The organism is Variovorax sp. 770b2, assembly GCF_900115685.1.
Lineage (GTDB): Bacteria > Pseudomonadota > Gammaproteobacteria > Burkholderiales > Burkholderiaceae_C > Variovorax.
This window is the reverse complement of record NZ_FOXJ01000001.1, coordinates 3,045,831-3,102,979: the sequence shown is the minus strand read 5'-3', so window position 1 is coordinate 3,102,979 and position 57,149 is coordinate 3,045,831. Positions and strand designations below refer to the sequence as shown.

51 protein-coding genes (2 of these 51 cut by a window edge) are annotated in these 57,149 nt (G+C 67.7%); 27 read left to right on the top strand and 24 right to left on the bottom strand.

Features of this window, described 5'->3' with window-relative positions; genetic code table 11:
* The 9 genes from BM133_RS14395 to BM133_RS14355 all read right to left on the bottom strand — a co-directional run.
* Positions 1-1,141 carry the 5' portion of a pectin acetylesterase-family hydrolase gene (locus BM133_RS14395; protein ID WP_093434591.1) on the bottom strand. Its footprint begins 569 nt before the window's first position, so 1,141 of the gene's 1,710 nt are visible here — the first part of the coding sequence; it begins with the start codon at positions 1,139-1,141; its stop codon lies beyond the left edge, outside the window.
* A gap of 34 nt (positions 1,142-1,175) precedes the next feature.
* Positions 1,176-1,928 carry a hypothetical protein gene (locus tag BM133_RS14390; protein ID WP_093434590.1) on the bottom strand — a complete coding sequence of 251 codons (753 nt, stop codon included), beginning with the start codon at positions 1,926-1,928 and terminating at the stop codon, positions 1,176-1,178.
* Positions 1,929-2,077: 149 nt separating this feature from the next.
* A complete protein-coding gene (locus BM133_RS14385) occupies positions 2,078-2,869 on the bottom strand; it encodes a helix-turn-helix domain-containing protein (protein ID WP_093434588.1) in 792 nt (263 codons plus the stop codon).
* Between the two features lie 51 nt (positions 2,870-2,920).
* On the bottom strand, positions 2,921-5,380 hold the full coding sequence (locus BM133_RS14380) for a GcvT family protein (protein ID WP_093434587.1): 2,460 nt from the start codon (positions 5,378-5,380) through the stop codon (positions 2,921-2,923).
* 31 nt (positions 5,381-5,411) lie between these two features.
* Positions 5,412-6,278 (bottom strand): formyltetrahydrofolate deformylase, encoded by an 867-nt coding sequence (gene purU / locus BM133_RS14375; protein WP_093435345.1) that lies wholly within the window; start codon positions 6,276-6,278, stop codon positions 5,412-5,414.
* Between the two features lie 61 nt (positions 6,279-6,339).
* Positions 6,340-7,470: a 2-aminoethylphosphonate--pyruvate transaminase gene (locus tag BM133_RS14370; protein WP_093434585.1), complete on the bottom strand. Its 1,131-nt coding sequence runs from the start codon at positions 7,468-7,470 to the stop codon at positions 6,340-6,342.
* Positions 7,471-7,533: 63 nt separating this feature from the next.
* Positions 7,534-9,267, bottom strand: a complete 1,734-nt coding sequence (locus BM133_RS14365) for a putative 2-aminoethylphosphonate ABC transporter permease subunit (RefSeq protein WP_093434583.1) — start codon at positions 9,265-9,267, stop codon at positions 7,534-7,536.
* Positions 9,264-10,403 (bottom strand): putative 2-aminoethylphosphonate ABC transporter ATP-binding protein, encoded by a 1,140-nt coding sequence (locus BM133_RS14360; protein WP_093434582.1) that lies wholly within the window; start codon positions 10,401-10,403, stop codon positions 9,264-9,266. The genes BM133_RS14365 and BM133_RS14360 overlap by 4 nt, the downstream gene beginning before the upstream one ends.
* 180 nt (positions 10,404-10,583) lie before the next feature.
* Positions 10,584-11,621, bottom strand: coding sequence for a putative 2-aminoethylphosphonate ABC transporter substrate-binding protein (locus BM133_RS14355; RefSeq protein WP_093434580.1), 1,038 nt, complete (start codon positions 11,619-11,621; stop codon positions 10,584-10,586).
* A 157-nt stretch (positions 11,622-11,778) separates the two neighbouring features.
* On the opposite strand from BM133_RS14355, the gene BM133_RS14350 reads away from it, so the two are divergent.
* The 8 genes from BM133_RS14350 to BM133_RS14315 all read left to right on the top strand — a co-directional run bounded on the left by BM133_RS14350 (position 11,779) and on the right by BM133_RS14315 (position 22,183).
* Positions 11,779-12,507, top strand: a complete 729-nt coding sequence (locus BM133_RS14350; protein ID WP_093434579.1) for a phosphonate utilization associated transcriptional regulator — start codon at positions 11,779-11,781, stop codon at positions 12,505-12,507.
* Between the two features lies 1 nt (position 12,508).
* Entirely contained in the window at positions 12,509-13,735 is a 1,227-nt protein-coding gene (gene phnA / locus BM133_RS14345; RefSeq protein WP_093434577.1) for a phosphonoacetate hydrolase, read from the top strand.
* A 26-nt stretch (positions 13,736-13,761) separates the two neighbouring features.
* A complete protein-coding gene (gene phnY, locus BM133_RS14340) occupies positions 13,762-15,228 on the top strand; it encodes a phosphonoacetaldehyde dehydrogenase (RefSeq protein WP_093434575.1) in 1,467 nt (488 codons plus the stop codon).
* A gap of 11 nt (positions 15,229-15,239) precedes the next feature.
* Positions 15,240-15,800, top strand: a complete 561-nt coding sequence (locus BM133_RS14335; RefSeq protein WP_093434573.1) for a phosphonate degradation HD-domain oxygenase — start codon at positions 15,240-15,242, stop codon at positions 15,798-15,800.
* A 26-nt stretch (positions 15,801-15,826) separates the two neighbouring features.
* Positions 15,827-16,252 carry a GNAT family N-acetyltransferase gene (locus BM133_RS14330; protein ID WP_093434572.1) on the top strand — a complete coding sequence of 142 codons (426 nt, stop codon included), beginning with the start codon at positions 15,827-15,829 and terminating at the stop codon, positions 16,250-16,252.
* Positions 16,253-16,269: 17 nt separating this feature from the next.
* On the top strand, positions 16,270-17,658 hold the full coding sequence (locus BM133_RS14325; RefSeq protein WP_093434570.1) for an FAD-dependent oxidoreductase: 1,389 nt from the start codon (positions 16,270-16,272) through the stop codon (positions 17,656-17,658).
* 86 nt (positions 17,659-17,744) lie between these two features.
* The gene (locus BM133_RS14320; RefSeq protein ID WP_371286323.1) at positions 17,745-20,135 is read left to right on the top strand and encodes a phosphocholine-specific phospholipase C; all 2,391 of its coding nucleotides are present in this window, start codon (positions 17,745-17,747) and stop codon (positions 20,133-20,135) included.
* Between the two features lie 140 nt (positions 20,136-20,275).
* Positions 20,276-22,183: a LamG-like jellyroll fold domain-containing protein gene (locus BM133_RS14315; protein WP_177224801.1), complete on the top strand. Its 1,908-nt coding sequence runs from the start codon at positions 20,276-20,278 to the stop codon at positions 22,181-22,183.
* A gap of 230 nt (positions 22,184-22,413) precedes the next feature.
* On the opposite strand, the gene BM133_RS14310 is transcribed toward BM133_RS14315, so the two are convergent.
* On the bottom strand, positions 22,414-23,769 hold the full coding sequence (locus BM133_RS14310) for an omega-aminotransferase AptA (protein ID WP_093434566.1): 1,356 nt from the start codon (positions 23,767-23,769) through the stop codon (positions 22,414-22,416).
* 108 nt (positions 23,770-23,877) lie between these two features.
* On the opposite strand from BM133_RS14310, the gene BM133_RS14305 reads away from it, so the two are divergent.
* Complete coding sequence (locus BM133_RS14305; protein ID WP_093434564.1) at positions 23,878-24,849, top strand: LysR family transcriptional regulator; 972 nt, start codon at positions 23,878-23,880, stop codon at positions 24,847-24,849.
* Here the strand turns inward: BM133_RS14305 and BM133_RS14300 are convergent.
* On the bottom strand, positions 24,846-25,610 hold the full coding sequence (locus tag BM133_RS14300; protein WP_093434563.1) for a FadR/GntR family transcriptional regulator: 765 nt from the start codon (positions 25,608-25,610) through the stop codon (positions 24,846-24,848). The two genes, BM133_RS14305 and BM133_RS14300, sit on opposite strands and share 4 nt — an antisense overlap.
* A gap of 351 nt (positions 25,611-25,961) precedes the next feature.
* On the opposite strand from BM133_RS14300, the gene BM133_RS14290 reads away from it, so the two are divergent.
* The 10 genes from BM133_RS14290 (at position 25,962) to BM133_RS14245 (ending at position 35,316) form a co-directional block, all read left to right on the top strand.
* On the top strand, positions 25,962-27,167 hold the full coding sequence (locus tag BM133_RS14290; protein WP_093434560.1) for an ABC transporter substrate-binding protein: 1,206 nt from the start codon (positions 25,962-25,964) through the stop codon (positions 27,165-27,167).
* Positions 27,168-27,189: 22 nt separating this feature from the next.
* Complete coding sequence (locus BM133_RS14285) at positions 27,190-28,050, top strand: branched-chain amino acid ABC transporter permease (RefSeq protein ID WP_093434558.1); 861 nt, start codon at positions 27,190-27,192, stop codon at positions 28,048-28,050.
* Positions 28,051-28,058: 8 nt separating this feature from the next.
* Complete coding sequence (locus tag BM133_RS14280; RefSeq protein ID WP_093435343.1) at positions 28,059-29,018, top strand: branched-chain amino acid ABC transporter permease; 960 nt, start codon at positions 28,059-28,061, stop codon at positions 29,016-29,018.
* Entirely contained in the window at positions 29,015-29,785 is a 771-nt protein-coding gene (locus BM133_RS14275) for an ABC transporter ATP-binding protein (RefSeq protein WP_093434557.1), read from the top strand. The genes BM133_RS14280 and BM133_RS14275 overlap by 4 nt, the downstream gene beginning before the upstream one ends.
* Complete coding sequence (locus BM133_RS14270; protein WP_093434555.1) at positions 29,782-30,495, top strand: ABC transporter ATP-binding protein; 714 nt, start codon at positions 29,782-29,784, stop codon at positions 30,493-30,495. The genes BM133_RS14275 and BM133_RS14270 overlap by 4 nt, the downstream gene beginning before the upstream one ends.
* Before the next feature lie 34 nt (positions 30,496-30,529).
* A complete protein-coding gene (locus BM133_RS14265; protein WP_093434554.1) occupies positions 30,530-31,828 on the top strand; it encodes a Zn-dependent hydrolase in 1,299 nt (432 codons plus the stop codon).
* Positions 31,825-32,961 (top strand): ABC transporter substrate-binding protein, encoded by a 1,137-nt coding sequence (locus BM133_RS14260; protein WP_093434552.1) that lies wholly within the window; start codon positions 31,825-31,827, stop codon positions 32,959-32,961. The genes BM133_RS14265 and BM133_RS14260 overlap by 4 nt, the downstream gene beginning before the upstream one ends.
* Entirely contained in the window at positions 32,958-34,430 is a 1,473-nt protein-coding gene (locus BM133_RS14255) for a M81 family metallopeptidase (RefSeq protein ID WP_093434551.1), read from the top strand. Before BM133_RS14260 ends, BM133_RS14255 begins: the two co-directional genes overlap by 4 nt.
* Positions 34,431-34,474: 44 nt before the next feature.
* Entirely contained in the window at positions 34,475-34,846 is a 372-nt protein-coding gene (locus BM133_RS14250) for a DUF2845 domain-containing protein (protein ID WP_177224800.1), read from the top strand.
* Positions 34,847-34,938: 92 nt separating this feature from the next.
* Entirely contained in the window at positions 34,939-35,316 is a 378-nt protein-coding gene (locus BM133_RS14245) for a nuclear transport factor 2 family protein (RefSeq protein ID WP_093435341.1), read from the top strand.
* Positions 35,317-35,337: 21 nt separating this feature from the next.
* Here the strand turns inward: BM133_RS14245 and BM133_RS14240 are convergent, their stop codons facing one another.
* On the bottom strand, positions 35,338-36,474 hold the full coding sequence (locus tag BM133_RS14240) for a helix-turn-helix domain-containing protein (RefSeq protein WP_093434548.1): 1,137 nt from the start codon (positions 36,472-36,474) through the stop codon (positions 35,338-35,340).
* 179 nt (positions 36,475-36,653) lie between these two features.
* Here BM133_RS14240 and BM133_RS14235 point away from each other — a divergent pair, with 179 nt between their 5' ends.
* From BM133_RS14235 to BM133_RS14205, 7 genes are all read left to right on the top strand, one after another.
* Positions 36,654-37,151: a (2Fe-2S)-binding protein gene (locus tag BM133_RS14235; protein WP_093434546.1), complete on the top strand. Its 498-nt coding sequence runs from the start codon at positions 36,654-36,656 to the stop codon at positions 37,149-37,151.
* A 13-nt stretch (positions 37,152-37,164) separates the two neighbouring features.
* A complete protein-coding gene (locus BM133_RS14230; RefSeq protein WP_093434545.1) occupies positions 37,165-39,603 on the top strand; it encodes a xanthine dehydrogenase family protein molybdopterin-binding subunit in 2,439 nt (812 codons plus the stop codon).
* A 23-nt stretch (positions 39,604-39,626) separates the two neighbouring features.
* Positions 39,627-40,418, top strand: coding sequence for an FAD binding domain-containing protein (locus tag BM133_RS14225; protein ID WP_093434543.1), 792 nt, complete (start codon positions 39,627-39,629; stop codon positions 40,416-40,418).
* A 67-nt stretch (positions 40,419-40,485) separates the two neighbouring features.
* A complete protein-coding gene (locus BM133_RS14220; protein WP_093434542.1) occupies positions 40,486-41,388 on the top strand; it encodes an AAA family ATPase in 903 nt (300 codons plus the stop codon).
* Positions 41,389-41,416: 28 nt separating this feature from the next.
* A complete protein-coding gene (locus tag BM133_RS14215; protein WP_093434540.1) occupies positions 41,417-42,631 on the top strand; it encodes a vWA domain-containing protein in 1,215 nt (404 codons plus the stop codon).
* 30 nt (positions 42,632-42,661) lie between these two features.
* A complete protein-coding gene (locus BM133_RS14210; protein WP_093434539.1) occupies positions 42,662-43,366 on the top strand; it encodes an SRPBCC family protein in 705 nt (234 codons plus the stop codon).
* 14 nt (positions 43,367-43,380) lie between these two features.
* Positions 43,381-44,403 (top strand): XdhC family protein, encoded by a 1,023-nt coding sequence (locus BM133_RS14205; protein WP_093434537.1) that lies wholly within the window; start codon positions 43,381-43,383, stop codon positions 44,401-44,403.
* Positions 44,404-44,431: 28 nt separating this feature from the next.
* Here the strand turns inward: BM133_RS14205 and BM133_RS14200 are convergent, their stop codons facing one another.
* The 6 genes from BM133_RS14200 to BM133_RS14175 form a co-directional block, all read right to left on the bottom strand.
* The gene (locus tag BM133_RS14200; RefSeq protein WP_093434536.1) at positions 44,432-45,223 is read right to left on the bottom strand and encodes an ABC transporter ATP-binding protein; all 792 of its coding nucleotides are present in this window, start codon (positions 45,221-45,223) and stop codon (positions 44,432-44,434) included.
* Positions 45,220-46,287, bottom strand: a complete 1,068-nt coding sequence (locus BM133_RS14195; protein ID WP_093434534.1) for a dihydrodipicolinate synthase family protein — start codon at positions 46,285-46,287, stop codon at positions 45,220-45,222. The genes BM133_RS14200 and BM133_RS14195 overlap by 4 nt, the downstream gene beginning before the upstream one ends.
* A gap of 11 nt (positions 46,288-46,298) precedes the next feature.
* Complete coding sequence (locus BM133_RS14190; protein WP_093434533.1) at positions 46,299-47,138, bottom strand: GNAT family N-acetyltransferase; 840 nt, start codon at positions 47,136-47,138, stop codon at positions 46,299-46,301.
* A 4-nt stretch (positions 47,139-47,142) separates the two neighbouring features.
* Entirely contained in the window at positions 47,143-48,192 is a 1,050-nt protein-coding gene (locus BM133_RS14185; protein WP_093434531.1) for an NAD-dependent epimerase/dehydratase family protein, read from the bottom strand.
* Positions 48,189-49,019, bottom strand: coding sequence for an ABC transporter permease (locus tag BM133_RS14180; protein ID WP_093434530.1), 831 nt, complete (start codon positions 49,017-49,019; stop codon positions 48,189-48,191). The genes BM133_RS14185 and BM133_RS14180 overlap by 4 nt, the downstream gene beginning before the upstream one ends.
* A 103-nt stretch (positions 49,020-49,122) precedes the next feature.
* Positions 49,123-49,791 carry a TetR family transcriptional regulator gene (locus tag BM133_RS14175; protein WP_093434528.1) on the bottom strand — a complete coding sequence of 223 codons (669 nt, stop codon included), beginning with the start codon at positions 49,789-49,791 and terminating at the stop codon, positions 49,123-49,125.
* Between the two features lie 109 nt (positions 49,792-49,900).
* Here BM133_RS14175 and BM133_RS14170 point away from each other — a divergent pair, with 109 nt between their 5' ends.
* Positions 49,901-50,896, top strand: a complete 996-nt coding sequence (locus BM133_RS14170) for an ABC transporter substrate-binding protein (RefSeq protein ID WP_093434527.1) — start codon at positions 49,901-49,903, stop codon at positions 50,894-50,896.
* Positions 50,897-50,923: 27 nt separating this feature from the next.
* Here the strand turns inward: BM133_RS14170 and mnhG are convergent, their stop codons facing one another.
* From mnhG to BM133_RS14140, 6 genes are all read right to left on the bottom strand, one after another.
* Positions 50,924-51,280: a monovalent cation/H(+) antiporter subunit G gene (gene mnhG, locus BM133_RS14165; RefSeq protein WP_093434525.1), complete on the bottom strand. Its 357-nt coding sequence runs from the start codon at positions 51,278-51,280 to the stop codon at positions 50,924-50,926.
* A gap of 82 nt (positions 51,281-51,362) precedes the next feature.
* Positions 51,363-51,641, bottom strand: a complete 279-nt coding sequence (locus BM133_RS14160; RefSeq protein WP_093434524.1) for a K+/H+ antiporter subunit F — start codon at positions 51,639-51,641, stop codon at positions 51,363-51,365.
* Positions 51,638-52,129: a Na+/H+ antiporter subunit E gene (locus BM133_RS14155; RefSeq protein ID WP_093434522.1), complete on the bottom strand. Its 492-nt coding sequence runs from the start codon at positions 52,127-52,129 to the stop codon at positions 51,638-51,640. Before BM133_RS14155 ends, BM133_RS14160 begins: the two co-directional genes overlap by 4 nt.
* On the bottom strand, positions 52,126-53,844 hold the full coding sequence (locus tag BM133_RS14150) for a monovalent cation/H+ antiporter subunit D (RefSeq protein WP_093434521.1): 1,719 nt from the start codon (positions 53,842-53,844) through the stop codon (positions 52,126-52,128). The genes BM133_RS14155 and BM133_RS14150 overlap by 4 nt, the downstream gene beginning before the upstream one ends.
* Positions 53,845-53,926: 82 nt before the next feature.
* The gene (locus BM133_RS14145; protein ID WP_093434519.1) at positions 53,927-54,277 is read right to left on the bottom strand and encodes a Na+/H+ antiporter subunit C; all 351 of its coding nucleotides are present in this window, start codon (positions 54,275-54,277) and stop codon (positions 53,927-53,929) included.
* Positions 54,277-57,149 carry the 3' portion of a monovalent cation/H+ antiporter subunit A gene (locus BM133_RS14140; protein ID WP_093434518.1) on the bottom strand. The gene runs 73 nt beyond the window's last position, so only the last 2,873 of its 2,946 coding nucleotides appear in the window; the start codon falls outside the window, past its right edge — the gene reads right to left on this strand; the stop codon is at positions 54,277-54,279. Before BM133_RS14140 ends, BM133_RS14145 begins: the two co-directional genes overlap by 1 nt.

The following is a 57,149-nucleotide window of genomic DNA, read 5'->3' as shown; positions in this document are numbered from 1 at the left end:
CGATCACGCCGCTGGCCTGCTCGGCGTATTCGGGGTGGCCGGGGACGCGGATGTCGGCCGCCAGCGGCTGCTGGAAGAAGCCCCATGTGTGGGCCGCCAGTTGCCAGAACTTGGCGGCGGGCGTCTTCTCCAGGTCGGCCGGCGAGATGGTTTCGCCCGCGTTGTAGACCGGTGCCGTCAGCAGCGGGCCCGAGTCGTTGAGCAGCGCGACGCGCGTCTTCTCGCCGGCGAGCGCCTGCCGGATCATCGGGTAGTTGAACTGCGCCGAATAGCCGCCCGCGCTGCCGCCGTAGACCAGCAGTTGCTGCAGGTAGCCCTTGTCCGAGAGGCTCTGGGTGAACTTGTTGTCCTGCAGGAACCTCATGGCCGCGCGCACGTTGTTCAGGCCGTTGAAGTTGACGTACTTGGTCTTGGTCGCATCGTCGGGCGCGGCCGGATCGTTGAACGACCTGAAGCTCGCGCCGGCGGAGACGTCGCCCGTGCAGTACGGAAAGACCACCTTCGTCCACTTCTGCGTTTCAGGCGCCGTGGTCGTCTGCCAGAGGCGCCCCCACCAGCCGTCGTCCAGCTTGCCCGAGCCTCGCCCGAAGAGAAGGCGCGCGGCCGCCTCGACCAGGAAGGTGTTGCCCTCCAGCACCGGCGAGATCAACTGCGGCGCGGTGTTGGAGACGATGCCGTTGCCCTGGATGTAGCCCGAGGGCAGCCCGTCCGGATTGGCCGCGCCGAGGTCGGCGCCGGGGCGGCACGAGTCGAAGTTCCAGCAGGCGCCGCCGCCCTCGAAGTCGACCAGCACCTTGTCGCGCATGCCGGCATCGGAGGAGACCTTGTAGTACATGCGGTAGGGCGTTCCGTTCATGCACGATGCGCCCGAGCTCGCGGGGAAGGTGTATTCGACCCAGGTGTCCAGGTCGGCCGACCAGTTGGGTCCCGCGGCGGGAACGATGGCCTGCCCGGGCTTGGCGCTGTTCACCAGGCCCGCGTTGTACTTGCGCGTGGCTTCGTCGATGAAGGCCTGCGCATCGGCGCGGCTGCTTTGCGTGGCGCCTTCCTGCGCGGGCGGCGGCGCGCTGCTGGCCGCGCCCATCGAGAGCGACAAGGCCAGTGCGGCCGCGACGCTCCAGAAAACTCGTGTCGGATTCATGTTGTGTGGCTCCTGATTTTTTGCGATGAAGGATTCAGTAGTGGCGGCTTCTGATCTCGAACTCTCTTTGCGCCATCACCCGCTGCCGCTCCTCGGGGTCCTGCACGGCAGCCTGCACTTCGCTGGCCATCTGGTTCCTGGCCTGCGTGTAGCTCTGGTAGCGGGGCTCGGAGGTGGGCTCCGGCCCCAGCATCTGCCGGGCGTGCGATTGCAGCGACCCGGTCAGCCTTTTCGTGAGCTCGTCCCGGATCGCGGGGTCCGACTCTCCGATCTGGATCAGCGCCCGGGTGGAGGCGATGGCCTCCACGGGCAGGATCTCGCCGTTGGCAACGTGTCGGGGCATCTGGTCCACGATCGCGTAGGACTCCGCGCGCCGCTCCTCGTCGCTCAGTGTCGGCAGCACCCTGGCGAGGGTGTCCATGCGGTCCCTGAACCGCGCGAGCGCGACGATGCGCTCCACCTCCTGCGCCACGTCCTTGCCGGTGCCGGCCAGGTCGCGCCGAAGCTGCACGATGTCCAGGCCTCGTTCCCGCGCACCGGCCGAGGTGAGGTAGGGCGATGCACCGGGCGCGAAAGCGGTATAGCCGGCAGCGCGCCTGGCGAGCACGACGCCTTCCCGGGTCGTCGCCGGTGCTTGCGAAGCGGCCGGTGCCGCCGCGTTGGCCGATGGGCCGGCCGCGGCGGCATGGCTGTCGGTGTCGGCGAGAAAAAGCCAGGCGCCGAGCGCCGTCAGCAGGGCTGCGGCGCCCAGTCCGAGCCTGGCGGGTGTCGATAAGCGGGAGCGCACGGGGAACCTCTCTTGTCTCTTGTCTTCTTCGTTTCCGTCACCCGGGAAGCGTAGACAGGGACAGCGGCGCCCACTTTCATGCAGCCGCTAAGGTTCTAGGTGAAAACGAGACGGTGCGACCGGGCCGGTGCACGTCGGCCGCACCGCGTTCACAGGCCCCAGGCGCGTTCCGCCTGGTCGTCCGCCGTCAGCCGCACCTGGCGCGAGAGGAACGACGGCGGCAGGCCGAAGGAGCACTGGAAGGTGCGGCTCATGTGGGCCGCGCTGGCGAAGCCGCCGTCCAGCGCGATGTCGGCCAGCGGCCGGCCGCTGGCGAACTGCTGCACGGAACGGCGGACCTTGGACCACAGCAGGTAGTTCTTGATCGACACGCCCGTCTGCTCGCGAAACAGATGGGTCAGGCGGTCGGGCGACAGGCAGGCCACCTCGGACAGGTCCTGCAGCGGCAGCGGGCCCGCATGCGACCTGGCGACGCGCATCACGCTGTCGATGCGCGGATCGAGTCCGCGCGCGGGCTCGGGGCGTTCGGTGATCGCTTCCACCATCCGCGCGCTGAGCGATTGCAGGTGATGCTCGGCCAGCGCGCCGCACTGCGCCGCCTCGAAGTTGTCGCGCAGCCGGCCGAAGCATTGCGCATCGACCGGCACGATGCCCCGCTCGCCCATCCATTGCGACAGCGTGCGGTAGGCGCCGGACCCCGGATCGAGGTTGAGCGAAAGCAGCCCGCAACCTTCGACATACAGGCGCCGCTGCGCGCCGGCCGCGACCACTGCGGCCGTGCAGAGCGCGCGCGTGCCGTCGGCGGCTTCCAGCCGGAACGGATGTCCGCTGACCGAGGCCAGCAGCGTGACCGAGGAGCGGGCCGTCAGGTCCGACTCGATGGCCGGCGTGACGTAGAGAAAGCTGCTGTCCCAGAGATGCAGAAAGTTCTGTGCAGTCATGTGTACCCCGAAGAGATACCTCGTCTCCCAGCCGTCCGCGTTCTGGTTCCGTTATTGGCGGCGCTGTTCGAGCGCGGCTTTCACGAGCGACGGGTAAGGCGGCCGAGATTGTGCCGTGGCGGCGAAGCGATGACCAGCGATGTCGATTTCGTAGGAACCCTGCATCGCCTCGTCGCGCGTCAGCGGTTCGGCGCTGCGCGCATAGCCCATCACCACCATCCGCCCGAGCACCGCGCTCCAGGCGGTGGAGGTCAGCTCGCCCACGGCCTTGCCGTTGCGAAGGATCGGCTCGCCGCCCCAGGCGAAGGCCTGTTCGTCGTCGAGCGTGAACATCAGGAGCCGCTTGGAAAGCCGCTCCGGCGCGATCTTCGAGAGGGCGGCCTGTCCGATGAACGCGACCGGCTTGTCCAGTTGCACCGCGAACTCCAGGCCCGCCTCGAAGGGGTTCTCGTCCGGCCCCAGTTCCAGGCCGAAGGCGCGGCGCCCGGCTTCGATGCGCAGGGCGTCGATCGTGTAGTAGCCGCCATCGCGCAGGCCCAGGTCGGCGCCCGCTTCGAACAGCGTGTCGTACACATGCACCGCCATCTCGGTGGGGATGTACAGCTCCCATCCGGGGCCGCCGACGTACGAGACCTTGGCCGCGAGCGCACGCGCATGGCCCACGTCGATCTCGATCACGGCCGATTGCGGGAACGCTTCCTTGCCCAGGTCCTGCGGCGTGACGCGCGACAACAGCTGCTGCGCCTTCGGTCCGGTCACCGTGAGCGTGCAGTAGCCCGAGGTCACGTCCGTCACCGTCACATGCTCGTTCGGCTGCAGGTGGCGCTGGATGTGCCCGATGTCGCGGTACGGCTGCGCCGAGCCGGTGATGATGAGAAAGCAGTCGGCCGCAAGCCGCATGACGGTGAGGTCGCTCTCGAAGCCGCCGCGCTCGTTGAGCAAGGCGGTGTAGACCATGCTGCCGGGCCTCACGGCCACGTCGTTGGCGCACAGGCGCTGCAGCAGCAGCTCGGCGTCGCGCCCCTGCACCATCAGCTTGCCGAACGAGGTCTGGTCGAAGACCACCACGTCCTGCCGCACGGCCCTCTGTTCGGCGATGCAGGCATCGAGCCAGTCGGGGCGGCCGAAGCCGTAGCGCGCCTCCGCCTTCTGGCCCGGCAACGCGAACCAGCTCGCGCGCTCCCACCCGAGCTTGCTGCCGAAGGCGGCGCCCTTGGCCTTGAGCTTGTCGTACAGCGGCGAGCGGCGCAGCGGCCGGCCGGATTCCAGCTCGTGGCGCGGCCAGCGCATGGCGTAGTGCAGCCCGAGCGCTTCGACCGTGCGCTCCTTGAGCCAGCGCTTGTTGCTGTTGAAGGGCGCGAAGCGGCGGATGTCCACATCGAGCAAATCGGCCGGCGCGGCGCCGCCGACGATCCATTCGGCGATCAGCTTGCCGGCACCGCCCGCATTGGCGATGCCGGCCGAGTTGAAGCCGGCGGCCACGAAATAGCCGCGCACCTCGGGCGCTTCGCCCAGGATGAAGTTGCCGTCCGGCGTGAAGCTCTCGGGGCCGTTCAGGAACAGCTTGATCTCGGTGGTCTCCAGCGCCGGCGTGCGGTGCACCGCCTCGTCCAGCAGGATCTGGAACTGGTCCATGTCGTCCGGCAGCAGCTGGAACTCGAACCTGGGCGGAATGCCGTCCATGCCCCAGGGCTTGGCCACGGGCTCGAAGCCGCCCATCACGAGGCCGCCGACTTCTTCCTTGTAGTAGATGTAGCCGTCGGGGTCGCGCAGCACCGGCAGGTCGCGGTGCACGCCTTCGATCTCCTTGGTGACCAGGTAGAAGTGCTCGGCCGAGTGCAGCGGGATGTTGACGCCCGACATCGTGCCCAGCTCGCGCGCCCACTGGCCCGCGCAGTTGAGAAAGCTCTCGCAGCGCACCGTGCCCTGGTTGGTCTCCACGCCCACGATGCGGCCGTGCTCGATGAGCGTGCCGGTGATCTGCACGCCCTCGAAGACCTTCGCGCCGCGGTTGCGCGCGCCCTTGGCCAGCGACTGCGTGAGGTCGGTGGGGTTGGCCTTGCCGTCGCCGGGCAGCCAGACGGCGCCCACGAGGTCGTCGATGCGCATCAGCGGCCACAGTTCGAGCGCTTCGGCGGGGGTGATGAACTCCGCCTCGATGCCGAAGCTGCGCGCCGTGGCGATGGTGCGCTTGAGCAGCGTCATGCGCTCGGGCGTGCGCGCCACGGTGATGCTGCCGCACTGCTTCCAGCCGGTGGCAAGACCCGTCTCGGCTTCGAGCGAGGCGTACAGGTCGATGCCGTAGCGGCTCATCTTCGTCATGCTGCGGTTCGCGCGCAGCTGGCCGACCAGCCCGGCGGCGTGCCAGGTCGTGCCGCAGGTGAGCTGGCCCTGCTCGAGCACGATCACGTCGGTGCAGCCGAGCTGGGTGAGGTGGTAGGCCGCGCTGCAGCCGGCGATGCCGCCACCCGCGATGACGACCTGTGCGTGAGAGGGAAGTGGCGCCGTCATGGTGTGTTGGGGGTTTGTCCGATGGGGGGGGTTACTTGAAGACCACGGTCTTGTTGCGGTGGACCAGGATCCGGTCTTCCAGGTGGTGGCGTACGCTGCGCGAGAGCACGCTCTTCTCGATGTCCTTGCCCAGCCGCACCATCTCCTCGATCGAGTTGCCGTGGTCGATGTCGATCACGCCCTGTTCGATGATCGGCCCGGCATCGAGCTCGGCGGTCACGTAGTGGCTGGTGGCGCCGGTCATCTTCACGCCGCGCTCGAAGGCCTGGTGGTACGGCTTGCCGCCGACGAAGGCCGGCAGGAAGCTGTGATGGATATTGATGATGCGGTTGCGCAGGCGCTCGGTCATGCCGTCGGACAGCACCTGCATGTAGCGCGCGAGCACCATGAAGTCGCCGCTGAATTCGCGGAACAGGCGCTCCACTTCGGCGTAGGCCTGCTCCTTGGTCTCGGGCGTCACCGGCACGTGGAAGTAGGGGATGCCGTGCCACTCGACGAAGGAGCGCAGGTCGTTGTGGTTGGAGACGACGCACGGGATCTCGCAGTGCAGGTCCTTGTTGCGCCAGCGGTGCAGGAGGTCGTTCAGGCAGTGGTCCAGCTTGCTCACCAGCACCACCATGCGTTTCTTCACCGAGCTGTCGGAGATGCCCCATTCCATCTCGAACTGCCTGGCGAGCGGGGCGAAGCGCTCGCGGAATTCATCCAGGTAGAAGGGCAGCGTGTCGGCCTGGATCTCCACGCGCATGTAGAAGCGGTTGTGCAGCGCATCGCCGTGCTGCGCGGCCTGCGAGATCAGGCCGCCGTGGCTGGCGATGAAGCTGCCCACGGCCGCCACGATGCCGGTGCGGTCCGGACAGGTCAGCGTGAGGATGTAGCGGCGTGGCGTCGTTTCGCTCATCGGTGTCCCTTCGTGCTTCGCGCTGCGGTGCGAGCTTGCGTGCGGCGGCCCGGCGCGGCGCTCATGCAGCAACTGGCGCGCTGACCTGGCGAATGTTCATCGCCTTGAGCGTGTCGGCGATGGCCGCCACCGCACCCGGAATGCCGGCCTCGCCGAAGTGCCCCATGCAGCCGACGCGAAAGGTCTCCACCTGCGTGAGCTTGCCGGGGTAGAGGATGTAGCCGCGCTTCTTCACCTCTTGATAGAAGGTCTTGAAGTCGTAGTTGGCGTCGTCGGGCGCGTGGAAGGTGACGATGATCGGCGCCTGGATCGCCGGGTCGAGAAAGCTGCGAAAGCCCAGCGCGGCCAGCCCATCGATGAGCCCCTTGCAGTTGCGCGCATAGCGCCCGCCGCGCGCGGCGAGGCCGCCTTCCTCGATGTACTGCGCAATGGCCGTGTCCAGCGCGGCCACCACGTGCGTGGGCGGCGTGAAGCGCCATTGCGTGGTCTTCTCCATGTAGACCCACTGGTCGTACAGGTCCATGCTCAGCGAGTGGCAGTTGCCTTCGCATTTCTCCAGCGTGCTGCGCTTGACGACGACGAAGCCCATGCCCGGCACGCCTTCCAGGCACTTGCCCGAGGCGGCGACCACCGCGTCGAAGGGCGTCTTGCGCGCATCGATCTCCAGCGCGCCGAAGGAGCTCATCGCGTCGATGATCAGGCCGCGCCCGTGCTTGGCAACCACCAGCGCGATCTCGTGCAGCGGGTTGAGCACGCCGGCGCCGGTTTCGCAATGCACCAGCGCCACGTGCGTGATGCTTGGGTCGGCGGCCAGCGCACGGTCGACGTCGGCGGGCGAGACCTGCTTTTCTTCCGTGTAGTCGATGGTGGTGAGCTTGCGGCCCAGCACCTTGCAGATCTTGGCCAGGCGCTGGCAGTACGCGCCATTGCTCGGCACCAGCACATGGCCGTTGCGCGGAACGATCGTGCCGATGGCCGCCTCCACCGAGAAGGTGCCGCTGCCCTGCAGCGGAACGCACTCGTGCGTGCCCGTGCCGTGCACGATGTTCAGCACTTCCTTCCTGATGCGCGCGGTGATCTGGTTGAAGTCGGCGTCCCACGATCCCCAGTCGCGCAGCATCGCCTGGCGGGTGCGGTCCGAGGTGGTGAGGGGGCCGGGGGTGAGCAGGATGGGGTGGGGGGCTTGACTCATGGTGTCTCCAGGCGGGAAAGGGGATGAGGAAAGAGGAATGAGGAAAGAGGAAGAAGGCCTGCGTCAGCCGCGGCTGAGGTTGCGCCAGGCCTGCGTGCGCGCGAGCAGCACGCGCGTGAGCAGCGAATAGGCGATGCACACCAGCGTCGAGGTGACCACGATCAGGCTCGCGAGCGCCGCAGCGGGGCCGATGTCGCCGGCGTCGTCCAGGTGCATGATCGCGACCGAGGCGAGGATGGTCTCGGGCGTGTAGAGAAAGATGGCGCACGACAGGCTCGCCATCGACACCACGAAGAAGTAGCGCCCGATGTCCAGGATGGCCGGCAGGCACACCGGCACCGTCACGCGCAGGAAGGTCTTGAAGAACGGCACCTTGAGCGAGGCCGACACGGCCTCGAACTCGTTGTCGATCTGCTTGAGCGCCGTCACCGCCGTGAGGTGGCTCGATGTGTAGTAGTGCACCACCATCGAGATGACCAGGATCGCCATCGTCTGGTACAAAAAGTTCAGCGGATTGGCCGGATGGTTGAAGAACATCACGTAGCCCAGGCCCAGCACCAGGCCCGGCACCGCCATCGAGAGCACCGCCATCAGGTGCATGCCCTTGCGCATGAGGCCCAGGTTGCGCGTCTTCTCGATCAGGTAGGCACCCACGAAGACGATCAGTGAACCGGCCACCGCGGTGACCATGGCCACGAGCAGGCTGTTGCCGTAGGCCGCGGCCATGTCGCTCTCGACCAGCACGAAGTGGTAGTGCTTGAGCGTGAGCGAGAGGTCGTAGGGCCAGAGCGAAATCAGCGAGGTGTAGATCGCCATGCCGATGGTCGCGAGCAGCAGGCCGCACACGGCGGTGCAGAACAGCGTGAGCAGCGTGTCGGCCACCTTGCGGCGCTTGGGGCTGTAGGGCACCGAGCGCGCGGTGAGCTGCGCCTTCAGCTTGCGCCGCACCACGTAGTCGATGACGAACGAGACGATCGAGGGCAGCAAGAGCAGCATGCCCACCACCGCGCCGATGGAGAAGTTGTGCTGCCCCACCACCTGCTTGAACACATCGACCGACAGCACGTTGAAGTTGCCGCCGATCACCTTGGGCGCGCCGAAGTCGCTCACCACGTAGGTGAAGACCACCGTGGCCGCGCTGATGAGGCCGTACTTGCACGAGGGCAGCGTGATGGTCATGAACTGGCGCAGCGGCCGCGTGCGCAGCGCGGTGGCCGCCTCGTACAGCCGGCCGTCGGCCAGCGACAGCGAGGTGACCAGGATCATCAGCGCATGCGGAAAGGTGTTGTAGACCTCGGCCATGATGATCCCCGGCGCGCCGTAGATCGACACGCCGCCCAGGAGGAACTTGAGCGCGCCCTGGTTGCCGAACCACTGCACGAACGAGATGGCCGACAGCAGCGAGGGCGCCAGCAGCGGGATCAGCGCGATCAGCCGGAACACCGCCTTCAGCGCCACCGGCATGCGGCTGCGCGTGAGCGCGTAGGCGAAGACGAAGGCCGTGGGCACCGAGATCGCCACCACCGCCGCCGAGACCCAGATGGAGTTCCAGGCCGCGCGCAGCAGGCTCGGCGTCTGGAAGTAGGTGATGAAGTGGGCCAGGCCCACGAAGCGGCCGTCCTTGTCCTGCACCGCGTGCGCGAGGATGGTGGCGAGCGGCGCGATGAGAAACACGAACAGCATCGCCATCACGACGAACAGGATGGCGCGCGCGATGGTTTCGTCGCGGCTCCAGCGCATCGTGGGCCGCGTGGCGAACGAGGCCTTCATGGCGGTGGGATGGGCCAGCGTGCTCATGGCTTGGGCGTGCGTGCGGCCGAGAAAGCGCGGATGCGGTTGGCGCGCAGCGCGATGTCGATGGTGTTGCCCTCGCGGATGTCCAGGTCGTGCAGCTGGTTGAGCGAGAAGTGCAGGCCCAGCACCTGCCCGTGCAGCGCATCGGCGGTCACCTCGGCGATGCAGAGGCCGCCGAGGAACTCGACCTTCGTCACCTTGGCCCGCAGGCGGTTGGGCGTGTCGTCGCCCAGGTGCTCGACCGCGCGGTCTTCGGGGCGGAGATAGAGATTGACGGCCTCGCCCGGTTCGAAGGCGCCGTCGCAGGCATCGCATTCGAGCTCCATGTCGCCGACCTGGAAGCGGTGGTTGCCCAGCGCCACCGAACGCAGCACGTTGACCTTGCCTACGAAGTCCGCCACGAAGGGCGTGGCCGGCTGTTCGTAGACCTCCATGGGCGTGCCGACCTGCTCGATCACGCCGTGGTTCATGACCACGATGCGATCGGCCATCGACAGCGCCTCTTCCTGGTCGTGCGTGACCATGATGGTGGTGATGCCGACCTGCTTTTGCAGCCGGCGGATCTCGCCGCGCAGGCGGATGCGCTCCAGCGCGTCGAGCGCCGACAGGGGCTCGTCGAGCAGCAGGAGGCCGGGGCGCGTGGCCAGCGCGCGGGCCAATGCCACGCGCTGCTGTTGGCCGCCGGAGAGCTGGCTCGGGTATTTGCTGCCCGAGGTCGGCAGGCCGACGAGTTTGAGGAGTTCTTCGACGCGCGCCTTGATCTCGCCACGCCTGGCGCGGCTGTTGACCAGGCCATAGCCGATGTTCTCGGCAATCGACAGGTTGGGAAAGAGCGCATACGACTGGAACACGATGCCGTAGTCGCGCTTGTCCGGCGAGAGCCACGAGACGTCCTTGCCGTTCTGCAGGATCTGTCCGGCGGTCTGCGTTTCCAGCCCCGCGATGATGCGCAGCAGCGTGGTCTTGCCGCAGCCCGAGGGGCCGAGGAAGCACAGCATCTCGCCCGGGTTCACGCGCAGGTGCACGTCGCGCAGCGCGCTGAAGGATTCGAAGTCCTTGCGCACGCCGATGATCTCCAGCGCTGCGGGGGCGTTCGTCGGTACCGGGCTGGCAATGAATCGGGTGTCGGTCATGTCCATTTTTCGCACTCGTCGTTTGCAGGCGCCGCAAGGGCTGGGCGTCGCAGGTTGAAGAAGGGCATCGGGCGGATCGGGCTTCTTCGCGAGACACCGCGGAACCGGCTTTGCCGGGCCGCAGGTGTCGCCCCCGTCAGGGGGTTGGCGAAGCGACACGAAGTGCGCGCAGCCTGGGGGCGAGCCCTACTTGGGTTCGGCCTTGCCTTCGTAGCGCTTGCTCCACTCGGCCAGGATGCGTTCGCGGTTCTTGGCCGCCCAGTTGATGTCGTTCTTGGCGAGCAGCTTTTCGTAGTTCTCGGGGATGCCTTCGAGCTTCGATGCCACGCCGGGGTAGGCGACCACGGCCCACCAGGTGGCGGTGATCTGGTTGGCCTCCTTGCTGGCCATCCAGTCGGCGAAGCGCTTGGCCTGCGGCAGCTTCGCGCTGGTCTTCATGAGGCTGGTGGCCTCGATGTCCCAGCCCAGGCCCTCCTTCGGAAAGATCAGGTCCACCGGCGCGCCCGACTTCTTGACCTGGTGCGCGCGGAACTCGAAGGAGATGCCGATCGGGAACTCGCCCGCGCCCGCCTGCTTGCAGGGCTTGGAGCCCGAGTGCACGTACTGCGCGATGTTCTGGTGCAGCGCGTCCATGTACTTCCAGCCTTCGGCATCGCCCATGTTCTGCAGCCAGGAGGACACGTCGAGATAGCCGGTGCCGCTGGAGGCCGGGTGCGGCATCGAGATGGTGCCCTTGTAGACCGGCTTGGCCAGGTCCTTCCAGGTCTCGGGCTTGGGCAGGCCGAGCTTCTGCGCCTCGACGCGGTTGAAGCAGATGGTCGCGGCCCAGACGTCCATGCCGACCCACGCCGGTGGGCGCGCGGCGTCGGAATAGGCGGGGTTCAGGTCCTTGAAGCCCTTGGGCTCATAGGGAAGGAGCATGCCTTCCTGCTGCAGCAGCGCGAGGCTGCTGGCGGCCAGGCCGGCCACCACGTCGGCCTGCGGGTTGGCTTTTTCGGCCAGCAGCTTGGCGGTGACGATGCCGGTGGAGTCGCGCACCCACTTCACCTCGATGTCGGGGTTGGCTTTCTCGAAGGCGTCCTTGTAGAGCTTCATGGCGTCGGTTTCGAGCGCCGTGTAGACCAGGAGCGGGGTCTTTTGCGCCCATGCACTGCCGGCCATGAAGCCGAGGGCTGCAACACACAGGGCCGCCGTGAGACGGCGCGTGCTTGGTTTCATCGTCATCTGTTTTCTCCTGAGAGGGCTTGCTGTCACTGAAGGGGTGAGTGGCGGGCGCCGGCAATGGGCGTGCCAAGGTCGGTGAACGCAATGTAGATTGACGATTGATGACTGTCAATAAAAGATTGTTGACAGTTTTCAATTCTTCGGGAAAATACGTCCCATGGTCACCAGCAATCACTCCGCCGCCCTCGCGTTTCTCCAATCCAGCTCGCTGCCGATGCTGATGCAGGAAGAAATCGAGCGTTTGATCATGACCGGCGAACTCCCCGTGGGCAGCCGCATCAACGAGAGCGAGCTCTCGCAGCGCTTCAACACCAGCCGCGGCCCGATCCGGGAAGCGCTGCGCGCACTCGAAGAAGCCGGCCTCGTGCGCAACGAAAAGAACCGCGGCGTCTTCGTGCGAGAAATCGCCTTCGAGGAAGCCGACGAGATCTACGAACTGCGGGAAGCACTCGAGGAAATCATCGGCCGCCGCGTGGCGTTGGCCATTGCGCCCGACGCGATCGTGCGGCTGCGCGCCATGGTCGACGCGATGCGCTCGGCGGGCCAGGCGCAGGACGTGGAGCAGTACGCGCAGCTCAACCTGCAGTTCCACGAGATCCTGCTCGACACGGCCGGCAGCAGGAAGCTCACCGAAACCTACAAGCGCCTCGTGAAGGAGCTGCACCTCTTCAGGATGCGCGCCCTGGACAGCGGCGGGGGCCTCAGGGTCTCGGCCGACGAGCACAGCCACATCGTCGAGGCCATCGCGAGCGGCAACCCCGAGACGGCCGGGCGCGCGCTGCGCGAGCATGTCGCCGGCAGCCGCGCACGCATGCACAAGGCCTTCGGCCGCGCCGATTCCGACGCGGCCGCGGCATCGAACAACCCACCCCAAAAGGAAGTCTGAAATGACACCGGAGACACTCGAAGTCAATGCCAGGAGCTATCGCTGGATGGCGCGCCCCGTCGTGGTCGTGTGCGTGGACGGCAGCGAGCCGGCCTACCTCGACGCGGCCATCGCGGCCGGCGTCGCCCCGTACTTCGATCGCATGATCAAGTCGGGCGCCAACCTGCTGGGCGATTGCGTGGTGCCCTCGTTCACCAACCCGAACAACCTGTCGATCGTGACCGGCGTGCCGCCCGCGGTGCACGGCATCTGCGGCAACTACTTCTTCGACCGCGAGCTGGGCCAGGAAGTGATGATGAACGACCCCAAGTACCTGCGCGCCGGCACCGTGCTGGCCGCGTTCGCCGATGCGGGCGCCAAGGTGGCGGTGGTCACGGCCAAGGACAAGCTGCGCAAGCTCCTGGGCCACCGCATGAAGGGCATCTGCTTCTCGTCGGAGAAGTCGGACCAGGTGACGATGGAAGAAAACGGCATCGACGACGTGCTCGGCATGGTCGGCATGCCGGTGCCTTCGGTCTACAGCGCGGAGCTCTCGGAGTTCGTGTTCGCCTCGGGCGTGAAGCTGATGGAGCGGCAGCGGCCCGACCTCATGTACCTCTCGACCACCGACTACGTGCAGCACAAGGCCGCGCCGGGCAGCCCGGCGGCCAACGCCTTCTACGCGATGATGGACGGCTACCTCGCGCAGCTCGATGCGCTGGGCGCCACCATCGTGGTCACCGCCGACCACGGCATGAACGACAAGCACGGCGCCGACGGCTCGCCCAACGTCATCTACCTGCAGGACGTGCTGGACGAGTGGTACGGCGCCGGCGTGGCCCGCGTGATCCTGCCGATCACCGACCCCTACGTGGTGCACCACGGCGCCCTCGGTTCGTTCGCGACCGTGTACGCACCCGACGAGGCGCGCGTGCCGGGCTGGATCGACCGCATCCAGCGCGTGCCGGGCATGGAGTTCGTGCTCTCGCGCAAGGACGCCGCGCAGCGCTTCGAACTGCCGCCCGACCGCATCGGCGACATCGTGGTGGTGAGCGAGCGCAACACGGTGATCGGCACCTCGGCGAGCCGCCACGACCTGTCGGCGCTCGAAGTGCCGCTGCGCTCGCACGGCGGCGTGTCCGAGCAGCGCGTGCCGCTGATCTGCAACCGTCCGGTGACCGGCATCGCTGCTGGCCGGCGCCTGCGCAACTTCGACGCGCTCGACATCGCGCTGAACCACGCCCAATAACGAAACGCCTTCCGGAGCACCCCCCCATGAGCCAAGCGAGCCAAGCGAGCCAAGCCATCCTGAAGCCAGGCACCATCCACCGCGAGGCCCTGCGCATCGCTGGAGAGAGGGTCCATCGCGATCGCACGATCGACGTGACCTACCCCTACACCGGCGAAGTGATCGCCACCGTGCCCAAGGCCACGCTGGAGGACGTGCGCAATGCGCTGCGCATCGCACGCGACTACAAGCCCACGCTCACCCGCTACGAGCGCTACAAGATCCTGATGCGCGCGGGCGAGATCATCGCCTCGCGGCTGGACGAGATGTCGCGCACCATCACGCTCGAATCGGGGCTCTCCCGCAAGGACTCGCTGTACGAAGTGGGCCGCGCCTCCGACGTGCTGCTGTTCGCCGCCAACCAGGCGCTGGTGGACGACGGCCAGGTGTTCTCTTGCGACCTCACGCACCACGGCAAGAGCCGCAAGGTCTACACGATGCGCGAGCCCCTCTTGGGCGCCATCACCGCCATCACGCCGTTCAACCATCCGCTGAACCAGGTGATCCACAAGGTCGCGCCGGCCATTGCGACCAACAACCGCATCGTGCTCAAGCCCAGCGAGAAGACGCCGCTCACGGCCTTCCTCCTGGCAGACATCCTCTACGAAGCGGGCCTGCCGCCGCAGATGCTGTCGGTGCTCACCGGCGACCCGAAGGAGATCGCCGACGAGCTGCTCACCAACGCCGATGTCGACCTCGTCACCTTCACCGGCGGCGTGCCCATCGGCAAGTACATCGCGGGCAAGGCCGTCTACAAGCGCCAGATCCTGGAGCTGGGCGGCAACGATCCGATCATCGTGATGGAAGACGCCGACGTCGAGGAGGCCGCCACGCTCGCGGCCAACGGTTCGTACAAGAACTCGGGCCAGCGCTGCACAGCCGTCAAGCGCATGCTGGTGCATGAGTCGGTGGCCGACCAGTTCGTCGAGCTGCTGGTCGCCAAGACCCGTGCGCTGAAATATGGCGACCCCATGGACCCCGACACCGACATGGGCACCGTGATCGACGAAGCCGCGGCCAGGCAATTCGAGGCGGTGGTCAACGAAGCGATTGCCGCCGGTGCAAAGCTGCGCTACGGCAACGAGCGACGCGGCGCACTCTATTCGCCGACGGTGCTCGACCACGTGGACCCGGAGATGACCGTTGCAAAGCACGAGACCTTCGGCCCCGTGTCGCCGGTGATCCGCTTCAAGAACATCGACGAGGCGATCCGCATCTCCAACGGCACCGCCTACGGCCTGTCGTCGGCGGTCTGCACCAACCGGCTGGACTACATCACGCGCTTCATCCGCGAGCTGAACGTGGGCAGCGTCAACGTGCGCGAGGTGCCGGGCTACCGGCTGGAGCTCACGCCCTTCGGCGGCATCAAGGACTCGGGCCTGGGCTACAAGGAAGGCGTGCTCGAGGCGATGAAGAGCTTCACCAACACCAAGACCTATTCGCTGCCCTGGTAATCGCAAGCATCATGAGCCTGAGCCTTGACGACATCGTCGGCCTCTTCGAAACGAAGGGTCACGCGCAGTACGACGGCGAGCCCGTCACGCAACTCGAACACGCCCTGCAGTCGGCGCACCTGGCCGAGCAGGAGGGCGCCGGCAGCGCGTTGATCGCGGCCTCGCTGCTGCACGACCTGGGCCACCTGCTGCACGACTTCGGCGGCACGCCGACGCAGCAGGGCCTGGACGACCTGCACCAGTACCGCTGCCTGCCATTTCTTCGCGCGCTGTTCGGTGCGGCCACGCTGGAGCCGATCCGCCTGCACGTGGACGCCAAGCGCTTCCTGTGCGCGCGCGTGCCCGGGTACCTCGAAGCGCTGTCGCCCGACTCGAAGCGCAGCCTGCAATTGCAGGGCGGTGTCTTCGACGAGGCGCAGGCGAAAGCCTTCGAGGCACTGCCCTATGCCATGGACGCGGTGCGCCTCAGGCAATGGGACGACACGGCCAAGCTGGCCGATGCGAAGACGCCCGACCTCGCGCACTACACGCGGCACCTGGCGATCGCCTCGAAGCCTGCCGCCGCGGCGTAGCCATGAGCGCCACGCGAGCATTCGCAATGCAGCGCCGCCCAGCCACGCCGCAAGACATTCCCTTCCTGCTCGACCTGCGGCAGCGAACGATGAATGGCCACGTGCTGGCGTCCGGCGCCGAGGTCAGCGACGCACATCACATGGCGCGGCTGATGCATCGCTTCGAGTGCGCCGAGATCCTGCTGCACGAAGGCGCGCCGGTCGGCCTGCTCAAGGTGTCGCGCGATCCGCACGAGTGGGTGGTCATCCAGATCCAGCTGGCACCCGGCTACCAGGGGGGCGGCATCGGCACCGGACTGCTGGCCGAAGTCATCGACGAGGCCGCGCACGCCGGCGTCGACCTCACGCTCAGCGTGCTGAAGGCGAATCCGGCGAAGGCGCTCTACGAACGCTTCGGCTTCGTCGTCGAGCGCGAGTCCGAGTTTTCCTTCGACATGCGGCGCAAGCCCTGAAAACCTGCGAGCCCGACATGCGCCCTTTCTGGATCGAACAGGCTCTTTTCAACGACGGCGACCTCGCACCCGCGCTGCAGGGTGAACACAGCGCCGATGTCTGCATCGTCGGCGGCGGCTTCACGGGCCTGTGGACCGCGATCCAGGCCAAGCTGCAGGCGCCCGCGCTCGACATCGTCATTCTCGAAAGCGATCTTTGCGGTGCCGGTGCGAGCGGCCGCAACGGCGGTTGCCTGCTCACCTGGTCGGCCAAGTTCCTGACGCTGCGCCGGCTGTTCGGCGAAGACGAGGCCGTGCGCCTCGTGAAGGCGTCGGAGGCGGCGGTGCAGCACATCGCGGACTTCTGCGCGGCGCACGGCATGGATGCCGAATTGCGGCAGGACGGCACGCTCTACACAGCAACGTCGCAGGCGCAGATCGGCACGCTCGATCCGATGATGCAGGCGCTGGAGGCGCGCGGCATCCATTCGTACCGCACGCTGCCGCCGGACGAGGTGGCGCGGCGCTCGGGCTCGGCGCGCAACCTGGCCGGCGTGTACTCGCCGATCGCGGCCACGGTGCATCCGGGCAAGCTGGTGCGGGGCCTGCGGCGCGTGGCGCTCGCGATGGGCATCCGCATCCACGAACGCTCGCCGATGGTGGACTTCGACACCGGCCATCCGGTCGTGGTGCGCACACCCACCGGCAGCGTGCGAGCGAAGAAGCTGGTGCTCGCGATGAACGCATGGATGGCCAGCGCCTTCCCGCAGTTCGAGCGCACCATCGCCATCGTCTCGAGCGACATGATCATCACCGAGCGGTGCCCCCAGTTGCTGCAGCAGATCGGCCTGACCGATGGCGTCTCGGTGCTCGACTCGCGCACCTTCGTCTACTACTACCGCAGCACGGTCGATGGCCGCATCATGCTGGGCAAGGGCGGCAACACCTTTGCCTGGGGCGGCCGAATGGAAAAGGTGTTCGACGAGCGCTCGCCCTATGAGGCCGAGCTGACCCAGGCCCTGCATTCCTTCTTCCCGGCGTTGCGCGAAACGCCGATCACCGCGAGCTGGAACGGTCCGTCGGACCGGTCGGTCACGGGCTTTCCGTTCTTCGGAAAACTCGATGGCGCGCCGCACATCTACTACGGCTTCGGCTACTCGGGCAACGGCGTCGGGCCGACCTACATGGGCGGGCAGATCCTGTCGTCGCTGGTGCTCGACCAGGACAACGCATGGACGCGCAGCCCGATCACGCTCGGCCCCTTGGGCCAGTTTCCGCCGGAGCCCATTCGCTATGTAGGTTCCATCGTGGTCCGCAACGCAATCCGGCGCAAGGAAGAGGCCGAGGACCGAAGCCGGGAGCCCTGGCTGGTCGACCGGATGCTCAGCAAGTTCGCAAGCGCCGCAGGCAAGGCCGACAAGCACTGAACCCGCGGCAGGCAAGCGCAGGCACTCATCTCCGCAAGGAAATTCCATGAACCTCGATTTGTCGGCATCGACCAGGGCGGCTCTGGATGCAACCGCCTTGTGGCTCGCGACAGGCGTCGCGGCGTTTGCGCTGGTTGCCTGTGGTGGCGGTGGAGGAGGCGGCGGTACCCCCGTCGCGTTCCCCACCGCCCCCAGTGGCACGGCACCGCCGGTTGCCCCCGCGCCAACGGGCGATCCGGTGCCAGCGGCTGAACCGCCACCGGCGGGCGCCCAGAAGTCATTCCACTGCGCGCCGGAACCCAAGCCTGCCTGACCGCGCCGCGCGTTCCTCGTTCCTTTTCCACCCCAAGACACAAGCGACGGACGGCAACATGGCTTCACGCAGCAGACGGAATTTCTTGCGTACGACGACAGGTTCGGTGGGCGCAACCGCCGCACTGATGATGTTCCCGGACCTCATCCGCAAGGCGATGGCCATTCCGGCCAACAACCAGAAACGCTCCATCATGGACGTCGAGCACGTGGTGATCTTCACGCAGGAGAACCGCTCGTTCGACCACTACCTGGGCATGCTCAATGGCGTGCGCGGCCTCAGCGATCCGCGCGCGGTGCAGTTGCCCAGCGGCAGGCCGGCCTACTACCAGGCGAGCACGCAGCATCCCGATGGGTATGTGTTGCCGTTCCACGGCGACTCGACGGCCACCAAGGCCTACACGGTCGGTGGCTCCAACATGGGCCACCAGGCAGACCTGACACTGCTGCACCGCGGCAAGCACGACCAGTGGGGCTCGACCGGCGAGCTCCACCAGCGCATGGTGTATTACACGGCGGGCGACCTGCCGTTCTACTACGCGCTGGCGAATGCCTTCACCGTGTGCGATCACTACCACTGCTCGACGCTCACGCAGACCAACCCGAACCGCCTGCACCTGTGGAGCGGCTGCAACGGCGGCGGCACGGTGGGCGGCGATCCGGACATGAACAACTCCGGTGCCGCGATTCGCTACGCCTGGAAGACCTATCCCGAGCGGTTGCAGGACAAGGGCATCAGCTGGAAGGTCTACCAGGAAGCCGACAACTTCGACGACAACATGCTGGAGTTGTTCAAGAACTTCCAGGGCCTGAAGGCGAGCGATCCGCTGGCCATCAACGGACTCACCAGACTGTCGCAAAGCCAGTCGACCGGCGACTACCTGGTGGCGGAATTTCGCAAGGACCTGGCGCAGAAGACACTGCCGGCCGTCTCGTGGATCGTGACGGCGGCCGATCTTTCCGAGCACCCCAACCACGAGCCGGCCAAGGGCGAGAACGTCTGCGCGAAGCTGATCGCCGCGCTGGTCGATCACCCCGACATGTTCGCCAAGACGGTGTTCATCGTGAACTACGACGAGAACGGCGGCTTCTTCGACCACATGCCGCCGCCCCTGCCGCCGCTGGAAGCCGCGGACGGCTACAGCTCTGCCTCGGTCGAGGGCGAGTCGAAGAGCTACGGCGGCACGGAGGCCAACCCCGGCAAGCAACCGATCGGGCTGGGCATTCGCGTGCCGGCCATCGTGGTGTCGCCGTGGACGCGCGGCGGCTGGGTGTGCTCGGAAATCTTCGACCACACCTCGACCCTGCGCTTCCTGGAAAAGCGCTTCGGTGTCGCGGAAGAAAACATCAGCGGATGGCGGCGCGCGGTGTGCGGAGACATGAGTTCGGTCTTCGATTTCGAAACGCCGAACCTCGGCCTGGAAACCCTGAAATTGCCGAGCACCGCGGACTATCTCGATCGCGTGGCCAGGTCCGCGCAGGGCGCCAGCCTGAGCATCCCCGCCAGGCAGGCCGCGCCCGTGCAAAGCGCGCTGCAGCGGCGGGCTCGACCGTTGCCTTACGAGTTCCACGTCAACGGCCGCGTCGATGCGGCCAGTGGCAGATTCGTCGTCGACATCGCCAACACCGGAACTGCCGGCGCTTCGTTCTACATCTACGACAACACCAACGCGCAAGGCCCATGGCGCTATGCACTGGAGGCCGGCAAGAGCCACGCGGCGGCCGGGTGGCACGGCAGCGCGCCGGGCGCGCCCGCCTTGTCGCAGTACGACCTGACGCTGCAGGGGCCCAACGGTTTCTACCGCCGGTTCAAAGGCAGCCTGGCCACACCGGCAACGGCGGCTGTGGAAGTCACCGCCTGCTATGAAGTGACTAATGGCGATCTCACGCTGACGCTCAAGAACACCGGCAGCACGGCCTGCACCGTGACCGTCAGGCAGGCGGATGCGTATGCGCTGGCGGCCGGACAGAAGCGCACGCACACCAGCGTCGTGCGGCCCGGCGAAAGCCTCTCCGACGAGTGGCTGCTTTCGGCGAGCGACCACTGGTACGACCTGACCGTCACCGTGGACACCGACAGCAACTTCCTGCGCCGCTACGCCGGCTGCGTGGAGACCGGCAGGGCCACGCGCACCGACCCGGCGATCGGCAAAGCCATCTATTGATCGCCATGGATTGCATCAGCACGGAAGACCGAAAAATGACTGCTTCCCGATTCATGCAGAGGGCATGCTGTGCGTTCGTGGCCGCGGTCCTCGCCGGGTGCGGCGGCGGGTCGTCGAATGGGCCGGGCGCCTTATGGGCCGTGCCTTCCGCGACGACCCCCGATACGCCGCCGACCCCGCCCGCCGGCCCCGCGCCTGAAGCCCCGGCGCCGGTGAAGAAGGCCATGCTCATCGGCATCAGCGGCGTGCAGTTGAGCAGCCTGCAAGCGCTGGTGCAGCAGGGCAAGGCGCCGAACTTCGCCGGCTTCACGCTGATGCCGGCCTATACCGGCGGCATCGTGGGCAGCGCCGGGCAGCAACCCACGCTGAGCGAACCCGGCTGGGCGACGGTGCTCACCGGCACCTGGGCCAATCGCCACGCGGTCCAGGACAATGCTGCGACCCAGCTCGCGGCACCCAGCGTGTTCGCGCTGTTGTCGCAGGACGCCGTGCCACGCCACGCAGCGGCCAGCGTGACCCGCCAGGAGCCGCTCGCGGCCCTGCTCGCATCGGAGTCGGCGCGTGGTGCCATCGAACGCCTGAGCCTGTGCGCCGACGACGCGTGCGTCATCGACAGCACCACGGCCAGCATCGGCGCGGGCACGGCAGACCTCGTCGTCGCCAATCTGAGCGATGCCGGCGCCGTGGTGCGCACCAAGGGCATCGGCCCGGAATACGACGGCGCCCTGCAGGCCGCCGACGCCGCGCTCGGCAAGATCGCATCGGCCGTGGCGCAACGCCGCCAGGCGCATCCGGAGGAAGACTGGCTGCTGGTGCTGACCACGGACCATGGGCCGGCCGTCGACGGCTTTTCCGACGGCCTGCAACTGCTGGCGAACAAGACCGCGTTCATCGGCCTCAACAAGCCAGGCAACGCGGCGTTCACACCCACGGATGCATCGAGCCAGGCGCCCACGTCACTGGACGCGCTGTACCGCTTCGCGAGCGCGGCGGATATTGCGCCCACGCTGTTGTCGTATCTGGGCGTGGCGCCTGCAGGCCAAGGCGTCGGCTTCGATGGCGGGCCGTTGATCGGGGCGGCTGGCGTGCGGCAGCTGAGCGCCTCCGTCGGCCCCGACGGCGCCAGCGTCAAGCTCGCTTGGACCCGCATCGACGCCACGCCGGCTTCCATCCAGCTCTATCGCAATGGGCGGCTGCTTCAAACCCTGTCCGGCGACACGGTGCAGTTCGTGGACCGCGATGCCCAGGGCTGGATCGAGCACCAGCAGAACACGCTCGACTACGTCGTGACGGCCAACGGCGTGGCGGTGGCGACGCAGGTTCAACTGTTCTATGTCAAACCGGTTGCGTTGCCGGCCTCATTGAAGGCCGGCTTGCTGCATCTCTTCTCGTTCAACCAGGGGCTGGGCGATGCGGCGGGCGCAGCCGGCCTCGCACCGTTCGTTGCAGGCAAGACGCCGGTGTTCGCGGCCGACGGCATCGACGAAAGCGCCGCCCTGACGATCGACACCGCGGTCACGGGCTTCAGGCTGGCGGACGACGTTACCGCTGCCAACGACCGGTTCACACTGGGCTTCTGGTTCCGCAGCAACGGAACGCAGAGCGATTCGCCGCTCTTTGGCAACAAGAACTGGCATTCCGGCAAGAACCCGGGACTGGTGCTCGCGGTCGACAACGCCGGCATCAAGCTCAACATCGGCGATGGCACCAACCGTGCCGACACTGCCTTCGTCAGCTTTGCAGCGAAGCAATGGGTCCATGTGTCGGTGACCGTCGACAAGACGAATCAGAAGGCGACGCTGACGGTGGAAGACGCCACGCATGGCGCACAGATCGTCTCGCTCGACTGGAAAAGCGTGGCCGCCGCACAAATCGCCGGGCTCGGCACCTTCGGGCTGGGAGACGATGCGCGCGGCCTCTACTACACGGCCGATGGCGCGCCCGGCATCCAGGCGTACGACGACGTGGCGATGTGGAACCGCATGCTGACGCAGGACGAGATCCACGCCCTGTTCGCGTCGAAGCGTTCGATCACGAGCCTGCCCTGACCACGGGGCCCGGCAGGCTCGCGAACGCTGTCAGCGGTTCGAAGGAAACGCGAACACCGCGCCTTCGCGCGCTTGTCGGCGAGCGCGAGGCTCTTGCCCGAGAAACCGGTGGCCGGGTCGAACACCGGCTGCACGCGGGTGCCGCCATTGACGCGCTGGCCGTCGATGAAGTGGCCGATGGCGGCGGTGACGTTCCTGTCGTGTGCGCGTCTTGAAATCTCGAAAGGGGATCAGGCGGTTTCGGCGAGGGCGTCCGCCAGCGCGTTGACCATGCGGTCGATCTCGGCCTTCTCCGAGATGAACGGCGGCGCGAGTTGGATCGTGTCGCCGCCGTAGCGCACGTAGAAGCCCTTCTTCCAGCAGTTCATCGCGATCTCGTACGGGCGGCGTGCGGGCTCGCCCGGCAGCGCGGCGATCGTGAGGCCGGCGGCGAGGCCGAAGTTGCGGATGTCGGTGACGTGCTTGCTGCCCTTCAGGCTGTGCACCGCGTTCTCGAAGTGCGGGGCCAGCGTCTGCACGCGGCCGATCATGTCTTCCTTTTGCAGCACGTCGAGCGCAGCGATGCCGGCGGCGCAGGCCACCGGGTGTGCGCCGTAGGTGTAGCCGTGCGGGAATTCGAGCATGTAGTCGGGGCCGCCGGCCGCCATGAAGGTGTCGTAGATCTCCTTGCTGGCGATCACCGCGCCCAGCGGCTGCGCGCCGTTGGTCACCTGCTTGGCGATGTTCATGATGTCGGGCGTCACGCCGAAGGCGTCTGCGCCCGTGAGCGCGCCGCAGCGGCCGAAACCGGTGATGACCTCGTCGAAGATCAGCAGGATGTTGTGGGCCGTGCAGATGTCGCGCAGGCGTTTCAGGTAGCCCTTGGGCGGAATCACCACGCCGGCCGAGCCCGCGAAGGGCTCGACGATCACGGCCGCGATGTTCGATGCGTCGTGCAGCGCGATCAGGTCGAGCAGGCGGTCGGCCAGCTCGGCCCCGCTCTCGGCCATGCCGCGCGTGAAGGCGTTCGATGCGAGCTGCGTGTGCGGCAGGTGGTCGGCTTCCACGCCCTGGCCGAAGAGCTTGCGGTTGGCCGCGATGCCGCCCACCGAGATGCCGCCGTAGTTCACGCCGTGGTAGCCCTTCTCGCGGCCGATCAGGCGCGTCTTGCTCGCCTGGCCCTTGGTGCGCCAGTAGGCGCGCGCCATCTTGAGGGAGGTGTCGGCCGCCTCGGAGCCGGAGCCGGTGAAGAACACGTAGTCCAGGCCCGCGGGCGTCAGTTCCTTGATCCTGTTGGCCAGCTCGAAGGAGAGCGAGTGGCCGAACTGGAAGGCGGGCGAGTAGTCGAGCTTGGCGATCTGGTGGCTCACCGCCTCGGTGATCTCGGGGCGGCCGTGGCCCAGGCCCGAGCACCACAGGCCCGAGAGGCCGTCGAAGATCTTGCGGCCGTCGCTGTCGGTGAAGTAGGCGCCCTTGGCCTCCACGATGATCCGCGGATCGGCCTTGAAGCTGCGGTTGGCCGTGTAGGGCATCCAGTGCGCTTCGAGCCAGGCGGCGTCGGTGCGCGCGGTGGGCGTCGGTTCGATGGCGGGCGTTGCAAGGGTCATGGCGCTTCCCGCGCTGGGGCGGGCTCCGGGGGTGATGGGATGTGCCCGATTGTTCGCAGAGCCTTCAGTGTGGAGAATGGCGCAATATCAATGTTCACTTGACATTCCATGCAAGTAAAAGCCACGGTCCCGAAAGCCTCCCAAGACAGTGCCCAGGGCACTCGCAACCGCGCCGTTCTGGGGCAGCTCAGCGACATGGACCTGCGCCTGCTCAAGGTGTTCAAGAGCGTGGTCGACTGCGGCGGCATGGCGGCGGCGGAACTGGAACTGAACATCGGCACATCGACCGTGAGCCGGCATGTGAAAGACCTGGAGACGCGGCTCGGGCTGGTGCTGTGCCGGCGCGGGCGGGCGGGCTTCGCGCTCACGGCCGAGGGGCAGCGCGTGTATGACGAGACGCTGCGCCTGCTGGCTTCGGTCGATGCCTTTCGCGGCAGCATCGACGACATCCACAACCGCATGGGCGGGCAACTGGAGGTGGCGCTGTTCGACAAGACGGCCACCAATCCGAAAGCGCGCATCGGCGAGGCCATCGCACGCTTCACGCAAATCGCGCCGGAGGTGAACCTCGCGGTGCACGTGGGGTCGATCAACGCGATCGAGCAGGGCGTGCTGGAGGGCAACTTCCAGATCGGCATCATCCCGGCGCACCGCAGTTCGAAGAGCCTCGTGTATGCCGACCTGTTCGACGAGACGATGCTGCTGTATTGCGGCAAGGGGCATCCGCTGTTCGGCAGCCCGCACGCGAAGCTCACTTGGTCGAAGCTGGGCGAGCACCATTTCGCGGGGCTGGGCTATCACTCGCCGAACATGGAACTGAGCCACCGGGCGAGGCTGTCGCGCAAGGCCACGGGCTTCGACCAGGAGGCGATCGCGACGCTGATTCTTTCGGGGCGTTTCCTGGGCTTCCTGCCCGATCACTATGCGCAGGTGTTCGAGCAGCGCGGGCTCATGAAGGCGGTGCTGCCGGCGCGGTTCAACTACGCGTGCCGGTTTGTCAGCTTGCTGCGGCGCTCGCCCAAGCCGTCACGGGCGGTGCTGGCGTTCCAGGCGTGCCTGGAGAAGGCCCACGCCGGCTAGCGTTGCCCGCTCGGCAGCAGCAGATGCTTCGCGCCGATGTGCGCCTCCATCTCGTGCATGTGCGCCTCGGCATCGACCATGTGCTCGGCCATCAGCCGGCGCACTTCTTCTGCATCTTCCTTGCGATAGGCCGCCAGCAACTGGGTGTGATAGTCGACGTTGGCCTCGCCGAAGTGGTGATGGTCCAGCGCCTTCTTGTAGACGACCAGATCGCGCAGCAGGTCGTTGAGAAAGCGGCACATGAAGGAAAGCACCGGATTGGGGCAGCTCTCCGCCAGCATGGTGTGAAAGGCCAGTTCGGCCTCGCGCTGCATGCGCAACTCGTCGTCGTTGCTCGGCTCGATGGTGCAGAGGCGCACGTTGTCTTCCAGCCGCTCGAACTGCGCGGGTGTCAGCCGGCCGACCACGCTCACCGCCAGTTCGGGTTCCAGGGCCTTGCGCAACTGGTAGATGTGGTGCCCGTCCAGATGGTGGAAGTGCAGGAAGTTGCGCAGCGGCTCCGAGGCATGGTCCACCGACACCTGCTGCAAATAAGCACCACCGCCCGGGCCGGTGCGGATCGAGATGAGCCCGCGCACCTCCAGCGCCTTCAGCGCCTCGCGCACCGTGCTCTTGGAATAGCCGAAGAGCTCGATCAGTTCCTTCTCGTTCGGCAGGCGGTCGCCGGGTTGCTTGCGCTCGGCCACGATCCATCGCTTGACGTCTTCGACGATGACGTCCGAGAGCTTTTGCCGCTTCGGGCGGTTCTCTCCCACTTTCATTGAAACGCTCCATGCAGGAAAGGGCGCGCCCCCGGGCTTTGCGCACTTCGTGTCGCTTCGCCCACCCCCTCGCCGGGGGCAGTGCGGGTGGCCCGGCAACGCCGGTTCCACGGCATTTCACGATCAGATGGAGACGAATTCATGCGTTCAGAGCGATGGAAAAAGCAGATGGCAGCCTGTATGCAGGTATTGGACCTCGGGAAGTGCGCTGGATTTTGGCACGGTCGTTGCTAGCGGGTTTTTACCAACATATTAATCCTATTTATCCGCTTAAATTCGCCGGCACCCGCAGGCCTCCCTCCTTTCAGGCACCCCTTCCACTTACTTCCACACCACGACCGGAGAACCCCCATGCAACGCAGACACCTTCTTCAGCTGGCCGCCCTGTCGGCCGCCCCGGCCTCGCTCCTGGCGAGCCGCTCGGTCTTCGCGCAATCGGCCGAGGCGATCCGTTTCGGCTGCCCGGTCCCCATGTCGGGTGCTTTCGCGGCCAACGGCAAGTTCGCCGACCTGGGCATGAAGCTGGCGATCGAGCAGTACGGCAGCGTCCTGAAGCGCCCGCTGGCCTACACGGTGCTGGACACCGAAGGCAAGCCCGCCACCGCCGTGCGCAAAGTGCAGGAAGCCTCGCAGCAGCAGGGCGCGAAGTTCTTCGCGGGCGGCATCCTGTCGTCCGAGGCGCTCGCCATGGGCAAGGAAGCCGAGAAGGCCGGCGGCCTCTTCATCACCACCGCGGGTGCCGACGAGATCACGGGCAAGGACTGCAACCCCGCCACCTTCCGCTGGTCGGTGCCCACCTTCGGTGCCATCGAGCAGACGGTGCGCCCGCTGATCGCCTCCATGCCGAAGGCCAAGCGCTGGTACACCATCACGCCGCAGTACGTGTTCGGCGAGGGCCTCCTCGGCGCGGCCAAGAACATCTTCCAGGAGAAGGGCATCGAGCACGTGGGCAACAGCTACCACTCGCTCAATGAAAAGGAATTCAGCGGCTACCTCACCAACGCGATGGCGGCCAAGCCCGACGTGCTGCTGCTCCTGAACTTCGGCGCGCAGTCGTCGGCCGCGCTGCGCCAGGCGGTGAGCTTCGGCATGCACAAGAACATGACGATCCTCATGGCCTGGGCCTCGGGGCTGGAGCAGTTCGACGAGCTGGGCGCGGACCTGTGCGACGGCGTCTATTTCGGCGCGCAGTACTGGCACACGGCCGACACCACGCTCAACAAGGACCTGGTCAAGCGCACTGCAGACAAGCTCAAGATCGTGCCCAACTACAGCCTCGCGGGCTCGTACATCTGCACCAAGATCCTGATCGACGGCATCGTCAAGGCAGGCACCGTCGAGCAGAAGGCCGTCATCGCCGCGCTGGAAGGCATGAAGTTCGACGGGCTCACGGGCACCGAGGAAATCCGCAAGGCCGACCACCAGGTCATCAAGGACTACTACCTGCTCAAGGGCAAGGCCAAGTCCAAGATGAAGGATGCGGCGGACTACGTCGATGTGGTGAGTTCCGGCAAGTCCTTCCTCGCCGCAGACAAGACCGGCTGCAAGCTGGCCTGACGCAACGCACGCCAACGAGCCCATGACCGTCTATCTCCTTCAGACCATCAATGGAATCGGCATCGGCATGCTGTATTTCCTGCTGGCCGTTGGCCTGTCCATCGTCTTCGGCCTGCTGCGATTCGTGAACTTCGCGCACGGCGCCTTCTACCTCCTGGGTGCCTACCTTTGCTACCAGGCGATGCAGTGGGGCCTCGATTTCTGGGCCGCGCTGGTGCTGGTGCCGCTGTGCGTCGGTGCGCTGGGCTGGCTCGCCGAGAAGCTGCTGCTGCGCCGTGTGTACGCCAAGCCGCACGAGTTCCACATCCTGGTGACCGTGGGCCTCGCGCTCGCGGTGCAGGAGATCGTCATCGTGTTCTGGGGCCCGCTGGGCAACAGCGTGGCCACGCCCGACCTGCTGCAGGGCGTGGTGATGTGGGGCGATTTCGTCTATCCGAAATACCGCCTCTTCGTGATCGGCTTCACCGCGGTGCTCGCCGTGCTGTTGTGGTGGGTGCTCGAAGGCACGCGCCTGGGCAGCGCGGTGCGCGCGGGGAGCGAATCGACCGAGATGGTCTCGCTGCTCGGCATCAACGTGTTCCGCGTGTTCAGCCTGGTGTTCGCGCTGGGCGCGGCCACGGCGGCGCTGGCCGGCGTGCTGGCCGCGCCGATCCGCGGCGCGGAGCCCTTCATGGGCGTGGAGGCGCTCGGCGTCGCCTTCGTGGTGGTGGTGATCGGAGGCCTGGGCAGCTTCGGCGGCGCGCTCGTCGGCGGGCTCCTGATCGGCATCGTGCAGAGCCTCATGAGCACCATCTGGCCGCCCGGGGCGAGCCTGATGATCTACATCGCGATGGCGGCCGTGCTGCTCTTGCGCCCGCATGGCCTGCTCGGCCGCAGAGGATGAACCGCGCCATGCCAAGAAAAATCACTTTCCTCCTGGCGCTGATCGTCACGCTGGCGCTGCCGTTGTGCATGCGCTCGGGCTCGCTCGCGAGCGAGGTGCTTATCTACGCGCTCGCCGCGCTGGGCTGCAATCTGCTGCTGGGCTACACGGGGCTGCTGTCGTTCGGGCAGGGCATCTTCTTCGGCCTGGGCAGCTACACCATCGCGATCCTGCTCACGCGGCTGCAACTGCCGATGCCGCTCGCGCTGCTCGCCGCCGTCGGCATGGGCGCGCTGGGCGCGGCGGTGGTCGGGTGGGTCGCGATCCGCCAGCGCGGCACCTACTTCGTGATGCTCACGCTGGCCTTCGCGCAGATGTTCTATTTCGTGGCGTACACCGCCTCGGGCTTGACCGGCGGGGACAACGGCCTGCTCGACGTGCCGCGCCCCGCGTTCATGGACACGCCGTGGAAGTACTACGCCTTCGTCGCGGTGATGTTCCTGATCGCGTTCGCTTTGTTGCTCCGGGTGACCGATTCGATCTTCGGCCGCACGCTGCTCGCCATCCGCGACAACGAGGACCGCGCCGCGGCCGTCGGCTACAACCTCAAGCGCTTCAAGCTGCTGGCCTTCGTGATCTCGGGCGCCGTCACGGGCCTGGCGGGCGGCCTGCACGCGATGATGACCGGCATCGCGCCGCTGTCGAACGCCGAGTACCACACGAGCGAAACGATCTTGGTCATCACCGTGATCGGCGGCACGGGCAACCTCTTCGCCTCGGTGCTGGGGTCGGCCTTCTACGTGCTGTTGGCCGACTGGCTCTCCACGCTGTGGCCGCGATGGCTGCTGCTGCTCGGGCTCCTGCTCATCGGCGTGAGCATCGGCATGCAGCGCGGCCTCTGGGGACTGGGTGAAGCCGTGTGGCGGCGCGTGTTCCGCAAGGCGCCTTCTGCCTTGGCCGCATCCCCAGCGCAGGGAGAAAAAGCATGACGCAGCCCATCCTCATCGAAGCCATCGGCGTCACCAAGCACTACGGCAAGTTCGCCGCGCTCGGCGGCGTGGACCTGAAGATCAAGCCCAACACCGTGCATTCGGTGATCGGCCCGAACGGCGCGGGCAAGACCACGCTGTTCCACATGCTCACGGGCACCGGCACCACCACGGGCGGCCGCATCCTGTTCGACGGCCACGATGTGACGCACGAGCCCGACTACAGGCGCGTGCAGCGCGGCATGGCGCGCTCGTTCCAGGTCACCAGCCTGTTCCCCAGCCTCTCGGTGCGCGAGAACCTGCGCGTGGCGGCTCAAGGCATTGCACCGCGCCAGGCCATGAACTGCTGGCGCGCACCGGTGGGCGACCGCGCTTGCGCAGAGACCGTGGCCGAGGTGCTCGCGCGCGTCGGCCTCGAGCGGCTGGCCGACACGCCCGCCAGCGTGCTCTCGCACGGCCAGCAGCGCCGGCTCGAAGTGGGCATGGCGCTTGCAGCGAAACCCAAGGCGATCTTTCTCGACGAGCCGACCTCGGGCATGGGCATCGACGACCTGGACGACATGAAGCGCCTCATCCGCAGCCTGCGCGATGCGCACACGGTCGTGCTGATCGAACACAACATGAACATCGTGATGGACATCTCCGACACCGTGACCGTGATGCAGCTGGGCCGCGTGCTGGCCGAAGGGCTGCCGGGCGACATCCGCGCCGACGCGCGCGTGCGCTCGGCCTACCTGGGCAACATGATCACCGGGGGCAAGGCATGAGCGGGGCGAACATCCTGGAGGTCGAGGCGCTGCACGCGCACTACGGAAAGAGCCATGTGCTGCAGGGCGTGTCGATAACCGTCGGCGAAGCCGAACTCGTCACGCTGCTGGGCCGCAACGGCGCGGGCAAGTCGACCACGCTCAAGAGCATTGCCGGCGCGGTCGTGCCCACCGGCGGGCGGGTGCGCTTTCAAGGCGCCGATGTGGCGGGCCTGCCGCCGCACAGCATCGCCAAGCGCGGCGTGTGCCTGGTGCCCGAGCACCGCGGCATCTTCAAGCTGCTGACGGTCGAGGAGAACCTGCTGCTCGGCCAACGGCGCGATTCGCCCTGGCAACTGGACGACATCTACCGCATCTTTCCGCGCCTGAAGGAGCGGCGCCGCAACGGCGGCGGGCAGCTCTCGGGCGGTGAGCAGCAGATGCTGGCCATCGGCCGCGCACTGATGAACCACCCGCGGCTCCTCATTCTGGACGAGCCCGTCGAAGGCCTCGCGCCGGTGATCGTCGAGGAGATCGTCGCGCAGCTGAAGACCATCAAGGCCGCGGGTGTCGCCATCCTGCTGGTCGAGCAGAACCTGGAGGTGTGCGTACAGCTCGCCGACCGCCACTACATCGTGGAGCAGGGCGTGATCGTGCACGAAGCCGGCAATGCCACCTTCATGGCCGACCACGACGTGAAAGACCGCTACCTCGGCGTCGGTCTCGCCTGAACGCGCACGCCTTCAACACCTCATTCGCAGAACCATGACAACAACCACCGAAACCTCTTTTGCGCCCGATGTACGCGCCCTCCGCATCGACGGCCAGCGCCTCTGGGATTCGCTGATGCAGCTGGCCCGGGTCGGCGCCACCGAGAAGGGCGGCGTGTGCCGCCTTGCGCTGACCGACCTCGACCGCCAGGGCCGCGACCTCTTCACGCGTTGGGCGCGCGAAGCCGGCTGCGAGGTGCGCGTGGATGCCATCGGCAACATCTTTGCGCGCCGCGCCGGCCGCAACGACGCGCTGCCGCCCGTCACCACCGGCAGCCACATCGACACGCAGCCCACGGGCGGCAAGTTCGACGGCAACTACGGCGTGCTCGCCGGGCTGGAAGTGATCCGCGCGCTCAACGACGCCAACGTGATGACCGAAGCGCCGCTCGAAGTGGCGGTGTGGACCAACGAGGAGGGCTCCCGCTTCGTGCCGGTGATGATGGGTTCGGGCGTGTTCGTCGATGCCTTCACGCTGGAGCATGCGCTCAAGCAGCGCGACACCGAGGGCGTGAGCGTGTCCGAAGCGCTCACGGCCATCGGCTATGCGGGCACGGTGCCCGCCTCGGCGGTGGCCTCGCCGGTCGGTGCGTATTTCGAGGCGCACATCGAGCAGGGGCCGGTGCTCGAAGCCAACGAGCGCGTGATCGGCGTGGTCGAGGGCGCCCTCGGCCAGCGCTGGTACGACGTGGTGGTGCAGGGCATGGAAGCGCACGCGGGCCCCACGCCGATGGAATTGCGCAAGGACGCGCTGCTCGCGGCCGCCGAACTGGTGATCGAGGTGAACCGCATCGCACTCGCGCACGCGCCGCATGCACGCGGCACGGTCGGCTGGATCGACAACTACCCCAATTCGCGGAACGTGATCCCCGGCCGCGTGAAGCTCAGCGTCGACCTGCGCGCGGCGGACGACGTGGTGCTGCTGGCCATGGACGCCGCGCTGAAAGAAGCCGTGCATCGCCTGGCCGGTGGCGGCAAGGTGGATGCGACGGTGGAGCAGGTCGTGTACTTCCCGCCCCAGCCCTTCACGCCCGGGCTGGTGTCCGCCGTGCGCGATGCCGCAGAGGCGCAGGGCCTCACCTGGATGAACGTGATCAGCGGTGCGGGCCACGATGCCGTGTACCTCGCCCGCGTGTGCCCCACGGCGATGATCTTCGTGCCTTGCCTGGACGGCATCAGCCACAACGAGATCGAGGATGCCGAGCCCGCGCACCTGGAAGCCGGCTGCAACGTGCTGCTGCAGGCGATGGTGCAGAGCGCGGGCGTGGCAGCCGCGGCAGGAGCAGCAGCGTGAAGGCGGCGTTCCGGCGCATCGGCCTGCGCATGCTGGCGATGGGCATGGCGGTCGCGGCATCGACCGCCGCCCTGGCGGCCGGCGAGCCGATCCTGGTCGGCCAGTCCGCCGTGCTCACCGGTCCGTTCACGCCCAACAGCCTCGCGTTCATGGAAGGCCAGACGCTGTTCTTCGACCAGTTGAACAAGGCGGGCGGCGTCGGCGGGCGGCCCGTCAAGATGATCACCTACGACGATGCCTACATCGCCGAGAAGGCGGCGGCCAACGCCGAGAAGCTGCTGGGCACCGACCGCGTCGTCTGCCTCTTCGGCACCATGGGCACCGGCATCGGCGCGGCCATGGTGCCGGTGGCGGCGAAGTACGACAGCTTCATCTTCGGCGGGCTGACCGGCGCGGCGGTGCTGCGCGGGCCGAAGGTGCCGATCTACCACGTGCGGGAGTCGTATGCCGACGAGGTCGCGCGCGTGATGAACCACCTGACCACCATCGGCGTGACGCGCATCGCGATCGTCTCCAGCGAGGACGCCTACGGCAAGGGCATCGAGAAGGACGCGGTGGCCGCACTCGAGAAGAACGGGCACCCGGCGCTGCTGTCGCTGCGCTTCGACCCGAAGGAGAAGGACCATCCCGCCATCGCGCAGCAGGTGGTCGCGAGCGGGGCGCAGGCGGTGTACGTCATCGCGGCCGGCACGCCGGCGATCAACATCATCCGCTCGCTGGTGGCTGCGCCCATCCATCCGCAGATCTACACGAACTCGGTGGCGAGCTCGTTCCTCCTGTACAAGGAACTGGGCGAGAAGAGCCGCGGCATCGTGCTGTCGCAGGTGGTGCCGCCGTTCTGGAAAACGCGCTTTCCCATCGTGGACGAGTACCAGCGCGCGCTCAAGGGCGCGGGCAGCGGCAGCGAAGGCTCCTACCTGGGCCTGGAGGGCTACATCACCGCCAAGGCATTCGCCGAATCGCTGCAGCGCGTGAAGGGACCGATCACCACCGAATCGCTCCGGCGCAGCATCGAGAACTCGCCGCCCATGAACCTGAGCGGCTTCCAGGTCGCGTTCCGCCCCGACAACCGCAACGGCTCCAGCTTCGGCGATATCACCATGCTGGGAAGTGCCGGAAAGTTTGCCCAATGAAAGTCCTCGTCGCGCGTCTCAACCACGAGACCAACACCTTCTCGCCGGTGCCCACGCCGCTCGCGGCCTTCGGGCCCGACGGGCCGACCTTCGGCGAGCAGGCCTACAAGGACAACAAGGGCATGCGCACCGCGATGTCGGCCTTCATCGACCTGGCCGAGAAGGCCGGCGCGACGCTGGCGACGCCGGTGTCGGCCTCGGCCAATCCGAGCGGGCCGGTCGACGCCGGGGCCTACACCACGCTCACCCAATGCATCGTCGATGCGGCGCCGGGCTGCGACGCCATCCTGCTCGACCTGCACGGCGCGATGGTGGCGGAGAACAGCGTCGACGGAGAGGGCGACCTGCTGGTGCGGCTGCGGGCCGCGGCCCCGGGCGTGCCCATCGGCGTGGCGCTCGACCTGCATGCCAACGTCACGCCCGCGATGGTCGGCAACGCGGACGTGATCGTCGGCTTCAAGACCTATCCGCACGTCGACATGTACGAGACCGGCGAGCACGCGGGCCGGCTGCTGTTCGACCTGCTCGCGGGGCGCAGCAAGCCCGCGCTGCGCTGGCACCCGCTGCCGCTGATGGCGCACACGCTGCGCAGCGCGTCGTTCACCGGCGCGATGCAGCGGGCCATCGAGGCCGCATGCGCGGCCGAAAAATCGGAGTCGCTCGCGGTCTCGATCTTCGCGGGCTTCTCGCTGTCGGACATCGAGGCGCCCTGCATGAGCGTGGTGGTGGTCGATGCGCAATCGCCCGAGCGCGCGCAGGCCACGGCCGACCGCATCGCCGGTCGGATGTGGGAAGAGCGCGAAGCCTTCGTCTATCGCAGCGAGCCGCTCGCGCAATCGGTCGCGCGTGCGAAGCGGATCGCCGACGGCGCCACGCGCCCGGTGCTGCTGCTGGACCATGGCGACAACTGCATGTCGGGCGGCAGCTGCGACACGATGGACGTGCTGCAGGAAGCGCTCGCACAGGGCCTTCATGGCATCGGCGTCGGTCCGTTGTGCGACCCCCAAGCCGTGGCCGAGCTGATCGCCGCGGGCGAGGGCGCCCAGGTGACGGTCGCGCTCGGCAACAAGGTCTCGCTCGAAGGCATCGGCCTTGCGAAGACGCCGGTGCAACTGACCGGCACGGTGCGCGCCATCAGCAACGGCGAGTACGTGATCACCGGCCCCACCTACACCGGCCAGCGCAGCAGCATGGGGCGCACGGTGCTGTTCGACATCGGCGCGGCGCGCATCGTGGTGACCGAGCGCACGCAGGAGCCGTGGGACATCGGCGTCTTCGAATGCGCCGGGCTCGATCCGCGCAATGAACGCTTTCTTCTGCTCAAGTCGCGCATGTACTGCCGGCCGGTGTTCGAGCCGCTCTCTGCCGCGCTGGTGGAGTGCGACAGCCCGGGTGTCACCAGTTCGGATTACAGCCTGTTCCCGTTCGGCAAGGTGCGTCGTCCGGTCTTTCCGCTCGATGCAATCTGAGGGGGAAATCTCACTACCATCGCTTCCTGAAAAAGGAAATTCACGTGAAGCGATCCCTTCTGATTCCTGCCGCATGGCTGGCCCTCGCGTCCGTCGTTCCGGCCGAGGCGCAGACCCTGAACTGCAACCGCGACTTCGCGCAGAGGGGCGAGTCCAAGTTCGCCATCCTGCAGAAGTGCGGCGAGCCGGTGTTCAAGGACAGCTTCTGCGCCAGGCCCGACGGCAACAAGCCCGAGGTGATCGTGAACCCGCCGTCGTCGTCCTCGGGCGGTGGCCAGACCGTGATCGTCAACAACAACCGCTGCGACCAGGCCGAGGAGTGGACCTACCGCCCCGGCTCGGGACAGTTCGAGACGATGCTCTTGTTCCGGGACGGCGCGCTCACGAGCATCCGCTACGGCAGCCGCATTCCATGACCTCCCACGTCATCGACGCCTGACGGTCGCGGCGCGACCATTCCTTCACCCCGCGATGTTGCGGGTCGAACCCTCGAAAAGGAATGCTCGCCATGAACACCGCCGCACACGACGCTGCCACGATTGCCCAACGCTACATCGCCGTCTGGAACGAAACCGATGGCGCGCGCCGCGCCGCGCTGATCGAGGCCGGCTGGACCGCCGATGCGCAGTACGTCGACCCCATTGCCCAGGCCAGCGGCCGCGAGCAGATCAGCGCGCTGGTCGGCGCGGTGCAGCAGCGCTACCCGGGCTTTCGCTTCAACCTCTTCGGCAAGGCCGAGGCGCACGGCGACAACCTGCGCTTTTCGTGGACGCTCGGCCCGAGCGGTGCGCAAGACCTGATCCAGGGCACCGACTTCGCGCAGATCGATGCGGGGAAGCTGCGGTCGGTGACGGGTTTCCTGGACAAGGTGCCGGTCGGCGCCTGAACGAAAGCTGAACGCGGTCGCTCAGTCGGGCGCGCCGGCAGGCCGGCCGCGCCAGAGCTTGCGATAGACCGTCGCCCGGCTGATGCCCAGCGTGCGCGCGGCCTCCGCCACGTTGCCGCGGGCATCGGCCACGGCCTTGCGGATCAGCGCGGTTTCCACATCGCGCAGGCGCGGCCGCGCATCGGGCGCCGCACCGGCCGCGCCGCTGCCGCCGCGCTGGGGCCGCACCTGCACCCGCAGGCCCGACCACAGCGGCACTTCGAGTGCCGCATCGCCGCGCCGGGCGGCGTCGAACATCATGTGCAGCGGGAGCGCGAACAGGTCGTTGAAGTGCAGGGCGTGCTGGCCGCGCGCCAGGGGCTGGTGCAGCATCTGCCGCGCGGTGGCGTTGGCGCCGGTGACGTTGCCGCTGGCGTCGATGCAGACCAGGCCCTCGGTGGCCTCGTTGGCCGGGTGGCCGGGCCAGGCCAGGTGCAGCCGGAGCTCGCAGGGGGCCTGCATGACCAGCATGTTCTCGATGCTGCGCGCCGACAGGGCCGCCAGGTGCCGCAGTTCGGGCCGCTCCACGGTTTGCACGCCGCTCAGGTCGAGCATGCCGATGCAGTCGCCCCGGGGCCCGAAGAGCGGCGCGCCGGCGCAGCTGTAGACGCTGGTGTCGTCGAAGAAGTGCTCGCCGCGGTGCAGCCACACCGATTCCTGCTCGGCCAGCGCGGTGCTGATGGCGGAGGTGCCGATCGCGCGTTCCGAGAGATCGACCCCGATCCGGCCGATGTCCCGCGCGTAGCGGCTGGCGGTGTCGGTGCCGTCGGGCAGCGCGCCCACGTCGATCACGATGCCGTCGGCGTCGGTCAGGATCGCGAAATAGCGTGTGTCGGCAATGGCGCGGGACAGCCGGGCGATCACCGGCCGGGCGGCCGCGACCAGCGCCCGGTTGCGCTCGGCCAGCTCGCGCACGGCCGACGGGCTCACCGGGTCGAAGCTCACCCGCTGCTGCGGGCGGCGTCCGGCCTCGATGCAGCGCTGCCAGGAGCGGGTGATCCAGGGGTCGATGCGCAGGGCGCTGCGGGCGCGCGGCATATCGCCGTTGAGCAACTCGCGCCGGGCTTGGGCAATGGCCAGGGAGCGCTCGGGAGGAGGCGAAACGATAGGGGCATTCATCGTGTGGGTTCGCGCGTGTGGGACGGCTTTTCCTGGCTCACCGGGCGGCAAGCTGTTTCATTTTGAGAATTTCGCGGGCACTGCGCAAGTGTCAAGGGTTTTGCCTAGGATAGTGCGAAAGGTGGGCATCCAAGATGCCTTTCGCCCCACAAGCCATCACCTTTCACGGAGACAGCCACATGCAGGTAGCTTTCAAGGTCAACGGCCGCCCAGTCACGGTCGACGCACCGCCAAACACCTTCCTTGTGCACGCGATCCGCGAGCACCTCCACCTCACCGGAACCCACGTCGGCTGCGACACCGCCCAATGCGGCGCCTGCACGGTCCACGTCAACGGCCGGGCGGTCAAGTCCTGCAACGTGCTGGTCGCCCAGGCGGCCGGTGCCGACATCACCACCATCGAGGGCATTGCCGAAGCCGACGGCACCATGCATCCCATGCAGGCGGCCTTCAAGGAGTGCCACGGCCTGCAGTGCGGTTTCTGCACCCCGGGCATGGTCATGAGCGCCATCGACCTGTGCACCCACCACCCCAAGTCGAGCGAATCGGAGATCCGCGAACTGCTCGACGGCAACCTGTGCCGCTGCACGGGTTACCAGAACATCGTGAAGGCCGTGAAGATGGGCGGCGAGGCCATGGCCTCGGGCACCCCGGTCAAAGCCACCGTCCCGGCGTGAAGGGAGCAACATCATGGGTGCTTCCGACTTCTCGAACCTGCCCCATATCGGCGAGGCCCTGCGGCGCAAGGAAGACTACCGTTTCCTGACCGGCGCGGGCAACTACACCGACGACATCACGCTGGCCAACCAGAGCCATGCGGTCTTCGTGCGCTCGCCGCACGCCCACGCCGCCATCAAGTCCATCGACATCGCCGAGGCTCTGAAGATGCCCGGCGTGGTCGGCATCTTCAGCGGCAAGGACATCGAGGGAAAGATGGGAGGCCTGCCCTGCGGCTGGCTCATCAACAACCCCGACGGCACCCCGATGAAGGAGCCGATGCACCCGATCCTGGCGATCAAGAAGGTGCGCTACGTGGGCGACCATGTCGCGATGGTGGTGGCCGAGACGGTCGAGCAGGCCAAGAACGCCGCCGAAGCGGTGGTGGTCGACTACGACGTGCTGCCCGCGCTGGTGAGCGTGGCCGATGCCGCGAAGAAGACCGGCAGCACCACGCTGCACGACGAAGCGCCCGACAACCAGTGCTACAAGTGGGTGCTGGGCGACAAGGCGGCGGTGGACAACGTGTTCACCACGGCCGCGCACATCACCAGGCTCGACCTGGTCAACAACCGGCTGATTCCCAACCCGATCGAGCCGCGCGTGGCCATCGGCAGCTACAGCCGCGGCACGGACGACTACACGCTCTATGTGTCGAACCAGAACCCGCACGTCGAGCGCCTCCTGATGACGGCCTTCGTGCTGGGCCTGCCCGAGCACAAGGTGCGCGTGATCGCGCCCGACGTGGGCGGCGGCTTCGGCTCCAAGATCTTCCTGTACGCCGAAGACGTGTGCCTCACCTGGGCGGCCAAGCAGCTCAACCGCAACATCAAGTGGACGGCGGAGCGCTCGGAGTGCTTCCTGTCCGATGCGCATGGCCGAGACCACGTGAGCCACGCCGAGATGGCGATGGACAAGGACGGCAAGTTCCTCGCGATGCGCGTGCACACCGATGCCAACCTCGGCGCGTACCTCTCGACCTTCTCGACCGCCGTGCCCACCATCCTCTACGCGACGCTGCTGGCGGGCCAGTACACGACGCCGCAGATCTACGTGGAGGTCGATGCGTGGTTCACCAACACCTCGCCGGTCGATGCCTACCGCGGTGCGGGCCGGCCCGAGGCCACGTACCTGCTGGAGCGCCTCGTCTCGCGCTGCGCCTGGGAAATGAACCTGGGGCAGGACGAGATCCGCAAGCGCAACTTCATCACCACCTTCCCCTACCAGACGCCGGTGGCGCTGCAGTACGACACCGGCGACTTCCATGCCTGCATGGACAAGGCCCGGGTGCTGGCCGATGTCGAAGGCTATGCGCAGCGCAAGTCGGCGACCGAGGCCAAGGGCAAGCTGCGCGGCATCGGCTACTCCAGCTACATCGAAGCGTGCGGCATCGCACCGTCGAACATCGCAGGGGCGCTCGGCGCGCGGGCGGGGCTTTTCGAATGCGGCGAAATCCGCGTGCACCCGACCGGCAGCGTGACGGTGTTCACCGGCTCGCACAGCCACGGCCAGGGGCATGAAACCACCTTTGCGCAGGTCGTCGCGGCGCGCCTGGGCATTCCGGTGGACAACGTGGACGTGGTGCACGGCGACACCGGCCGCGTGCCCTTCGGCATGGGTACCTACGGTTCGCGCTCCATCTCGGTGGGGGGCGCCGCCATCATGAAGGCGCTCGACAAGATCGAGACCAAGGCCAAGAAGATCGCCGCGCACCTGATGGAGGCCAGCGATGCCGACATCGAGTTCGCCAACGGCGAGTTCACCGTCAAGGGCACCGACAAGAAGATCCCGTTCGGCCAGGTGGCGCTCACGGCCTACGTGCCGCACAACTACCCGCTCGACAAGCTGGAGCCGGGCCTGAACGAAACCGCCTTCTACGATCCGACCAACTTCACTTTCCCGGGCGGCACCTACATCTGCGAGGTCGAGATCGACAAGCAGACCGGCGAAGTGAAGGTCGACCGCTTCACCGCGGTGGACGACTTCGGCACCATCATCAACCCGATGATCGTGGAGGGCCAGGTGCATGGCGGGCTGGTGCAGGGCATCGGCCAGGCGCTGATCGAGAACTGCGTGTACGACCACGAAACCGGCCAGCTGCTCACCGGCAGCTTCATGGACTACGCCATGCCGCGCGCAGGCGACTTTCCGCAGTTCAAGCTGGACACCGTGTGCACCCCGTGCACGCACAACCCGCTGGGCACCAAGGGCTGCGGCGAGGCGGGGGCCATCGGCTCGCCGCCGGCCGTGATCAATGCGGTGCTCGATGCGCTGGCGCCGCTGGGCGTCAAGGATTTCGACATGCCAGCTTCGTCCAGCCGCGTCTGGGAAGCCATGCAGAAGGGCAGCGCGCCGCAGGACGTGCAGGCGCCCTCGCTGGCCGCCAGCACCCAAGGCCGTCCCGCTCCATAACAACACAGAAGGAATCACACCCCATGTACGCCTTCACACTCGAACGGCCCACCACCGTGGCCGATGCGGCCAAGCTCGCTGCGGCGGGCGCCAAGCCGCTGGCCGGCGGACAGACATTGCTCGCCTCCATGAAGCTCAGGCTCTCCGCGCCCGAGCAACTGGTGGACCTGAGCGGCATCAAGGAACTCACCGGCATCAGGAAGGACGGCAGCACGATCACCATCGGTGCGATGTCGCGTCACCTGGACGTGGCGAACAACGCCGACGTGAAAGCCGCCTTCCCGGCGCTCGCCGACCTGGCCTCGCGCATCGGCGACCGGCAGGTGCGCGCGATGGGCACCATCGGCGGCTCGGTGGCCAACAACGATCCGGCAGCGTGCTACCCGAGCGCGGTGCTGGGGTCCGGCGCGACGGTCGTCACGTCCAAGCGCGAGATTGCCGCCGACGATTTCTTCCAGGGCCTGTTCACCACGGCGCTGGAAGAAGACGAGCTGATCACCGCCATCCGCTTTCCGATTCCCAAGCGCGCGGTGTACGAAAAGCTGCGCCAGAAGGCATCGCACTTTCCGCTGGTCGGCATCTTTCTCACGCAGTACGACAGCGGCGTGCGGGTGGCCGTCACAGGAGCGGGCAACGGCGTGTTCCGCCATGCAGGGCTCGAAGATGCGCTCAACAAGAGCTTCACCGCGGCAGCCGCCGCGGCCGTGAAGATCGATGCGAGCGAGCTCAACAGCGACCTGCATGCGTCGGCAGCGTACCGGGCCAACCTGATCAGCGTGCTGACGCAGCGCGCCGTCACCAAGGCCCTCGGCTGAACGAGCCGGGGCAGCAAACCGCAAGCCGGAAGGCGCGACACCCTCGCGTCTTCCGCTACGCTTCGCCATGATCTTTCCGACCATCGACGCCCTCTCCGAAGGTCTGGTGCAGGCCGGCTACTTCGCCGACCGCCGCCTGGCGACCGCCGTGTTCCTCGCGCTCAAGCTGCAGCGGCCGCTGCTGCTCGAAGGCGAGCCCGGCGTCGGCAAGACCGAACTGGCCAAGGCGCTGTCCAAGGCGCTCAACCGCGAGCTGCTGCGCCTGCAGTGCTACGACGGGCTGGAGCAGCGCGAGGCGCTCTATGAATGGAACTACGCCGCGCAGCTATTGCACATGCGCGCGGCCGAAGCCACGGGCGCGGCGCGCGATGTGGAGGCCGAGGTCTACCAGCCGCACTACCTGATCCGCCGCCCGCTGCTGCAGGCGCTGCAGACGCCCGCACCGGGCGCCGTGCTGCTGATCGACGAAGTGGACCGCGCCGACGAGCCCTTCGAGGCCTTCCTGCTCGAATACCTTGGCGAGTACCAGGTGAGCATTCCCGAACTGGGCACGGTGCGCGCCGTCGTGCCGCCGGTCACCATCCTCACGAGCAACCGCACGCGCGAACTCAACGATGCGGTCAAGCGCCGCTGCCTCTACCACTGGCTCGACTACCCCGAGCGCGAGCGCGAGCTGGCGATCGTGCGGGCCCAGGTGCCGGAGGCCGGCGAGAAACTCTCCGCGCAGGTGGCCGCGTTCGTCGCGCGGCTGCGCGACGCGCCTTTCATCAACGCCTTCCAGCGCGCGCCCGGCATTGCCGAAAGCGTCGAGTGGGCGAGGGCGTTGATTGCGCTGGACACCGTCGAGCTCGACCCCGAAGTGGTGGTCGACACGGCCGGCATCCTGTTCAAGCAGCGCGACGACGTGGCGGCGCTCACGCGCGAGCTGGCGTCCGACCTGCTGAAGCCCGAGGAGCCGGTCGCGCCCTGAGCGCGACCGAAGACCAAGGCGGCTCCGCATGGCCGGCATCCAGCAACTCGGCGACGTCCGCAGCGGCAAGCTGGCCGGCAACATCACCGCCTTCGGCCGTGCGCTGCGCCGCGCGGGCGTGCGCACCGATGCCATGCGCATCGCGCTCGCCGCCGAGGCGGTCATGCTGGTGGGCGTGGAAGACAAGCTGGACCTGGGCGCCGCGATGGAAGCCGTCATGGTGAGCCGCGAGCAGGACCGCATGGTGTTCCGCGAGCTCTTCGATGCGTGGTTTCGCGACCCCGAGCTCGCGAACAAGCTGCTCGCGCAGATGCTGCCCAGCGCCGAAGGCAAGGCCGAGCCCTCCAGGCGCCGGCCGCGCGTGCGCGAGGCGCTGACCGCGCCGCGCGACCCCGCGAAGCCGGCGGCGGCCGCCAAGCCCGACAAGGAAATCGAGTTCGATGCCGCCATGACGTCGAGCGACCGCCAGCGCCTGCAGCATGCGGACTTCAACGCGCTCGGCGCCTCCGAGTACCGGCTGGTCGAACGGCTCGCGCGCGACGTCACGCTGCCGATTCCCTCGTTGCCCTCGCGCCGGCTGCGCGTGGCGAATGACGCAGGCCAGCAGCATGCGCGCATGCACTGGCCCGGCGTGCTGCACGAAGCGGCGCGCACTGGCGGAGAAATCCTGCGCCTGCCGCGGTTGGCCCGGCGCGAGCAGCCGCTGCCGCTTCTCGTGCTGGTCGACGTGTCGGGTTCGATGGAGCGCTATGCGCGCCTGTTGCTGGCGTTTTTGCATGCGTCCACCCGCAGGGCCGGGCGGCGCGACGTGTTCGCCTTCGGCACCCGGCTGACCGACCTGACGCCCGCCTTCCGTCTGGCCGATACCGACGCCATGCTCGGCGCGGCCAGCATGGCCATCGACGATTTCGCGGGCGGCACGCGGCTGGGCAGTTCACTGGCCGAACTCCGGCATGCGCATGCGCGCCGCCTGACGGGCCGCCGCACGCTGGTGCTGGTGATCAGCGACGGCCTGGACACCGGCGAGCCCGCCATGCTGGAGAACGAGTTGCTCTGGCTCAAGCGCCATTCGCGCCGGCTGCTGTGGCTCAACCCGCTGCTGCGCTTCCAGGGCTACGCCCCTCTGGCACGTGGGGCCACCGTGCTGCACCGCCATGCGGACGCGATGCTCGCAGTCCACAATCTCAGTGCCCTCGAACAACTGGCCGCCAGCCTCGCCGCGCTGATGCGGTCTGGCCGCTAGGGCCCCGCAAGACAACAAGGAAGACCCACCATGGAAATGCTCGGAAACCGCCACCTCGGCGTCACACAACAACAGGCCTGGGAAGCGCTCAACGATCCCGAGACGCTCAAGAAGTGCATTCCCGGTTGCGACAAGTTCGAGCTCACCGGCGACAACCAGTACAGCGTGGCGCTCGCCCTGAAAATCGGCCCGGTGTCGGCCAAGTTCAGCGGCAAGGTGGTGCTGTCGGACATCGTGGCGCCCGATGGCTACAAGCTCACCTTCGAAGGGCAGGGCGGCGTGGCGGGATTCGCCAAGGGGTCGTCGAGCGTGACGCTTCGGCCACTGGCTGGCGCCGTCGAAGCGGCAGCGGTCGCACCGGCTGCAGAGGGCGGGGAAGCCGCACCGATCGTCGAAGCTGCGCCCGTCGATGCCGCGCCCGCGGAGGCCGCGCTGATTCCCGTCGGCTGCGAACTCGACTACACCGTGCAGGCGCAGGTCGGCGGCAAGATCGCCCAGCTGGGCCAGCGCCTGATCGACGGTGCCGCCAAGTCCACCGCCGACGATTTCTTCAAGCGCTTCGAGGCCGAGATGCAGAGCCGCTACGGCCCGCCGCCCGCCGTCGCCGCCGAATCCGCCGAAGCGCCTGCAGAGAAGGCCGGCGTCATGTCCGGCTTCATGAAGAAGATCGGCCTCGGCAAGAAGGACGACGAGGCCGGCAAGGACGCGCCCGCCACACCGGGCGACGCCGGCTAGAGACGGACCACGCCATGGAAAACCTCGATGTCATGGTGCTGCGCACGCTGCGCGACTGGCGGCAGGCCGGCAAGCGCGCGCTGCTGACCACGGTGGTGCGCACCTGGGGCTCGTCGCCGCGGCCGGTCGGCTCGATCATGGCGCTGGCGGATGACGGCGCGGTGGTGGGGTCGGTCTCGGGCGGCTGCATCGAGGACGACCTGATCGCGCGCTACAGCCACGCGCACGGCAACGGCGAAGACGTGCCCCCGGGCACGCCGCCCGCGCTGGTGAAGTACGGCATCACCGCCGACGAGGCGCACCGCTTCGGCCTGCCCTGCGGCGGCACGCTCGAACTGCTGCTCGAATACGACCCCGACGCGGCTTCGCTCGACACCCTGGTGGCCGAACTCGAAAAAGGCCGGCTCATGCAGCGCACGGTGACGCTCGCAACGGGCGCCGTGAAGCTCGCCGAAGCCACCGCACCCGACGAGCTCAAGGTGGACGACACCGAGCTCACCAACACCTTCGGCCCCGAGTACCGCATGCTCCTGATCGGCGCCGGCCAGCTGGCCGAATACCTGGCCACCATGGCCAAGTTCAGCGGCTTCGCGGTCACGCTGTGCGACCCGCGCGCCGAGTACCGCACCGCGTGGTCCCTGCCGGGCGTGACGATCACCACCGAGATGCCCGACGACGCGGTGCTGGCCTTCAGGCCCGACCGCCGCAGCTGCGTGGTCGCGCTCACGCACGATCCCAAGCTGGACGACCTCGCGCTGCTCGAGGCGCTGCAGACCGAGGCCTTCTACGTGGGGGCCATCGGCTCGCGCCGCAATGCCGAGGCGCGGCGCGACCGCATGATCGAGCACTTCGACCAGACGGCCGAGTCGCTCGCGCGGCTGCGCGGCCCGATCGGCATCTACATCGGCAGCAAGACGCCGCCCGAGATCGCGGTCAGTGTGATGGCGGAAATTCTTGCGGTAAAAAACGCAGTCACGTTGCCGCGCGAAGTGGAAGTGGCGCGCGCCAAGGGCATGCAGCAGCTCGCGATGAGCTGAAGACCCCGCGGGCGCGCTGTTTCGCGGGCTATTCGACGCCCAGCAGGTCGTAGATCCTGCGCACGTACTCGCCGAACTCGGGGCTGGTCTTCACGTGCAGCTTGCGCGGCTCCGGCAGGTCGATGGGAAAGAAGTCGGCCATGCGCGCCGGCCCGGCCGTGAGCACCGCGCAGTGCGAACCCAGGAACACCGCTTCCTGGATGCTGTGCGTCACCACGATGAAGGTCTTGCGGCTCTGCGCCCAGATGCGCAGCATTTCCAGGTTCATCTTCTCGCGCGTCAATGCGTCCAACGCGCCGAAGGGCTCGTCCATCAGCACCAGCTTCGGGTCGTGGATCAATGCGCGCGCGATCGCGGCGCGCTGCTGCATGCCGCCCGAGAGTTCGTAGGGCAGCTTGTCGGCAAAGCCCGTCAGTCCGACCATCTCGAGCAGCTCGTGCGCACGCTTCGTGGCGGCGCGGCGCTCCAGCCCGAGGATGTCGGCGGGCAGCAGCACGTTTTCAAGAATGGTGCGCCACTTGAGCAGCAGGGGCTGCTGGAACACCATGCCGACATCGCGGCCCGCGTTGAAGCCGCGGCCGTCGGGGCCGCCGATTTCGAGCGTGCCGCCGTCGTGGCCGTGCAGCCCCGAAAGAATCTTGAGCAGCGTCGACTTGCCGCAGCCCGAGGGGCCGACCAGCGAGATGAGATCGCCGTCGTTCACATCCATCGTGACATCGGAGACGGCAAGGAATTCCTCGTTGCGCTTGCGGTAGACCTTGCGCAACTGCCGCATGCGGATGAGCGGCGCGTCCTGCACCGTTTGCAGCACGGCGCTCATGCCAGCCACCGCGTGAGGTTGTCGCGCACGAAGGCGTCGTCGCCGAGGTCGCCGTGCTGGCGGTAGACGCGGTCGATTTCTTCCGACTGTCCCTGGCCCAGCCCTTCGGCCGCATCGAGGCACCAGATGCCTTCGAGCAAGCCCTGGCGGCGCAGCACCTCGTGGCAGCCCGCGATGCAGCCGTGGAAGTTGTTCGCCACGTCGAAGAAGGCGGCGTTGCAGTCGGTCACGCGCGAATCCAGGGCGAGGAGGTCCGGGCCTAGTGCGCCGCCGTTGGCCGCGAGTTCGGCCTTGATCGATTGCAACTGCTTCACGGCGCTGGACGTCCATACCGACCAGTGGCCGAGCAGCCCGCCGCGAAAGCGCACCTGCACCGGTGCGCCGTCGCGCATCGCGGCGAAGGGCAGCGCAAGGTCGAGCACGATGTGGTCGTCGTTGCCCGTGTAGAGGAACACGCGTTCTTCGGCGCGCGCGTCGACCAGCCCGCGCACCACGTCGATGGTGCGGTAGCGGTTGAACGGCGCGACCTTGATGGCGAGCACATTCGGAATCGATGCGAAGCGCCGCCAGAAGTCGCTCGACAGGATCGGCCCGCCGACCACGGTCTGAAGGTAGAAGCCGATCAGCGGGATCTCCTGCGCCACTGCTTCGCAATGCGCGATGAGCGCATCTTCCGACGAGCCCGCGAGCGCGGCGAGACTCAGCAGCCCTGCGTGATAGCCGAGAGAGACTGCTGTGCGCGCCTCGCCCTGCGCTTGCGCGGTCGGGCCGCAAAGGCCGGCGATCATGGCCATCGGGCGGTCGCCCCATGCGAGGCGGTCCTGCATCGCGGCTTCGAGCACCGTGGCATAGAGCCCGCGCTCGCGGATCGCGAACTGCGTGGTGTGCACGCCCACCGCGAGGCCGCCGGCGCCGGCATCGACGTAGTAGCGGGTCAGCGCGCGCTGGCGCTTGCGGTCGAACTGGCGCGAGGCATCGAGCGCGAGGGGATGCGCGGGAATCACCGTGCCTTGCGACAGCAGCGCAAGAACGTCGGCGGGGAGGTCGGAGCGGTTCAATGGCATCTGGTGTGTCCTCAGCCGAACTCGGGGCCGGCGATGGCGTGGATGAAGGCGGGTTGCCCGAGGGGCGGTGCGGTGCCGTCGCGCGTGGCCAGCGCCATGCGCGCGAAGCCGCGCTGCGGCGAGAAGCCTGCATCGCGCAGTGCTTCTGCCATGACGGGACGGCCGTCGGGAATGTCGACGTAGATGCGGCCGGTCAGGTTGCGTGCCACGTCCGGCAGCAAGGCGGCGGCGGTTTGTTCCTGGGCGGACAGGAGCGGCCCGATCTGGTGGGCCGTGCGGCCTGCGCGGACGAGGCCGACGGCCACGCCGCTGCGCACGCACCGGCTGCCTTCGCGGTCGAGCAGGTCGGCGAGCACGGCGGGGCGGGCGATGCCCAGGGCCTGCGCGTCGAGCGCGGCAAGGCCTTGGATCGCGGGCTTGTCGGCGGACAGCGTTGCCGCAGCATCGGGGCCCGCTTCGCGCACCCAGCGCGTGAGCCGCCACAGCGGCGCGAAGCCGAAGCTGGCGTAGAGCGGCTCGCCCTGCGGCGTGGCGTCGAGCATCGCGACGAGGCCGGCGTTCTTCACCTGCTGCAGGCAGTGCGCGAAGACCGTGCGGCCCAGGCCCTGTCCACGCGCGGCGGGCATCACGAGGACCATGCTGATCCAGGCCACGCCCTCCATCGGCAGCACCGCACCGCTGGCGACGACGACGCCCCGATCGTCGCGAATCACATGCACCGTGCCCAGGCGCTCGAACAGCTGCCAGTCGCGCGCCGTCTGGTTCCAGCCGCTGGCTGCGACCAGCGCGTCGAGCATCGGCGCGATGGCCGGCGTGATCGACGTGAGCGTCTGGACAGCGGGCGTGGCCACGGCGTCAGTACTTTCCGTCGCGCGATTCGAACTTGGTCGGCTTGCCGTACTGGCGCTGCTCGCGCGAGATCCAGTCGGCGACCCAGCGGATCTGCTGGGCGAGCGGCACGCGCGGGTAGCCGAACAGGCGCTCTGCTTCGCCGGTGTTCATGAGCCAGGCGGTCGGGGCTTCCTGGCCGCTGATCGTCGCGGGCTTGTCGAACTGCCGCGCGAACTCTTCGGCGAGCCAGCGAATCGATGTGGTCTCGGGCCCGCTCACGTTGAGCGGCGAGGTCGGCACCGTGGCGGCCGCGAGGCAGCGCAGCGCCTGCGAATTTGCATCGCCCTGCCAGATCACATTGACGTGGCCCATGGTGACGTCGACCGCGTCGCCACGCCACACCTTGAGCGCCACGTCGGCCAGCACGCCGTAGCGCAGGTCGATGGCGTAGCTCAGGCGGAACAGCCGGCCGGGCGTGCCGTGCTGCTGGGAGAAATACTCGAACATGCGCTCGCGGCCGACGCACGAGTTGGCGTACTCGCCGGGCGGGTTGGGCGCATCGCTCTCGCTCGCGCCCTGGCCGATCACCGGCACGAAGGGGTACACGCAGGCGGTCGAGAAGGCGACGATGCGCGAGGCGCGAAAGTGCTCGGCCACCAGCGCGGGCACGTGCGCGTTCATGGCCCAGGTGAGCGGGTTGTTGGCGTCCGCGCCGAACTTGCGCCCGGCCATGAAGACCACGTTGGCGCATTGCGGCAGTGCGGCGATGGCGGTGCGATCGAGCAGGTCGCAGGCGATGGTCTCGATGCCGTGCGCTTGCAGCGCTTCGCGCACACCGGCTTCGCTGAAGCGCGCCACGGCGATCACGCGGCGGCCGGGCATCGCGTTTTTCGCCAGGCGCGCGAGGGTCGGGCCCATCTTGCCGCCCACGCCCAGAATCATCAGGTCACCATCGATGCGCGCCATGTCGCGCACGAGGTCGCGCGAGGGCGTGGCCAGATAGTCTTCGAGCGCGGCTTCGGTCTCGAAGCGCTCGGGAAAGGCGAGGTCGTCGAGGACTGCGGGTGTGGTCATTGGATTCTTGCGTCCTGGGTGATGAAGAGGCGCTCCAGCAGGAGCACCAGCAGATAGAGCAGAACGCCCAGGCCCGTGATGAGCAGCACGGCCATGAAGACCGCGGGCGTGTCCAGCGAGGCCTGGACCTGGATCATCAGGTAGCCCAGGCCGCGCTCGGAGGCGATGAATTCGCCGACCACCGCGCCGGCCACGGCGAGGATGGTCGCGACCTTCATGCCCGAGAACACGTAGGGCAGCGAGCCCGGCAGCTGGATGTAGCGAAAGAGCTGCCAGCGCGAGCCCTTGAGCGCGCGCACGAGGTCCAGCAGCTCGGGCTCGGTCTCGTTGAGGCCGCGGATGGTGGTCAGCAGGATCGGGAAGAAGCACAGGCTGAAGGTGATGAGGATGTTCGGCCCGATGCCGTAGCTGAACCACACGATGACCAGCGGCCCCATCGCCACCTTGGGAATCATGTTGAGCGTGACCAGGAGCGGAAACACCAGCAGCATCAGCCGGCGGCTGGTGATGAAGAGCAGGGCGCAGAGGATGCCCAGCGCGAGCCCGAGCGCGTAGCCGCCGAACACTTCCAGCGCAGTGACGCCGGTGTTCATGAGCCAGCTGTAGTTGGGGTTGGCCAGCGTGGCCAGCACCTTGGAAGGCGCGGGCAGGATGAACGACTGGATCGCGAAGACCCGCACCACGATCTCCCACAGCGCAAGGCCCGCGAGATGCACGGCGACGACGGCGGCCCAGCGTTGCCATTCGGGGCGCTCGCCCGAAGCCGGCGAAACGTCCGAGCGGGGCGCGGGAGCAGGGGGCGCCAGCGCGCTGTCAGGTGCCGTCATCTCGATTCCTGGGTCTTGGGCTTGGAAAGCAATGCGGCGAATCATAGGATTCGCGCCGACCCGAGTCAACCAACTGGTTGATAAATTTCGAGGGCGAGGGTTTTCAGGGACGCAGCGCGTTCAGCGCGAACTCCACCACGTGCCGCCGGCGCTTGAGCAGCGCGCCGCGCGAGTCCAGCGCCTTGCCGAAGATGGCCGACAGCGTGTGGTTGTTGGAGAAGAAGAAATACGAGATGCCCGCGATCGAGATGTAGAGGTTGATCGCATCGAAGTCGGGCCGGAACACGCCCGAAGCGACGCCGCGCTCCAGCGTGGCTTCGAGCATCTCGATGAAGGGCGAGTGCATCTTCTGCAGCCGCTCCGACGCGCGCAGGTGCTCGCCGCGGTTGCGGTTCTCGTCGGTCAGGAGGGCGATGAACTCGGGGTGCTCGGCCAGGTAGTCGAAGGAGAACGCGACCAACTGCGCCATGGCTTCCATGGGCTCCAGCGCGCCGAGCGTGAGCTTCTTTTCCTTCTCCCGGATCTCGGCGTAGACCGACTCGAGCGCCACCAGGTACAGGCCCTGCTTGTGGTCGAAGTAGTGATAGACGAGCTGCTTGTTGACCCCCGCGGCCGAGGCGATCTCATCGACGCGCGCGCCCGCGAAGCCCTTGGTGGCGAACTCGGCCACGGCGGCGGCGATGAGCGCCTGCTTGGCGGAGGCCGGGTCGCGCTCGCGCTTGGTGACCGCGACAGGGGCCGTGGCGACGGGGGGGGAAGAGGGTGCGGGCATGGTGGATGGATTCTGTCTCGTGGCCGGGGCTGTCTCGATTGCCTATCAACCAAACAGTTGGTAATATAAATTTCAGGTTCTGTTTTTACCTTCTTTTGGAGCGACCCGCATGAAAAAGCTGCTGCCGGCCCTCGGCGCCACCGCGATGCTGATGGCCTCGATTCCCGCCGCCTTCGCGGCCGATGCCATGGGCCTCACGCTCAACTGGACGCCCACGGCCGACCATGCGCCGATCTATTACGCGAAGGCCAAGGGCTGGTACAGCGAGGCGGGCATCGACCTGAACATCGAGGCCGGCAAGGGCTCGGCGGTGTCCGCGCAGCGCGTGGGCACGGGCGGCAGCGAGCTCGGCATTTCCGACCTGCCCACCGCCATCCAGGCCAAGGGCAAGGGCGCCGACGTGAAGGCGGTGATGGTGATCTACGCCAACAGCCCGCAGGGCTTCTACTGGCTCAAGTCGTCGGGCATCACGGGGCCCAAGGACTTCGCGGGCCGCAAGATCGGCAACCCGCCGGGCGACGCGGCGCGCCTGATGTGGCCGGCCTTCGCGAAGAAGGTGGGGCTCGATCCGGCGAGCGTGACTTTCGTGAACGTGAGCCCGCAGGCCAAGGTGGCGGCGCTCAAGAGCAAGTCGGTCGACATCATCAGCGACTTCTACAACGAGCACGACCTGAAGGCGCGTGAGTTCGGCGCCGACCTGGGCTTTCAGCCCTGGCGCGATGCCGGCGTGAACGTGTACGGCAACTCGCTGATCGTGAACGGCGCCTACCTGGCGAAGAACGCGGCGCAGGTGAAGAAGTTCGTGGCGGTGACGCAGCGTGCCTACGACGCCTGCGTGAAGGAGTTCGACCCCTGCCTGCAGGCGCTCACGGCCAGCGTGAGCGGCCTTGCGCCCGACAACCAGCGCGACCAGTGGAACCGCATCAAGCAGCTGATGCGCGACGACACCACCACCAAGGTGGCGCTCGGCGCCTTCGACGACAAGCGCGTGAAGGCGGACTACGAACTGGTGTCCTCGCTGATCGGCATCGACAAGCCCTACGACCCCGCGACGCTCTTCACCAACGAATTCCTCGACAAGAGCGTGCGCATGGCGCCCAACTGAAGCGGGGCGCTTCGCGAAGCTTTTTCGTCAGCCCGACTTCGCCTGGGGCGGCACGTTGCCGCCCTTTTGCCGTTCGCGGAACAGCGCCGCGCGCATCAGGAAGATGGTGGTGATCGGCGCGGTGAGCGCGATGAACAGCACGATCAATATCGCGTGCAGGAACAGGCTGTACCCCTGCACCGAGAAGTAGACGATGGTGGCGATCGTCATGCACCACACGCCCACCGTCGCGCCCAGCGTGGGCGCGTGGATGCGGCGAAAGAAGGTGGGCAGCCGCACGAGCCCGAAGGAGCCGATGGCCGCGAAGGCCGCGCCCAGCACGGCGAACACGGCGGTGACGATCTCGGCCCAGAGCGGCAGCGGCCCGATGATGAAATCCGTCATGGATGCCCCCACGCTCGGCACTTCGTGTCCTCGCTGCCCCCCGAGGGGGCGTTCGCTTGCTTGGGGCGGCCCGGCGCGGCGCTCATTCGATCACCTCCCCGCGCAGCAGGAACTTGGCCATCGCCGTCGAGCCGACGAAGCCGAAGATCGCCACCAGCAAGGCGGCCTCGAAGTAGACATTGCTCGCGTAGTTGATGCCCAGCACCAGCATCATCAGCATGCCGTTCACGTAGAGGCAGTCCAGCGCCATCACGCGGTCTTGCGCGGAGGGACCGATCAGCAATCGCGAGAGCGCGCAGAGCATGGCCACCGCGAGCAGGAAGAGCGCGGCCTTCAGGGCCCAGAAAAGGATCGGCGTCATGATTCGAAGATCTCCATCAGCGGGCGCTCGTAGCGCGACTTGATCATCGCGACGAAGGCGGCTTCGTCGTCCAGGTCGAACACGTGGATCAGCAGCGTGCTGCGGTCGAACGCCACTTCGCCCCAGGCAGTGCCGGGCGTGAGGCACATGATCATGGCCAGCACCGCCAGGCCGTTGGGGTCGCGCATATCGAGCGGGATCTGCACGAAGCTCGAAGCGATGCGCGAACTGCGGCGCGTGAGCATCAGCCGTGCGACGTCGAAGGCCGACTTCAGCATGTCGAAGGTGACGACGAACGACAGCCGCAGCGCGACCCCGGGCTTGCGCATGCGCACGGTGGCGGGGCGCAGGCCCTTGGTGAGCAGCGGCACGGCAATGGCCAGCACCAGCGCCATGAGCAGCGTGGCGGCGTCCAGCGACTGGTTGAGCAGCAGCCAGACGATGAAGAGCGCGAACGACAGCGGCGGCGACGGAATCCAGCGCTTCATGGCGCGGTTCCCTTCACCGGCACCTTGGCGGGCGCCACCACCGGGTTGGGCACCTGCGTGGCGCCCATCACGGCGTTGCGGTAGGTCTCGGGGTTCTTCAGGCCGTTGGCGGTGGCCTTGGCATGCTGCATGACAGGCTCGGCCCACACGGTCAGCGCCACGCAGGCCGCGAGCAGCGCCGCCACCGGCAGCACTTCGAGCGCGGGCAGCGAAGGCATCGTGGGATGCGGCTGCGTCCAGAAGTGGCGGATGCCGGTGCGGCTCAACGCGATCAACGAGAGAAAGCCCGAGACGATCAGGAGCGCAAGAAAGATCCAGCCTGCGGTCGCCACGCCGTTCGCGCCGAGCAGCCCCGAGAGCATCGCGAACTTGCCGACGAAGCCCGACAGCGGCGGCAGGCCCGCGAGCAGCAGCGTGCAGCCCATGAAGCTCAGGCCCAGGAACGCGACGCCGGCGGGAATCGCGCGGCCGTAGAGCGCCTGCGCCTCGTCGTCCAGGTTCACGTCTGACATGGCACTCAGGTCTTCGGCCAGGAAGGGCGCGTTGCCCGCCGCCTCGTGCGGCGCGACGCTCATGCCGGCGTTGCGCCAGCGCTCGATCATGTCGATCAGCAGGAAGAAGGCGCTCACGGCCAGCGTCGAACTCAGGAGGTAGTAGAGCGCGCCCGCCCACACATCCGGTTGCCCGAGGCCGACCGCCGCGAGCAAGGTGCCGGCCGACACCAGCACGCTGAAGCCCGCGAGGTTCGACAGCCGCTGCGTGCCGACGATGCCGATGGCGCCGACGAACAGCGTCGCCAGGCCTATGCCCACCAGCGCGGCCTGCCCGAAGGCGGCCGAGTCGCCGGTGTCGGGCGCGAAGAGCACGGTCCAGAGCCTGAGCACCGTATAGACGCCCAGCTTGGTGAGCAATGCGAACACGGCCCCCACGGGCGACACCGCCGCGCTGTACGCCGGCACCAGCCAGAAGTTGAGTGGCCAGGCCCCCGCCTTGGCGAAGAACGCGGTCGCAAGGATGGCCGCCGCCGCATGCACCAGGCCGCGGTCGCCCGGCGCGAGTTCGGCGATGCGCACGCCCAGGTCGGCCATGTTGAGCGTGCCGGTCACGCCGTAGAGGATGGCCGCGCCGATCAGGAACAGCGAGGAAGCCGCCAGGTTGATCGCGATGTAGTGCAGCCCCGCCTGCACCCTGAGGCGCCCCGAGCCGTGCAGCAGGAGGCCGTAGGAAGCGGCGAGCATCACCTCGAAGAACACGAACAGGTTGAACAGGTCGCCCGTGAGGAATGCGCCGTTCAGGCCCATGAGCTGCAGCTGCAGCAGCGGGTGGAAGTGCACGCCCGCGCGGTCCCAGCGCGAGGTGGAATAGATCGAGGCGGCGAAGGCGATGACGCCCGTGAGCGCGACCATCATCGTGGAGAGCCGGTCGGCCACCAGCACGATGCCGAAAGGTGCGCGCCAGTTGCCGGGCAGGTACACGCCGATGGAGCCGGGGCCGCCGCCGGTGTCGGGCGCGTTCACCCAGCGCAGCAGCGCGAGCGCGGCCAGGAGGCCGACCAGGCCCGAGACCACGCTCAGCGCGGACTTGGTGCGCCGGCGGTTCTCGCCCAGCAGCAGCATGAGCGCGGCGGTGAGCATCGGCACGAGGATCGGCACCGCCACCAGGTGCGGCATGCTGAATTCCAGGAACCGGTCGAGCAGGTGGAAGACCTCTGTCATTGGTCCGCCCCCAGGCTTGCCACTGCGTGTGCAGCGCCAACCCCCTCAAGGGGGCCCGCGCCTTCGGGCGGCCGTGCGACGCTCATTCCGCCTCCTTGCGCTCTTCACCGTCCACATGGTCGGTGCCCGTCAGGCCGCGCGAGGCGAGCATGACGACGAGGAACAGCGCCGTCATCGCAAAGCCGATCACGATGGCCGTGAGCACCAGCGCCTGCGGCATCGGGTCGGCCGTGTTGGCCAGCGTCGATTCGATGCCGTTGATGAGCACCGGCTCGCTGTCGACCTTGAGCCGGCCCATGCTGAAGATGAAGAGGTTGACCGCATACGAGATCAGGGTCAGTCCCATGATCACCTGGAAGGTCCGCGGGCGCAGCAGCAGGTAGACACCCGAGCCGGTGAGCACGCCGATGGCCAGGGCGAGCACGATTTCCATCAGTGCGCTCCCTCCACGGCTTCGGATTCGGCCTGCTGCGCTTCTTTTTCGGCCTGCTCGGCGGCCCAGCGGTGGCTGCGGATGGACTGGTGGGCCAGCGCGGTGAGGATCAGCATGGTGGCGCCGAGCACCAGCGCGAACACGCCGATGTCGAAGAACAGGGCGCTGGGCACGTGGATCTCGCCCAGCACCGGCAGGTGCACGTGCGCGGTGTGCGTGGTGAGGAACGGGTAGCCGAAGAACACCGCGCCGCTGCCGGTGGCCAGCGCGAACAGGAGGCCGATGGCGATCCAGCGGCGCGGGTAGATGCGCAGGTGCTCCTCGACCCACTCGGTGCCCGAGACGATGAACTGCAGCACCAGCGCCACCGACATCACCAGCCCCGCGACGAAGCCGCCGCCCGGCGCGTTGTGCCCGCGCATGAAGAAGTAGACCGACACCAGCGCCGCCAGCGGCAGCAGCAGCCGCACCAGCACGGCCGGCACCATCAGGTAGCCGACGGCGCTGTCCTTGGCCAGGCGCGGGTTCAGGAGGTCGCTGCTGCCGTCGTCGACCTGCTGGCGCTGTTGGATCGGCAGCGCCATCGATTCGATGGCCGGGCGAAAGCGCCGCAGCAGCGCATACACGGTGAGCGCCACCACGCCGAGCACGGTGATTTCGCCGAAGGTGTCGAAGCCGCGGAAGTCGACCAGCATCACGTTGACCACGTTGGTGCCGCCCCCCTCGGTGAGCGCGTGCTCCAGGAAGAAGGGCGAGATGCTCTGCGGGAAATTGCGCGTCATCATCGCCCAGGCCAGCGCGGCCATGCCGCAGCCTGCGACGGTGGCGACCAGCAGGTCGCGTCCGCGCCGGCCCCAGGGGCGAAGGCGTGCGCGGGCGGGCTGGATGACATCCTTGCTGCGCATCGGCAGCCAGCGCAGGCCCAGCAGGATCAGCACGGTGGTGACGGCCTCCACCACGAGTTGCGTGAGGGCGAGGTCGGGCGCGGAGAACCAGATGTACGTCACGCACGAGACGAGCCCGGCGCCCGAGGCCAGCATGAGCGCCGCGAGCCGGTGGAACTTGGCCTGCCAGGCGGCGGCGAGGGCGCAGGTGCCGCCGATCAGCCACATCATCGCGAACATCGGCGAGAAGGGCAGCAGTTCGCGCGTGCCGGGGGCGGCGGGCGTGGTCCAGAGCGAGGTCGCGGCGCCGGCCACGGCCACCGCCACGAGCAGCAGCAGTTGCGACTGCATGCGGCGCGTGCCGAACAGGCGCCGGCTGCGGCGGCCGGTTTCGCTCAGCAGCGCGAGCAGGTGCTCGAAGATGACCTGGCCGTCGAAGCGGTGCAGGAGCGGCGTGTGCGCCAGCCCGCCTCCGGCGCGGCGGCGGCGCTGCAGCAGGTAGAGCGCCGCGCCGCCCGCGAGCGCCACGAAGCTCATCACGAGCGGCAGGTTGAAACCGTGCCACACCGCCAGGCTGTACTCGGGCAGCGTGCCACCGACGACCGGCGTCGCGGCTGCTGCCAGCAGCGGGCCGACGGACCAGGCCGGCACCACGCCGACCACGAGGCACACCAGCACCAGCAGCTCGACCGGCACGCGCATCCAGTGCGGCGGCTCGTGCGGGTGCTTGGGCACCTCGTCGCCGCAGGGCGGGCCGAAGAACACGTCGAACACGAAGCGCGCGGAGTACGCCACGCTGAAGATGCCCGCGATGGTGGCAATGACCGGCAGGCTGAAATCGACCCACGGCGTGGCCTGGATGAACACCGTCTCGGCGAAGAACATTTCCTTCGAGAGAAAGCCGTTGAGCAGCGGCACGCCGGCCATCGAGGCGCTGGCGATGATGGCCAGCGTGCCGGTGATGGGCATGAGCCGCATCAGGCCGCTCAACTTGCGGATGTCGCGCGTGCCGGTCTCGTGGTCGATGATGCCCGCGGCCATGAAGAGCGAGGCCTTGAAGGTCGCGTGGTTCATGACGTGGAACACCGCCGCCACGGCTGCCAGCGGGCTGTTCAGGCCCAGCAGCAGCGTGATGAGGCCGAGGTGCGAGATGGTCGAGTACGCCAGCAGCGCCTTCAGGTCGCGCTGGAACATCGCGATGAAGCCGCCCAGCAGCAACGTGATCGCGCCCGCGCCGCCCACCAGCCAGAACCACTGCTCGGTGCCCGAGAGCACGGGCCACAGGCGTGCCATGAGGAACACGCCCAGCTTCACCATCGTGGCCGAGTGCAGGTACGCCGACACCGGCGTGGGCGCGGCCATGGCGCGCGGCAGCCAGAAGTGGAACGGGAACTGCGCGCTCTTGGTGAAGGCGCCCAGCAGCACCAGCACCAGCGCGACCGGGTAGAGCGCGTGCGAGCGGATCAGGTCGCCCGAGGCGAGCACCACGTCCAGCTCGTAGCTGCCGACGATGCGGCCCAGCACCAGCACGCCGGCCAGGAGGCAGAGGCCCCCGGCACCGGTGACGGTGAGCGCCATGCGCGCGCCGCGCCGCGCGTCGCGCCGGTGGTGCCAGTAGCCGATCAAGAGGAAGGAGAAGAGGCTGGTGAGCTCCCAGAACAGCACCATCTGCACGAGGTTGCCCGAGAGCACCACGCCCATCATCGCGCCCATGAACGCGAGGAAGAACGAGAAGAAGCGCGGCACCGGGTCGGAGGCCGACATGTAGTAGCGCGCATAGAGCACCACCAGCGCGCCGATGCCCAGCACCAGCATGCAGAAGAGCCACGCGAAGCCGTCCATGCGGAACACGAGGTTCAGGCCGAGGGCCGGGAGCCAGTCGATCTCCTGGCGCAGCACGTTGCCGTGCGCGATCTGCGGGAAGAACCAGGCGGTCTGGATGGCGCAGCCCAGCGCGACGAGGCCCGCGAGTGTCGACTCCCTGTTGC

Bases quoted from the DNA above. Each gene is read 5' to 3' on its own strand.
- BM133_RS14385 (WP_093434588.1), bottom strand. From the start codon at position 2,869: ATGACTGCACAGAACTTTCTGCATCTCTGGGACAGCAGCTTTCTCTAC.
- BM133_RS14380 (WP_093434587.1), bottom strand. From the start codon at position 5,380: ATGACGGCGCCACTTCCCTCTCACGCACAGGTCGTCATCGCGGGTGGC.
- purU (WP_093435345.1), bottom strand. From the start codon at position 6,278: ATGAGCGAAACGACGCCACGCCGCTACATCCTCACGCTGACCTGTCCG.
- BM133_RS14370 (WP_093434585.1), bottom strand. From the start codon at position 7,470: ATGAGTCAAGCCCCCCACCCCATCCTGCTCACCCCCGGCCCCCTCACC.
- BM133_RS14365 (WP_093434583.1), bottom strand. From the start codon at position 9,267: ATGAGCACGCTGGCCCATCCCACCGCCATGAAGGCCTCGTTCGCCACG.
- BM133_RS14360 (WP_093434582.1), bottom strand. From the start codon at position 10,403: ATGGACATGACCGACACCCGATTCATTGCCAGCCCGGTACCGACGAAC.
- BM133_RS14355 (WP_093434580.1), bottom strand. From the start codon at position 11,621: ATGACGATGAAACCAAGCACGCGCCGTCTCACGGCGGCCCTGTGTGTT.
- BM133_RS14350 (WP_093434579.1), top strand. From the start codon at position 11,779: ATGGTCACCAGCAATCACTCCGCCGCCCTCGCGTTTCTCCAATCCAGC.
- phnA (WP_093434577.1), top strand. From the start codon at position 12,509: ATGACACCGGAGACACTCGAAGTCAATGCCAGGAGCTATCGCTGGATG.
- phnY (WP_093434575.1), top strand. From the start codon at position 13,762: ATGAGCCAAGCGAGCCAAGCGAGCCAAGCCATCCTGAAGCCAGGCACC.
- BM133_RS14335 (WP_093434573.1), top strand. From the start codon at position 15,240: ATGAGCCTGAGCCTTGACGACATCGTCGGCCTCTTCGAAACGAAGGGT.
- BM133_RS14330 (WP_093434572.1), top strand. From the start codon at position 15,827: ATGCAGCGCCGCCCAGCCACGCCGCAAGACATTCCCTTCCTGCTCGAC.
- BM133_RS14325 (WP_093434570.1), top strand. From the start codon at position 16,270: ATGCGCCCTTTCTGGATCGAACAGGCTCTTTTCAACGACGGCGACCTC.
- BM133_RS14320 (WP_371286323.1), top strand. From the start codon at position 17,745: ATGCAACCGCCTTGTGGCTCGCGACAGGCGTCGCGGCGTTTGCGCTGG.
- BM133_RS14310 (WP_093434566.1), bottom strand. From the start codon at position 23,769: ATGACCCTTGCAACGCCCGCCATCGAACCGACGCCCACCGCGCGCACC.
- BM133_RS14305 (WP_093434564.1), top strand. From the start codon at position 23,878: ATGCAAGTAAAAGCCACGGTCCCGAAAGCCTCCCAAGACAGTGCCCAG.
- BM133_RS14300 (WP_093434563.1), bottom strand. From the start codon at position 25,610: ATGAAAGTGGGAGAGAACCGCCCGAAGCGGCAAAAGCTCTCGGACGTC.
- BM133_RS14290 (WP_093434560.1), top strand. From the start codon at position 25,962: ATGCAACGCAGACACCTTCTTCAGCTGGCCGCCCTGTCGGCCGCCCCG.
- BM133_RS14285 (WP_093434558.1), top strand. From the start codon at position 27,190: ATGACCGTCTATCTCCTTCAGACCATCAATGGAATCGGCATCGGCATG.
- BM133_RS14280 (WP_093435343.1), top strand. From the start codon at position 28,059: ATGCCAAGAAAAATCACTTTCCTCCTGGCGCTGATCGTCACGCTGGCG.
- BM133_RS14275 (WP_093434557.1), top strand. From the start codon at position 29,015: ATGACGCAGCCCATCCTCATCGAAGCCATCGGCGTCACCAAGCACTAC.
- BM133_RS14270 (WP_093434555.1), top strand. From the start codon at position 29,782: ATGAGCGGGGCGAACATCCTGGAGGTCGAGGCGCTGCACGCGCACTAC.
- BM133_RS14265 (WP_093434554.1), top strand. From the start codon at position 30,530: ATGACAACAACCACCGAAACCTCTTTTGCGCCCGATGTACGCGCCCTC.
- BM133_RS14255 (WP_093434551.1), top strand. From the start codon at position 32,958: ATGAAAGTCCTCGTCGCGCGTCTCAACCACGAGACCAACACCTTCTCG.
- BM133_RS14245 (WP_093435341.1), top strand. From the start codon at position 34,939: ATGAACACCGCCGCACACGACGCTGCCACGATTGCCCAACGCTACATC.
- BM133_RS14240 (WP_093434548.1), bottom strand. From the start codon at position 36,474: ATGAATGCCCCTATCGTTTCGCCTCCTCCCGAGCGCTCCCTGGCCATT.
- BM133_RS14235 (WP_093434546.1), top strand. From the start codon at position 36,654: ATGCAGGTAGCTTTCAAGGTCAACGGCCGCCCAGTCACGGTCGACGCA.
- BM133_RS14230 (WP_093434545.1), top strand. From the start codon at position 37,165: ATGGGTGCTTCCGACTTCTCGAACCTGCCCCATATCGGCGAGGCCCTG.
- BM133_RS14225 (WP_093434543.1), top strand. From the start codon at position 39,627: ATGTACGCCTTCACACTCGAACGGCCCACCACCGTGGCCGATGCGGCC.
- BM133_RS14220 (WP_093434542.1), top strand. From the start codon at position 40,486: ATGATCTTTCCGACCATCGACGCCCTCTCCGAAGGTCTGGTGCAGGCC.
- BM133_RS14215 (WP_093434540.1), top strand. From the start codon at position 41,417: ATGGCCGGCATCCAGCAACTCGGCGACGTCCGCAGCGGCAAGCTGGCC.
- BM133_RS14210 (WP_093434539.1), top strand. From the start codon at position 42,662: ATGGAAATGCTCGGAAACCGCCACCTCGGCGTCACACAACAACAGGCC.
- BM133_RS14205 (WP_093434537.1), top strand. From the start codon at position 43,381: ATGGAAAACCTCGATGTCATGGTGCTGCGCACGCTGCGCGACTGGCGG.
- BM133_RS14200 (WP_093434536.1), bottom strand. From the start codon at position 45,223: ATGAGCGCCGTGCTGCAAACGGTGCAGGACGCGCCGCTCATCCGCATG.
- BM133_RS14195 (WP_093434534.1), bottom strand. From the start codon at position 46,287: ATGCCATTGAACCGCTCCGACCTCCCCGCCGACGTTCTTGCGCTGCTG.
- BM133_RS14185 (WP_093434531.1), bottom strand. From the start codon at position 48,192: ATGACCACACCCGCAGTCCTCGACGACCTCGCCTTTCCCGAGCGCTTC.
- BM133_RS14180 (WP_093434530.1), bottom strand. From the start codon at position 49,019: ATGACGGCACCTGACAGCGCGCTGGCGCCCCCTGCTCCCGCGCCCCGC.
- BM133_RS14175 (WP_093434528.1), bottom strand. From the start codon at position 49,791: ATGCCCGCACCCTCTTCCCCCCCCGTCGCCACGGCCCCTGTCGCGGTC.
- BM133_RS14170 (WP_093434527.1), top strand. From the start codon at position 49,901: ATGAAAAAGCTGCTGCCGGCCCTCGGCGCCACCGCGATGCTGATGGCC.
- mnhG (WP_093434525.1), bottom strand. From the start codon at position 51,280: ATGACGGATTTCATCATCGGGCCGCTGCCGCTCTGGGCCGAGATCGTC.
- BM133_RS14160 (WP_093434524.1), bottom strand. From the start codon at position 51,641: ATGACGCCGATCCTTTTCTGGGCCCTGAAGGCCGCGCTCTTCCTGCTC.
- BM133_RS14155 (WP_093434522.1), bottom strand. From the start codon at position 52,129: ATGAAGCGCTGGATTCCGTCGCCGCCGCTGTCGTTCGCGCTCTTCATC.
- BM133_RS14150 (WP_093434521.1), bottom strand. From the start codon at position 53,844: ATGACAGAGGTCTTCCACCTGCTCGACCGGTTCCTGGAATTCAGCATG.
- BM133_RS14145 (WP_093434519.1), bottom strand. From the start codon at position 54,277: ATGGAAATCGTGCTCGCCCTGGCCATCGGCGTGCTCACCGGCTCGGGT.